This is a genomic window from Brevibacillus sp. RS1.1 (genome assembly GCF_013284365.1).
Classification (GTDB): Bacteria; Bacillota; Bacilli; order Brevibacillales; family Brevibacillaceae; genus Brevibacillus; species Brevibacillus brevis_D.
Window position 1 is genome coordinate 1 of sequence record NZ_JABSVA010000006.1, and the last position, 57,671, is coordinate 57,671.

The window sequence follows — 57,671 nt, forward strand, 5'->3', positions numbered from 1 at the left end:
AATGGAGCTGTGGTGAAGTTGGAGTTCACGCCGGTCTGTCACACCGGAGGTCGCGGGTTCGAGTCCCGTCAGCTCCGCCATTTTTCTTAAAGAATGGCGAAGATCAATCATAAATGGCTCGGTAGCTCAGTCGGTAGAGCAGAGGACTGAAAATCCTCGTGTCGGCGGTTCGATTCCGTCCCGAGCCACCACTAATTAAATTTAACGGCGCCGGTATAGCTCAATTGGTAGAGCACCTGACTTGTAATCAGGGGGTTGTGGGTTCAAGTCCTATTGCCGGCACCACCATTGGGGTATAGCCAAGCGGTAAGGCAACGGACTTTGACTCCGTCATTCCTAGGTTCAAATCCTAGTACCCCAGCCATTTGCGAGCCATTAGCTCAGTTGGTAGAGCATCTGACTTTTAATCAGAGGGTCGAAGGTTCGAGTCCTTCATGGCTCACCAGTTTTTTTAGCTGAACAAGCAAAGCTGCGTGATAGTAATAGCAATGCCTTTTCTGTTCTAAGTAAAATGCGGGTGTGGCGGAATGGCAGACGCACCAGATTTAGGTTCTGGCGGGCAACCGTGGGGGTTCAAGTCCCTTCACCCGCACCATACTATGACAGAAAGCTTTGCCCATAGTACAAACTTTATAAAATGTAACATGCGGACGTAGCTCAATTGGTAGAGCGTCGCCTTGCCAAGGCGAAGGTCGAGGGTTCGAGACCCTTCGTCCGCTCCATTTATTTGTGCCCTTAGCTCAGCTGGATAGAGCGTTTGACTACGAATCAAAAGGTCGGGAGTTCGAATCTCTCAGGGCACGCCATATTTCATATGAAACCGAAGAGTAGGAATAGATCCTACTCTTTTTTTTATAATAACTTGTGTATTTTTTCAAATTTTAAGTATTTTTTCCTTGTATCTCCTATTTGCATCCATTACTTTAGAATTACACTGAAAGCATGGAGGAACAGCTGTTACAAACCTGCGGCAGAATATCATGGAACAGGAGTTGTATCAAGATGAACCCTATCAAATTGGAACAAGTAAATCCTGCAATAGCTAGTTTAATCGATAATATAGAAAAAGTACTGATTGGTAAACGCTCTGCGATTGAGCTGATGGTAGCGGCTGTTCTAGCGAATGGTCACGTTTTGCTCGAAGATGTACCAGGCGTTGGGAAGACCATGATGGTACGGGCATTGTCCAAATCCATCAGCGGTGATTTTAAACGTATTCAATTTACCCCTGATTTGTTGCCAACGGATGTGACAGGGGTTGCTATCTTTAATCAAAAAAGTTTGGAGTTTGAGTTCCGTCAAGGACCGATTTTTGCAAATGTCATTCTTGCAGACGAAATTAATCGGACTTCGCCGAAAACACAATCTGCACTCTTGGAAGCCATGGAAGAGCGCTCGGTAACAATTGATGGTGCTACGTATCGATTGGCAGAGCCGTTTTTTGTGATGGCTACACAAAACCCATTAGAGTATGAAGGGACTTTCCCATTACCTGAAGCTCAATTGGACCGATTTATCATGCAAGTAAGCTTGGGATATCCAACGGTAGAGGAAGAAATGCGGATGCTGTCTAGATTCTCGGCAGCGAATCCATTGGAAGAGCTTCAGCCGGTTATGACCACCGCCGAGCTTGCGGAACTCCAACGCCAGGTATCAGCGATCAAGGTATCGGAAGGAATAAAAGAATACATCGTGCGTCTATGTCATCGTACGCGTGAGCATCATCATATTTATCTAGGCGTGAGCCCGCGCGGTTCTCTTGCTCTTTTCCGGGCTGTTCAGGCGTTGGCCTTCGTCCGTGGACGTGACTATGTCATTCCAGATGACGTGAAGGAACTCGTTCCAGTAGTGTTTGCACACCGTATGATTGTGAAACCAGAAGCAAGACTGGAAGGAGCAACCGTAGATCGGGTGTTGGCTATGATCTTGTCTGAGACCCGTGTCCCGGTAAGCTAAGGCGGTGATTACAGATGAGACAGCAAAGGTGGGGTAAGCTCAAGGCGATTGCATTAGTTCTGGTCACTTATGTATTCGCAAAATTTCAAGGTGGCTTCTCAAGCTGGTTTCTTTTCTATAGTAGTTTGGTGTTTCTCCTGTATGAAATTGTCGCTTATGTACTCATGTTCACGAAGCTAGAAGTCGAGCGTGAACTAGATCGCAATCGTCTGCAGGATGGGGAAGATGTCATTGTAACGATACGTTTGCGCCGGAGGATTTGGTTTCCGCTGGGCTGGAATATGATTATGGAGCCTTTGCCGGCGAGGTTGGCTGGCGTGTATGAGCCGCATCGACAACTGATATTCCCGTGGTTCAAAAGGGAAGTCGAGTTTCGTTATGTCATACCTAATGTACCGAGGGGATACTATCGTCTCGATGAATGTGTAGTGAGCGGCGGGGATTTCTTTGGGTTTTTTGAGCGCCGCAAAGTTTATTCGATTTCTCAGGAGTTTCTCGTTTATCCAAAATACAAAGAATTGACCCATTGGGCCCTGGGTGACGGGAGCTTCAGTGGGACGGTGCATGTTTCCCATCGGCGCTCTGATGACGTTGCAGCAGTACGGGGCGTAAGAGACTATCATCGGGGCGATCGGTTGAGCCAAATTCATTGGCGAGCTTCTGCACGGGGGACGGGTCTAAAGACGAAGGAATTTGAGCATCAGGCAATGAATCAGGCTGTCTTTTTCCTTGATGTGGAGAAGGCGAGCTACCAAGGGAAGCCTGTGCACTTGTTCGAAACAGCGGTGAAGCTAGCGGCTAGTCTGATCGCTTACGCCAATCGGAATCAATACCATTATGGGCTCGTGTACAAACAAACAGATCGCATATCGATACCACCAGGTCTGTCCCATGCCCATTTCCTCAGAGTTTTTGATCAATTAGCTCGTGTCGCGCCAGAAGGACAAGAGTTATTTGCACGAATTGTGGGAAGAGAAGCATTGGAGCAGCCTCAAGGTGTCACTTTGATTATTATTACACCGCATGTAGAAAAAACGTTGATCAGTCGTTTGGTCACACTCGCTCAAAAAGGCAGACGGGTGCAGTTGTTTCTCATGCAGAACGAGTCAACGATTTCGCATGAACAAAAACAAGCGTTGCAGCTGCTTGGCGCAAACAAAGTAACATGTACGTCTATTCACATGGATGATCAAGAGTGGAAACGGATAGGAGGTGCATAGACTCATGAGCGTTTGGAGGCGTCCAACGATTTGGGAATGGGTCTTGGCCCTTTTTCTGTTCCTGATGTTACGAGAGTGGCTGATTCCTCTACAGACATTAACCGATACGGGCATTCTGTGGCCGTTTTATGCAATTGTGGGTGGAGTCATTATCATTGACCTGTTGATTCCTTATCGGTGGTTAACCCTGCCGATCAAGGCACTGGGGCTAATGGTGCTTTTGCATGCTACTTTATTTGACAAACCGTTTTTTGATTCGGAATGGATTGGTCAATTGTACGGGCAGATGATTCACGATCTTCCGTTAGCGTTTCAACAGGACTGGGCCAGCATGTCGATCTTGTCGCGGAATACAATGTTTGATCTCGTCCTGGTGCTTTTAGCGACGATGTTAACGTATCTCGTGCTGGAACAACGGCAAGGCTTATGGTTTGTCTTTTTGACGGAATTGTATTTGGCTGTATTGGATACCTTTCTCCCGTATGATGCCAGTGCAGGGGTTGTACGGACGCTGATTATTGGTTTCCTGATGCTGGCCATTAGCCATCTGATGAAGATGATGAACATGGCAACACTGGCAGGGAAGAGAAGCCGAATCATGCTCAACTCCCTCATGGCTTCGGTGTTGGTCATTATGGCTTGCATCAGCATCGGTTATGCTGCACCGAAGTCAGGACCGTCATGGCCTGATCCGATCGCCTTTTTAACAGGGAAAGGGAAAGATACCCCTGTTGGTGTGATGAAAAAAGTAGGATACGACAACAACGATGAACGGTTGGGCGGTCCTTTCCTGCAAGATAACACATTAGTGTTTATTGCAAAAACGAACGAGCACAGCTATTGGCGCGGTGACTCGAAGGACGTGTATACGGGAGTTGGCTGGGAAAAAGGCGATAGAGAGTATGAGTCAATCCTGGACCCGCAAACCTATACATGGGAGAATACGCTGTTCCAAGGGCTTGAAACAAAGAAGGTTCAAGCTACATTAGAATTTAAAGGCCCGCAGCAATTCCCGACTGTCTTTTATCAAGGTCAGCTGAAAAAGGTGAGCAATTATGCGCCACCAGAGGCAACCGTTGTTTATGACAAAATGAATCAGCAGCTCGAAGTACGGGCGGGAAAAATCAACTTGGTTCAGCTGAGTGAGAAAAACGGTCGGCCAGAGTACGGCCCCAATCCGCTTTTGCTCAAACTGAATCAATACAAGGTCGAGACAGAAGTACCGATTGTCAGTGAAAAGGCCGTGACGAATGCGGGGACGAATTATCCGGATGATATCAAAGAGCGCTACTTGCAAGTGCCAGCTTCGGTTCCTCCGCGAGTAAGAGAGCTCGCTGCAACGATTACCAAGGATGCGAAGACTCCTTATGACAAAGTGAGAGCGATCGAGAATTACTTGCGCTCAAGTGGAAAATATAAGTATGAAACGAAAGACGTTCCTGTCGCTCCAGAAGGTCAGGATTTTGTCGATCACTTCTTGTTTGACAGCCTTCGAGGGTACTGTGACCATTTTTCCACTTCGATGGCGATTATGCTTCGTACTCTGGATATCCCGACACGTTGGGTCAAGGGCTTCGCACCTGGTGAACGAGTGGGAACGGATGCGTTTAACTACGAGACTGTAGAAGTGCGCAACAAAGATGCTCACTCGTGGGTAGAGGTATACTTCCCGGGGGTCGGTTGGGTTCCGTTTGAAGCGACGAGTACATTCATGTCACCTGTTCGTTTTAATTATGATCTGGTCACTTCAAAGCCGGAGATCCCTGTTCCGTTGCCAAACCTGGCGAATCAAACGGACAGCGATCGTGGGAATGGACGTTTCAATGAACTGGAAGAGGGAGACAGCCCGGCAGGTAGTGGGATTAAAATTCCTTGGCAAGTGAACGCGGGATTGGCTGTAGTCGTTGTCGCGGCAGGAATTATCGTGTGGCGCCGCAAACAAGACATCCAGCTATGGTGGATGCGTAGGCAACTGAATCAAGAGCGAAGCAGTGAGTTCCCGGATCGGTACCATTTGCTAATGCGGATGATGGAGCGAGTCTACACACGCAGACAGCGAGGAGAAACGTTGCGGGAGTACGTGGGCAGGATGACCCTGCCGGCAGACAAGCGACAAGACCTGCGCTATTTGACGGAGCTGTACGAGCGTACCGTGTATGGCTATAAACAAATGGAACAAAATGCGAGAACAATAGCAGAGCAAATACTCGAACGGTTAATCCGTCAATTGAAGCCTTGAACAATGCCGTTCCATCTGCTAGAATGACGATCAATGAGACTCGTATAATGATCAGGAATAGGGCCTGAAAGTTTCTACCGCTAGACCGTAAATTTGGCGACTACGAGGAGAGCACATCGGATTTTTGTACATGCAAACCGCACATGTGTACACAAGCTGGGACGTTGCCTCCGTATTGTTTACCGGAGATAGCAGTCCCGGCTTTTTTGCAAATATGCGACAACTTCGCATGGCATGCCGACACTTGCACGTCCTGTATGTTACAGGAGAAGGGGGATATGATGGACAAGTCAATGGAAATGGTCGTCGTACTCGATTTCGGAGGCCAGTACAATCAGTTGATCGCGCGCCGTGTACGCGATCTGGGTGTTTATAGTGAACTGATTCCGTTCAATACACCTGTTGAAAAGATTAAAGAGATGAATCCAAAAGGGATTATTTTCTCTGGCGGACCTGCTAGCGTGTACGAAGAGGGAGCACCAACTGTAGACCCTGCAATTTTTGATCTGGGCCTGCCTGTATTGGGTATTTGCTACGGAATGCAGTTGATGAGCCATTTGACGGGCGGAAAAGTAGAACGCGCGGGTAAACGCGAGTACGGAAAAGCCGAACTGCGTATGCAGCAAAAACACGGCTTGTACGACAAATGGGATACAAGCGAAATCGTGTGGATGAGCCACTCTGACAAAGTAGTGGAGCTCCCAACCGGATTTGTCATTGATGCGGTAAGCGACAGCTGCCCGGTAGCTGCAATCAGCAACATTGAGCGCCAGCTGTACGGCGTACAGTTCCATCCAGAAGTAGTTCATACTCAAAAAGGTACAGAGTTCATCGGAAACTTCCTGTTCAACGTTTGTGGATGTGAAGCGACTTGGAGCATGACGACGTTCATCGAGGACGAGCTGGTTCGCATTCGTGAAACAGTCGGCAACAAGCAAGTACTGTGTGCGTTGAGCGGCGGTGTGGATTCTTCCGTAGTAGCAGCGCTGATTCACAAAGCGATTGGCGATCAATTGACGTGCATGTTCGTTGACCACGGTCTTCTGCGCCAAGGGGAAGCAGAAGGGGTAATGGAGACATTCGGTGAGAAATTCTCCATGAAAGTGATCAAGATCGATGCTCGCGAGCGTTTTATGAGCAAGCTCAAAGGTGTATCTGACCCAGAGCAAAAGCGCAAAATCATCGGTAACGAGTTCATTTATGTATTCGATGAGGAAGCTGCGAAGCTGACAGATATGGATTTCTTGGCACAAGGTACGCTGTACACCGATATCGTAGAGAGCGGAACAGCGACTGCACAAACGATCAAATCGCACCACAACGTAGGCGGTTTGCCAGAAGACATGAAGTTCACGTTGATTGAACCATTGAAAGCATTGTTCAAAGACGAAGTACGCAAACTGGGTACCGAGTTGGGCTTGCCAGATGAGATTGTTTGGCGTCAGCCATTCCCAGGACCAGGCCTCGGCATTCGTGTTTTGGGTGAAGTGACGGAAGAAAAACTGAAGATCGTTCGTGAATCCGATGCGATCTTGCGTGAGGAGATTGCCAAGGCAGGTCTTGATCGGGAAATCTGGCAGTACTTCACGGCTTTGCCAAACATGACGACCGTAGGTGTAATGGGAGATGTTCGTACGTATTCTTACACCGTAGGGATTCGTGCGGTAACGTCCATTGATGGTATGACTGCTGACTGGGCACGCATTCCGTGGGATGTATTGGAGAAAATCTCTGTGCGTATCGTGAATGAAGTAGACAATGTAAACCGCATTGTGTATGATGTAACGTCCAAACCACCAGCAACGATTGAGTGGGAATAGGAACAAAAAATGACTCTCTTTTATTTGCGTGATTTGCGAATAAAAGAGAGTTTTTTTATGATCAAGAATTATTTCGTTCCATACATCATGAGAAGTTTTCCATTTTCTTTTGCAAGAGCAATATAAATGACCCCGCCTAGCCATCCCGGAGGAAGCGTTCCTTCAATAATCCAAGCTTCTGCAATAGGGTTGTAGCTAATAGCGAAGGGAGTTTCCTCCAAAAACTGAGAATAGTGCTCCGATAAATAGGAGAAGATTGCCGTTGCAACTGCATGTTCATCTGTAAGCTCACCAAAAGCAAATTCATCTCCAAACCGATCTTGCTGGAGAAGAGTGTCACGATCAGCGAAATAGAGTTCAAACCTCCCAATTAAATTCTCATCATACAAATCACGTTCCACAAAGCCATATTCGATGACCTTTTCCTTTTGATGAACGTTGTGCTTGCTCTTTTTCATATCGTCGACCCGTACGGTGACTCGATTGACTCGAAGCCGGTCACGTTCTCGTTCCTGCTCCGCTATTATTTGCTCCCAAGCATCCATATAGCTCATTTTGGATCTCCTCCATCTAGTTATGAAGTATAACACAGGCCTTCTCGGGAAATATCCGGATATTAAACTCTTTTTAAAAATGAATGTTCGTATTTTCGTTGACATTCCCTATGTCACCTGATACACTTCTCAATGTGAGCAGGTAATATAGGAAGGTTCGTATATTCTTGAGATTATGGCTCAAGAGTTTCTACATGGTCGCCGTTAACGACCTGGCTACGAACAAAATGTCATCGGGATCTGATTTTGTTATTATATTTGGAATTATTCCCGAAGTGTTTTGTTTGACGGCCAGGCGCATGATAAGAGCGTCCGGGCCTTTTTTTTTGTGAAAAACGTCGACGTTTTTCGTTTACGGTCGGCAAAAAACAGTTAGACTATTTTTTGCAACAAGTTTAGTATGGGGGGACTTATAGGTGCGGAAGTATTTCGAGTTTGACAAGCTAGGCACCAATTACCGACGCGAAATCATCGCGGGTATCACTACTTTTTTGGCAATGGCATATATTTTGGCTGTCAATCCATTCATTCTCAGTGGTGCGGATCTGCCGCCAGATTTGAAAGCAAACTATCCTGCATTTGGGGCTGTCTTTACCGCAACGGCTTTGGCTGCTGCTCTCGGTACACTGTTAATGGGTATTTTTGGACGTTTGCCGATCGGTCAAGCTCCGGGAATGGGATTGAACGCATTTTTTACTTATACCGTCGTTCTGACGATGCAAATTCCTTGGCAACAGGCTTTGGCTGGCGTATTCCTTTCTTGTACGATCTTTTTGATTCTGTCCCTGACAGGGGTTCGTGAAGCGATCATCAAAGCGATTCCACAAAGCTTGAAGTACGCAGTTTCGGCAGGGATTGGACTTTTTATCGCGTTTATCGGTTTGAAAAACGCAGGTATCATCGTAGCCAATGATGCCACCTTCGTAGCGCTGGGACATCTGACCTTCTATCACGAGGGCATGAAGCCGGAAGCAATTTTGGCAGCGAAAAATGCATTGCTTGCTGTGTTTGGTCTGATCGTGACGGTCATTCTGCTTTCTCGCAAAGTCAATGCAGGTATCTTTATCGGGATGTTGATTACGGCGATTACCGGGATGTTTTTCGGACTGGTGAATTTGCCTGAGCAAGTCGTTTCTGCACCACCTAGCCTTGCTCCTACATTCGGTGCTGCGTTCCAATATCTCGGTAATCCATCCGCTTTGTTCACCGTGAACATGCTGATTGTTGTGTTGACATTCTTGTTTGTAGACTTTTTCGATGCCACAGGTACGCTCTTGGGTGTGGCGAGCCAAGCGGGGTTGCTCCGCGAAGACGGCAATTTGCCACGTCCAGGAAAAGCACTCGCTTCCGATGCAATTGCAGGTATGGCAGGTGCGGTACTCGGTACATCTACCACTACAGCTTACGTTGAGTCGACAGCAGGGGTAGCGGCAGGCGGGCGCTCTGGATTTACCGCAGTTGTAACAGGGATTATGTTCCTGCTGGCGTTGTTCTTCTCACCGCTTCTTGCGATTGTCACACCTGCGGTTACGGCACCAGCGCTCATTATCGTCGGTGTTCTGATGGCTTCTCACATTGCAAAAGTGGCTTGGGATGACCTGGATGAAGCATTCCCTGCATTCCTGACCATTTTGTTGATGCCATTGACTTACAGTATTGCAACAGGTATTGCGACAGGCTTCATCGTTTATCCGGTGATGAAGGTAATGAAGGGCAAGGCTCGCGAAGTGCATCCCGCGATGTATGTGCTGTTCTTCGTCTTCCTGGCGTACTTCATCTGGTTGCGCGAATAGGATTATTTGGGAATGAGGCTCTTCGTCTACTGGACGGGGAGCTTTTTTTGCGCTATGATAGGAAAAATCTTTTTTCACGGAAGGATGGACCGATTCCCATGACAGGTCTAAACATGTTCCTTCAACAGCATCACCACACGTAGAGCGTTTGTATCTTCGGAAATTTTTCCGCAGGTGCAAGCGCTTCTTGTGCTTCGTGCCTGCGGTGGTGCATTTAGGAAGCCATGCGGGCAAGAAGTTGCCTTGCATGGCTTTTTTGGTTTTCTCAATCTGATAAAAGAAAGGGTGTTATTCATGGAAAACGAAGTATTAAAAACGGTAAAAGGCACAAAAGATTTCATGCCGCAGGAGCAGATGCAACGAAACTGGATACGACGGACGCTCGAGGCTGTATTTGAGACATACGGCTGTAAGCCATTGGAGACGCCTATGTTGCAGCACTACGAATTGCTGGCATCCAAGTACGGCGGCGGGGATGAGATCTTGAAGGAAGTGTATCGTTTGAACGATCAAGGAGATAGAGAACTCGGCCTGCGGTATGATTTGACTGTACCGTTGACAAAGGTAGTGGGCATGAATCCTGAGATGCGGATGCCGTTCAAGCGGTATGAGATCGGAAAAGTATTTCGGGACGGCCCAGTAAAAACCGGACGTTTGCGCGAATTTATTCAATGCGATGTCGATATCGTGGGAACCACATCGGTGCTGGCTGAAGCAGAATTGCTCAGTATGGCTTTTGAGGCATTCAAGCGGTTGGGGCTCGACGTGTACATTGAGGTCAACAACCGCAAGCTGTTATCTGGGGTGCTTCAGGAGCTGGGAGTTCCCGTAGAGCAGGCCGGGGATGTCATGCTGTCGCTGGATAAGCTCGAGAAAATCGGCGTGGACGGAGTGCGTGATGACTTGCGGGAGCGAAACGTCGAGGAGTCACTCGTGTTGGCCACAACGTCTTTCCTGCAAGAAGGTGAGATTACGCTGGATCTGTTGACAGAGCGCTTTACATCCCCGCTAGTTCAGGAAGGGATTCGGGAGCTCCGTGAAATGCTTGCTTATGTAACAGGAGCGGGTGTGAAGGGTGAGCTTCGTTTCTCGCCATTTTTAGCAAGAGGTTTAGGGATCTACACAGGGATTGTGTATGAGATCTTTTTGCAGGATGGAAGTATGACGTCCAGTATCGGTAGTGGGGGACGTTACGATCAGATTATCGGTCGGCTTTTGGATGATGAAAGAGAGTATCCTGCTGTAGGGATTTCGTTTGGATTGGATGTCATTCTTGCAGCGCTGGCAAATCGCAACACGGAGGAGCAGAGAGCTGCCGATGTACTCGTCATTGCCCTCGGGACGGAAGCATCCAGTCTTGGCCTGGCCAATCGATTGCGCGAGAGCGGCATTAGAGTCGAGCTGGAGCTGACTGGTAGACGACTGAAAAAAGCACTCGATTATGCAAACAAGGAAGGCTTTGCTTTTGCCTTGATCTATGGGGAAAACGAAGTGAACAGTGGGCAGGTCGTCGTAAGAGATATGCGAGAGGGAACAGAACAGCCGGTTCCTTTGGAGTTGGTTGAAAAGTGGCTGTCCGACAAGCTATCAGGGTAAAGAGGAAAGATAGTCTTTTTCTTCCATTTTTTGTACAGTAGAGAAAAGGGGGAGATGGCGTGAAGAAATGGGTCTCACTGGTCGGTTGTAGCTTATTGTTTTTGACGTGGATGTTGCCTGTAAATGCTGAGGAGGGTACTGCGCTTACGCGTAAACCCCTCTATCAGGCGGATGTGCGAATTGATCCAATCAAGAAGGAAGTAGCAGGAACCGTAACGATTGCCTTTTGGCCAAAAGACCCTACTCGTGCCTATCTCCATCTTTACCCGAACGTATTTACAGAAGAGCATCAAGGCATGCTATGGGAGGAACTTTTAGGCAATGGCCCAACGCTTGGCACATACACTAATAAAAAGCTACTGGTCGATGGCATTGCGGTTGCCAGTAAACAGACGAAAGACCTGAACATATTCGAAGTGCCTCTAGAAGGACAGATGGGCCCACGAACGATCGTGATGGAGTTCGAGATGATTCTTCCGCGAAACGACGGCAGGATGTCGTACGATGACCACTCACTCTGGCTGGGGAACTGGCTCCCGGTTCTTGCGGTGTACGACAAGGAAGGCTGGCATCTCGATCCGTACGAGCCTGTCGGTGATCCATTTTATAGTGAGAACGCAGATTATGAGGTGAACGTAACGCTGCCAAAAGAGTATCAGCTGGCGAGCACAGCGCCTGATATGGCTGCGAAACAGGTTTCTACTCGTGAGGGAGAAAAGACGATACAGCTCGGTGCAGAAAATGTGAGGGATTTTGCCCTCGTCGTTATGGATGCCTCCTATCAGCGAACGGAAACAAAGGTGGGCGAAACAGTCGTTCGAACATGGTGGCGGAAAACAGATGATCCGGAAACTGCTGAGCAGATTCATGAAGCAGCAGCGAAGTCTCTGGCCTATTTTCATCATCAATTGGGCGCCTACCCCTATACCGAATACGATGTGGTAAGAACCGGTGGCGCAATAAATGGAATGGAGTACCCAGCATTGGTCTTTCTCGACGGGCGTCATTTCTTTTCAGGGGAAGAAACAGGTATTGTCACGGTTGTCCATGAGACGGCACATCAGTGGTTTTACGGATTACTCGGAAATAATCAGGTAAAGGAAGCATGGCTGGATGAGGGATTCACAGAGTACGTGACACTCTCATACTTATCTCAGCAAGACCCGCTGTTGGGAGCAGAACGGGTACGCAGACGGCTGGGGCAGGGCACCTCTGTTCAGTATTACGTGGCAGAGGAACAACGTCCTTGGCAAGCGCTGTCTGCATTTCCTAATAATCAAAGTTATAGCGATCTCGTTTATTCCCGTACGTCCTCGATGCTGTGGCTATTGCAGGGAGCGTGGGGGGAAGAAAGGGTACATGACGTTTTAAAGCAGTATGTCGAGAAGTATCGTTATCAGGTGGTGACCGGAAAGGAATGGGGAGCCTTTCTATCTGAGATGGCCGGAGAAGATGCGGGCGCTTTCTTGGACTATTGGTTGAAAGTAGACATGTCCCAGCAGGAACAGGCAGCTGCTTGGCTGGAGCGCCAACGACTCAAGCATCAGAAGAAGTAATCGAAGGCAGGGGATCACGATGTGGCGGAAGCATTGGGTGGTCATCGTCGCAGTAGGAGTCGTTTTGACTGTATTCTTGAACATCCGGCCTTGGACAGGGCAGGCTGGCGTAGATGCTCAGGAGATTGTGCCGATTGGTCACAAGCAGGCTGCAGTCACTTACAAGGCCGACGTACAAATCGATATGAACAAGCACGTGGTGAAAGGCATGCTGATGGCTCGTTTTGTCCCCCAAGATGACCAAGCTTTTTTTCATTTATATCCCAATGCTTTCTCTGCAAATGCTGCTCTCAGTGGAGAGAATTGGGAGGCTGTGCTGGGCAAACAGCGTGAGCCTGGCGGTATCAGGATAAACGAAGTACGAGTAAACGGAAAAAGTGTCGGCGTACAGTATGCAGGAAAGACCAATATGCTTTTACAAGTGCCCCTTCCTGCAAGAACTTCGAACGCTGAGACGGTGGTGGAGATGAATTTTCAGCTCGAGGTTCCTTTTAACAATGGGCGAATGTCTTACCATGATCATGCGATGTGGCTAGGCAATTGGCTGCCGATCCTGGCGGTCAAGGATGCAGGAGGCTGGCGGCTCGATCCTTATTCCGCGATAGGCGATCCTTTTTACTCGGAAGTGGCGAATTATCATTTACGTGTGCAGTTATCAGAGGGGTACCAGCTTGCTACGAGTGGATTGGAGAGCGTGGCTGTCATCACCGAGACGAGACCGCAACGGTTAAAAATCTATGAGGTGGACGCATGGAACGTTCGTGATTTTGCTCTTGTTGTCATGGACGATACGTACCAGCCTATATCTGGCAAGGTCGGAGAAACCATCGTACGTACATGGGTGCAGATAAGTGATGACCCGCAAAACGTAGAACGAATCCATGAGACTGCCAGGGAGTCTCTCGACTATTACGGAAAACAGTTCGGAGTGTATCCGTATAAGGAATACGATGTTGTCAAAACAGGCGGCTTCTTTGGAGGCATGGAATACCCGGGCCTCGTTTTTATTGCCCAGGAGTATTTTGACCGTAGAGATTCTATGGGGGAAGCGATCGTAGCGCATGAGACGGCACATCAGTGGTTTTACGGGTTGGTCGGAAACGACGAGGTGCGAGAGGCGTGGCTGGATGAGGGGCTGACAGATTATGCGACGATGGTATTTTTGCAGCAAAAGTCTCCCTCGCGTTCACAAGCGTATATTCAGATGCGGCTAGGCCAAGCACGTGCAGCGGAAGGATATGCGAACCAAGGAGTCAATGCAAAGTCGTCCGTGGAGGCTTTTCCAGACTGGAGGAGCTACAATGACCTCGTCTATGGGCGAGCGGGTGCCATGTGGTGGAACTTGAAAGAAAAATGGGGAGTCGAACGACTGCATCAGGTGTTGCGTCAATATGTACGAGATCATCAATACAAGCAGGCGAACGGGGAGCAAATCAACTTGCTATTGACCACAGCTGCCGGGGCGGATGCCAGTCCCTATTTGGATTATTGGCTTCAGGTCGAGCTAGAGAAAGCCGAAGCGGCCAACGATTGGGTAGAAAAAGGCAAACACGAATAATTTTTGATTTATCATTTTAAAATGTTCGGAAACGAGGTTGACAGGCAAACTTTCTCCCTGCTACACTGAATACGTTGAGAGAAAACGAGTTCGAATAGCCCAGGCGATGAGAGCGGCGCGAAAAGCCGTTAGTCGGTTGGGTTTTCTTCTGATGATACAAAACGTAGGGGGCGAATGGTTCATGCTACAGCCTTTGGTAGGAGTCATTATGGGCAGTACGTCAGACTGGGAAACAATGAAGGAAGCTTGCGCAATTTTGGACGAATTGCAGGTGCCGTACGAAAAGAAGGTCGTGTCTGCACACAGAACGCCAGACTTGATGTTTACGTATGCCGAGACCGCTAAAAGCCGCGGCTTGGAGGTCATTATTGCAGGTGCGGGCGGAGCAGCCCATTTGCCAGGCATGGTGGCTGCTAAGACAGAGTTGCCTGTCATTGGTGTACCGGTGAAATCATCCAACTTGAATGGTCTCGACTCGCTTTTGTCGATTGTGCAAATGCCAGGGGGCGTGCCTGTGGCGACGGTTGCGATCGGAAAAGCTGGAGCTATCAATGCAGGGTTATTGGCTGCGCAAATTTTGGGGATCAAATATCCAGACGTACAAGAGCGGTTCGTGCAAAGACGTGATGATGTACGCAATAAGGTGCTGGAGGCTAGTGAACTCGAATGACAACCAAAGACCGTAAGCAAATCAAACCAGGATCGACCCTAGGAATACTCGGCGGAGGACAGCTTGGACGGATGATTGCTCTTGCGGGACGAGCTATGGGCTACCGCTTTGTCACAATGGACCCAACAGCAGACGCACCATGCGGCCAAACGGCTGATCGGCAAATTGTTGCCAGCTACGATGATGTAGAAGCAGCGATGCAGCTTGCCTCGGTCAGTGATGTCATCTCTTATGAATTTGAAAATGTCGATGCACAGGTGGCTGAAGTATTGGAGAGCCGCGCTTATGTACCGCAGGGAAGCCGCCTTTTGCGTATCACCCAAAACCGGATTCGGGAAAAGACCGCTATTCGCGAGATCGGCATCCCGGTTGCCCCGTTTTGTGTCGTGAACAGCTTGGAGGATTTGCAGGAAGCTGTGCGTGAACTGGGGCTGCCTGCTGTTATGAAGACCGCAACCGGTGGCTATGACGGCAAAGGACAATGGGTATTGAGAAGCGAGGCTGAGCTGGCGGAGGCGTATGAAACGTTGTCCAAAGCAGGTGCAGAGCTCATCGTGGAACAATTTGTACCCTTCCAAATGGAGCTGTCCGTCGTTGCTGCACGCAATCCTGCGGGAGAACTGGCTGTTTTTCCTGTGTCAGAAAATATTCATCAGGAAAATATCCTGCACCTGAGCATCGTACCCGCTCGTATTTCGGCTGAAGTAGCCGCCCGCGCGGAAGAAATTGCTCGCACGATTGTAGAAAAGCTGGATGTGGTCGGACTCATTGCAGTTGAGCTGTTTTTGACTGAAGATGGTCAGCTGTATGTCAATGAATTGGCGCCGCGACCGCACAACTCCGGGCATTTTACCATGGATGCTTGTGTGACCTCGCAGTTTGAGCAGCATGTTCGGGCGGTTTGCAATCTGCCTTTGGGATCTACAGAGTTGCTCTCGAGCGTCGTGATGGTTAATATTTTGGGAGAGCATCTACAGCCTGTCATCGATCAGATCGACAAGCTGCCGCGTACAGCCAAGCTCCATTTGTACGGAAAAGCAGAGAGCAAGGCCAAGCGGAAAATGGGGCATATCAATGTGCTCGCCCCTACTGTAGAAGAAGCGCTCACCCTGATTGATGAGCTGAAAATCTGGACGAATACATCGGAGGTATTATCATGATCGAACGTTATTCCCGACCGGAAATGCGCGCCATTTGGACGGAAGAAAACAAATTCAAAGCGTGGCTGGAAGTAGAAATTCTCGCGTGTGAAGCATGGTCCAAGCTGGGCGTCATTCCTGAGGAAGACGTGAAAAAGCTGTGGGATAAAGCTACTTTTGACATCAACAGAATCTATGAGATCGAAGAAGAGACACGCCATGATGTGGTGGCGTTTACCCGTGCGGTATCGGAAACCTTGGGTGAAGAAAAGAAGTGGGTGCATTACGGACTGACTTCTACCGATGTGGTGGATACTGCTCTGTCTTACCTGCTGCGTCAGGCGAACGAAATTTTGGAAAAGGATATCCAAGACTTCATCGAGATTTTGGCAGACAAAGCTCGTGAGCACAAGGATACGGTTTGCATGGGCAGAACGCATGGCGTACATGCGGAGCCTACGACTTTTGGCTTGAAGCTGGCCCTGTGGTATGAAGAAATGAAGCGTAACCTGGCTCGTTTTCAGGCTGCGAAAAAAGAAGTGGCGTACGGCAAAATCTCTGGCGCAGTTGGCACATACGCAAACATCGATCCGTTCGTGGAAGCGTACGTGTGCGAGAAGCTGGGACTGTCTGCAGCGCCTATTTCTACTCAAACCTTGCAGCGTGATCGCCATGCCGAGTACATGGCGACATTGGCACTGATCGCAACTTCTTTGGAGAAATTCGCAACAGAGATTCGCGGTCTGCAAAAGAGCGAAATGCGCGAGGTGGAAGAAGCATTTGCCAAAGGCCAAAAAGGTTCTTCTGCAATGCCACACAAGCGCAACCCAATCGGAAGCGAAAATATTTGCGGACTGGCTCGTGTCATCCGCGGTCACATGCTCACTTCCTATGAAAATGTTTCCCTTTGGCATGAGCGGGATATTTCCCACTCCTCTGCGGAGCGCGTGATTTTGCCAGATGCGACGCAAGCATTGAACTACATGCTGCGCCGTTTCATGAACATCGTGAAAAACTTGACGGTGTTCCCTGAGAACATGAAGCGCAATATGGACCGTACCTTTGGATTGATCTACTCGCAGCAAGTGATGCTCAAGCTGATCGAAAAAGGCATGAGCCGCGAGCAAGCCTATGATACGGTACAGCCTCGTGCGATGCAGGCGTGGGAAGAGCAACGCTCCTTCCGTGCGATCGTCGATGAGGATGCGACTGTTAGCTCTACACTATCCAAGGAAGAGCTGGATGAGTGCTTTGACTACCGTTACCACTTGAAGCATGTGGATACGATTTTCCAACGTCTTGGATTGATTTAAATGCAAGTGCCCTCGAATTTTTCGGGGGCGTTTCTTTTTATATAGTAGCCTCGGTGGGGGAGAAGCTTTTTAAGAACCCTGAAAGTGAGTTCAAGACTACCTTCAATTGTCAATGAGCGGTCAAGCGGTTACTATTATTGGAAACTCATTCCGATATAAGGAGGACTACTATGAATCCACTACTTCTCTCTTTTCCGGAACAATTTGAAACTCAGCGATTATTGATTAGAGCACCGCAATGGGGTGATGGTCAATTTGTAAATGAAGCCATACGTGAAAGTGTAAATGAGATGCGCCCATGGCTTCCGTTTGTAAAAAACCTCCCATCTATTGACGATTCAGAAGCCTACGTACGTAAAGCCAGGATCAATTTTCTAGAGCGCACAGACTTAGTGCTACATATATTCGAAAAGAATACAGGGCAGTTTGTGGGCAGTAGTGGGCTCCATCGCTTTGATTGGAATGTACGAAAATTTGAAATTGGATATTGGCTACGCACATCGCGTACTGGTGAGGGTCTAATGACAGAGGCAGTAAAAGGTATCGTTGCCTTTGCCATTTATGAATTGGAAGCAAACCGCCTTGAAATTCGCTGTGATACTCGGAATAACGCAAGTATAGCTGTAGCTAAGAAGGTAGGTTTTACGTTGGAGGGTACTTTACGCAATGTTAACCTAAATGACTCAGGAGAACTGACTGATACCCATATCTTTTCATTAGCAAAAGGTTATGAATATCATTTATAACTGAGTTAACGTCTTCCCTCCACCAAAACGCTTTTAAAGACAACTTAAAAAATTTCTTAAGAAATTTTTTAAGATTTCTTTTGAAAGTTGTAACCGAAATGATACCCCTTTCGTACCTACTTGTGCGAGCTTACAACGAGCCCATAAGTACCTTACAAAAGTGTAAGCTTCCTGAAATATAACTCGATGGTTCCTGCTTCGTTTCGACCGTACAATGAAATCAATTCATACGGATCACGAAACGGGAGATCGATTATGACAACAGCAATCATGTATCCAAAATTAAATCACCAACAAATTTACGAAGATTACTCTGCTAAAATATATCGCTATTTCCGCTACCGGGTAAAAAATGTCTGGGATGTGGAAGACCTGACAACGACTGTGTTTATCAAGGTGTACTCCAAGCTTGAGCAGTACGATGGCCGCCATCCATTTGGCGCCTGGATTTTCCGAATTGCGCACAATGCTTTGATTGACTACATGCGCAAGAAGCGGGAGAGTCCGGTCGATCAGGACACATTTAGCAATATGGTCGCAACAGATAAGCTGCCAGAGGAGCATCTTCTGAATCAGGAGACAACCGAGGGCTTGTGGGATAAGGTGCACACGCTGACAAAGGATCAGCGCAACGTGATCGCTCTGCGCTATCTCGGAGATTTGCGAATGAATGAGATCGCGGAAATCTTGGGCAAGACAGAGGCTTCGGTGAAAATCCTGCACTTCCGCGGGATTAAGAAGCTGCAGCAATTGATGACAGAACAAGCATAAGGGGGGACAACAGTCCTTCCTTTTTTTGCTATGTGGCTGTAGTGGAGAGAAGAATATTTCCATGCTAGGCTCCAGGCTCCGTCCTGCTGGGGGTTAAGACTGTCCGCTCCGAAGGGATTCGCGGGGAAACGCAAAAGTGGTAGCCGCTACGCCGTATGGGCACGGTTGCGTTTCTGTTGCCCGCGAATCCCTTCTCCGCTTGGTAGGACTCCACAAGTCGCTACGCCTGGAAATATTCTTCTCTGTCGTTACTGATGGCATTCTTACATTCTTTTAAGGTATTTAAAAACCGATCAACATGGAAAGCTCGTAGAGGAAACAGGAGAAAACAGCGAAGATCTTAGGGACACCGACCGAGACGCAATGCAAAAAGCGAAACACGCCCTTAAGCGTCCACCTCTGAAACACATCCTGAAAGGACAACTTTGGACGCGGTTTCGCTTTTTGCATGGAGTCGTGCAGTCAATCCCCCAGGGGGTGGCCCTAGAAGCTAAGCGTTTTCTCCTGTTTCCTCCCCTCCACTACAGCAACATACAAGTCTTTTTTTCATTCGACTTCTAAATAAGAGAAATGCCAAACCTTGGCGTAGTCTAGTTTTCTAATGGTATAGTAAAGAATAAAATGGAGGAGACTCAAGACGAGAGGAGTATGAGTGATGTCCACAATTATGATTGTAGAAGACGACCCGAAAATCAACCAGCTGCTACAAGAGCAACTGGAAAAATACGGATTCCAGACAGTCAATGTTGAACATTTCGATAGAGTCATGGAGGTATTTACCCAATCGCGTCCTGATTTGGTTCTGTTGGATGTGAATCTACCGAAATTTGACGGATTTTATTGGTGCCGGCAAATGCGCCAGGAGTCCAACTGCCCGATCCTGTTCATCTCTGCACGAGAAAGTAAAATGGACCAGGTGATGGCCTTGGAAAATGGGGCTGATGACTATATCACAAAGCCATTTGACTACGATGTGGTTTTGGCCAAAATCCGCAGTCAGCTACGTCGGGCTTACGGACAATATGCTCCGCAAGAAGGGGAGCGTACAGTTGAAGTAGCGGGGCTCAAGCTGTTTTTGGAGCGAATGGAGCTGTCCATGTACGAGACCAAAATCGAGCTGAGCAAAAAGGAAGCGTTACTGCTCGAAGCCTTGATGAATCAACATCCACGTGTCGTCAGCCGTGAGCGTTTGCTAGAAAAGCTGTGGGATGAGCAGTTTGTCGATGAAAACACGCTGAATGTCTACATCACACGCGTGCGCGGCAAGCTGAAGGACCTAGGCTTAGAGGGAGCTGTCGAGACTGTTCGCGGTTCTGGTTATCGCTTGCGGGCGACTTGGGAGGAAGGGCAATGAAGCTGTTCCTTCGTGATCAATGGCCATTCGCAGCGTTTTTTCTCGTCCAATTGATCTTATTAATTATGATTTTTGCGCTGGATGGGTACTGGAATGAATCATTGATGATCTACGTCATGTTTTTATCTATTTTTTTCGCGGGGGCTTTTCTCGTCGTCCGTTATTTGTCTCACCGCACAATCTATCAGCGACTGAGCAAGCCGGTAGAGTCATTAGAGGAGCTGACCCAGACATACGGGAATTCACCGCTGTGCCGAGCGATGGATGACATCAGTCAGGAGCAGTACCGGCTCTACAAAGAACAGCTTCATGCCTATGAAAACAAGCAACGGGACCATACGACGTTTATTCAGCAATGGGTTCATCAGATGAAGACGCCGATTTCGGTTATTCATCTGTTGCTGCAAAATGAAGACGATCCAACAGCTGAGAGCGTTCGTGAAGAAGTGGACCGGATCAAGCGTGGACTAGAAACAGTACTGTACATAGCTCGCCTCGACCGATTTGAACAGGACTTCCTGATTGAGCCCGTAACACTGCGTTCCTTGGTGCAAAATGTGTTGGCTGAAAACAAGCGGCTGTTTATTCGCAACCAAGTGTATCCCGAGGTAAAAGTGGATGAAAATTGGCGAGTAGAATCGGACGATAAGTGGCTTGCTTTTGTCCTCAACCAATTGTTGACGAATGCCGTTCGTTATTCAGCAGGGAAAAGCAACAAGGTCACGATTCGTGCGTATGAACGCGGAGCACATGCCATACTGGAAGTGCAGGATTATGGAATCGGGATCCCCGCCGAAGATATTCACCGCGTATTCAAGCCGTATTTTACGGGAGAAAACGGGCGTAAATACCCTGAGTCCACCGGGATGGGACTGTACTTGGTGAAAGAAATTTGCGGTCGGCTCCATCATGGGGTGGAGATGGAATCAGAAGTGGGCGAGGGGACAACCGTACGTATTGTCTTGTCTGCCATCGTCCCAACCTTACAAGAAAGTAAGATAGCTGAAAGTTAATTCGATAGCTGGACTATGCGCACTTCCGTATAGTTGAATTTGGAAGTGCAAGAAAGGGGAATGGCGCATGGAAATGCTTGCTGTAAATAGCTTAAGTAAAATATACGGGGGCAAGGTAACCTACCGCGCGCTGACCGATATCGATTTTTCGATTCGCAAGGGCGAATTCGTCGGTATCATGGGCCCCTCAGGCAGTGGCAAGACTACGCTATTAAACATGATCTCCACCATTGATACACCAACCTCTGGTGCGGTTCTTTTGAACGGTACGAATCCGCATCATTTAAAAAAAGATAAACTGGCTCTGTTTCGTCGCCGTGAGCTCGGCTTTGTATTTCAAGATTTTAACCTCTTGGACACGTTGACGATTGGGGAAAATATCGTGTTACCGCTGACGCTGGACAATGAGAAAGTAGCGGTCATGGAAGAAAAGCTGCAAAGCGTTGCGGAGAAGCTAGGGATTCAGGACATATTGGAAAAGCGGACCTTCGAGGTATCTGGGGGGCAACGTCAACGGACGGCAATTGCTAGGGCGATCATTCATTCCCCGTCGCTTTTGCTCGCTGACGAGCCGACAGGAAATCTTGATTCCAAGTCTTCGCGCAATGTGATGGAGACACTGGAAGCGATCAATAAGAGAGATAATACCACCATGATGATGGTGACGCATGATGCTTTGGCGGCCAGCTATTGCCATCGGGTGATTTTTATTAAAGACGGCCAACTCCATAACGAGATGTATCGGGGTGAGAGTCGACAGGTATTCTTCCAGAAAATTATTGACTCATTGTCGTTTTTGGGAGGGAACACCTATGACCTTTCGACAATTCGCGTGTAATAACGTTCTACGAAATAAGCGTATGTACGCTGCATTTTTCATGAGTAGCGTTTTTTCTGTCCTCATTTTTTTCGTCTATGCGATGTTCATTTTTCATCCTGAAATTATCGGGCAGGAGATTCATGAATCCGTAGCCACTGGTATGATGGCGGCTGAGTACGTCATTTTTCTGTTCTCCTTCTTTTTTCTCTTTTATTGTGTCGGTGCTTTTCTGAAAAAGAGGGAGAAGGAGTTCGGCATCCTTTTTATCCAAGGGATGACACCGTTACAGCGGAACATGCTGATTTTTATGGAAAACATGCTGATTGGCATTGTTTCGATTGCCATCGGGATTGGGGTCGGGCTGGTTCTCGCCAAGCTGTTTTTTCAATTCGCGGGATTTTTGCTTGCTGTAAAAGCACTCGGGTTTTACTTCCCGTGGAAAGCGATCGGTTTGACAGTGGTGGCGTTTCTCATCTTGTATGCAGCCATTTCGCTATTTACGGTCCTCGTGCTGCGAAGCCGCAGTCTGTTGGATCTGTTGCAAGGAAGCGGTCGTCCTAAGCGCGAGCCGAGGGCGTCGCTAGTGCTGTCTCTGGTCGCGGTAGCTTTGTTAGGAATGAGCTATGCCTTAGCCCTCACTGCTGACGGCGTGAATGTGCTCGTGCTGATGCTTCCGGTCATTGCGCTGACGACTGTAGGAACGTACCTGTTGTTTACTCAGCTGAGCGTCATCTTCATCGATTTTCTAAAGAAGCGTCGAACTTTTTATTGGAAACGTACGAATCTCCTGACGCTCTCTGATCTGGCCTATCGAATGAAGGATAATGCCCGGATGTTCTTTTTGGTCAGCATCGTCTCTACCGTTGCTTTTTGTGCGATTGGCACGCTGGCAGCTTTGGCTGGGTCGATTCAGATTACGGTGATGAAAATCAATCCGTTCGCATTTGAATACCAGTCCAAACAAAGTGATGTGGAGAGGGCCAAGCATCTGTCGTTAATTGAAACGAGCTTGCAGCAGGGAGGCTTTTCCTTTGAAAAATATCAAGTAGCAATGCGGGTTTTGCCCGAACCGATTAATGAGGAAAAGATCGGAGTAGTCAAGCTGTCCGACTATAACAGGCTGGCGGTAGCGTCTCACTCGCCTGAGCTGCAAATGACGAATGACGAGGTGTTCGTCATGCTCAACTGGATTGGCGATTCGGTAGCGAGCAAGACTCTTCAGGTGGGAAATGCACAGCTGGCAGTCAAAACAGACACGAATATGACTCCGTTGATTAAGGGGCTCGAATTTGAGCGTTTGGCTGTCGTGCCGAATCAGGTGTACGACCAGCTTCCAAAAGCGAAGGAAGAACAGCGCTTTGTATACGAGGTGCCAAGATGGAAGGAAACCCAGGATCTTAGTCTCAAGCTTCAGGATGAGATTAGTCATTTCGACGAAAATTATTCGTTTTCAGCTCGTGCACCCTACTACCACACCATGAAACAAATGGCGAACATGGCACTCTTTATCGGGTTATTTGTAGGCGTGTTGTTCTTTGTAGCTGCAGCAAGCTTTCTCTATTTCCGTTTGTATACGGATCTGGAATACGACAAGAGGCATTATGGGTCGCTTTCCAAGATTGGACTCACGGATGCGGAGTTGACGCGGATCGTTACGACCCAGATTGCCCTGTTGTTCTTCGTGCCGATTGTGGTGGCCATTATTCACAGCATGGTGGCGTTCGTGTCCCTGCAAAGCTTGTTGAAGCTCATCCTTGTCGCGTCTGTGTTCAAGCCGACTGCGATTGTGTTATGCAGCTTCGTCGTTGTTCAAGGTGTGTATTTCTGGATCATTCGAAACCGTTACTTGTTCCATTTAAAGCAATCAATGAATCGCTAGTGAACTTTTCCAGCATGTCCAGATGAGCAGGGACATAGGATAAAGGAGAAGGGGATGCGAGGGGGCAAGCGGATGGAACGAGAGACGTGGATGGGGCAAGCTGTACAGATTGCGTTTGAAAATGTACGTGATAAAGTAGGCGGCCCGTTTGGAGCCCTTGTCGTGAAGGATGGGCAAGTAGTTGGACGTGGACGCAATGAAGTGACGACGAGCAATGACCCGACGGCACATGCCGAAATTCAAGCCATTCGGGAAGCGTGTCGTCGTCTCGAAACCTTTCAGTTAAACGATTGTGACCTGTATACGAGCTGTGAGCCGTGTCCGATGTGTCTGGGAGCCATCTATTGGGCCAGACCGAGAAATGTCTATTATGCTTGCACGAAAGAAGATGCGGCGCATGTCGGTTTTGACGATCAGTTTATTTATGAGCAGATTGTTCTCCCTCATGAAGAGCGAAGCATTCCGTTTCGGAGAATAGATCTTCCGAACAAACGGAGTCCATTTGAAGCATGGTCTCAATCTCTGGACCGTATCGAATATTAATAGAGAGCCTCTCCTAGCGGGGAAGGCTCTTTTTTCGTTTTCTTGAAATGCGTTCAAAATGAAATTTTCAGACGAAGTATTGCGCTGTGTCTAAGATCGTATTATAGTAGCAACAATCATTATGGAATTCGACCGAATTTTATAAAATTTAGCTGTGATGAGGCTGAAAATTGTTTAAAAAAGACGAATAAAGGTGTGTTTGTATGGAGGAAACTTTCCGAAGATCACTTTATCCTGATTTAGATGACATCGACTATGGGATCATTCGAGCCTTGCAAGGAAATGCGCGCTTGCCGTTTACTCAGATTGCAAAGGACCTCGGGGTTACAGAAAAGACGATTCGCATGCGCGTCCAGCAATTGCAGGACGAAGGAGCCTTGAGTCTGGTCGGTATTGTCAATCCGGTCAAGGCAGGGTTTCATGTACAAGCGATGATTCAAGTGGCTGTGGATGCGGAAAAGCTGGACGATGTGGTTGCTGCGTTGATGGAAACCGTAGAGATTAGGCTCATCGTACTCACTTCTGGTGAATATCAGCTTTTCACACAGGTGCTCGTAACAAGTAATGAAGAATTATCGCAATTTTTACTTAAGAAGCTGCACAAGATTCCTGGCATCTCCAAAACGAATGTGATTAACGAATTGAAAATATTGAAGTCCAAGTACAACTTTATCCGCTAGTTAGGCAAGGACGGAGGTACAGCTATGATTTACTGGCAATTATTTCTCGCCTTTTTCCGCATCGGAATCTTCGGATTTGGGGGAGGACCTACGATGGTTCCCCTCTTTTACACCGAATGCGTGAAAAAGTATAAATGGGTGACAGATGAGGATTTTTCCGACAATCTGGCGCTCGGCAACGCTCTTCCAGGGCCCATTGGGACCAAGCTGGCTGCATTTATCGGCTATCGGGTAAAAGGCTGGAAGGGTGCATTGGTGGCAAACATCGCAGTAGTGATGCCAATCGTGCTTGTGATGATCGGTTTGCTGCAAGTTATATATCAATGGAAGGATGCGCCGGGTGTATACGGCATGATTCAGGCAATCGGTCCGGTAATCGCAGTTATGACAGGCGTCCTTACGTGGGAATTCCTTTCAAAGGGGTGGAAGGGAGCGTCCAGCAAAGCAGGTGTGAGCCTTTCCCTCGCCCTCTCACTCGTAGCGTTACTCTTCCTTGATTGGCATCCGGGCATCGTCGTAGGAATTGCGCTGGCCGTTTCATTTGCTTATTCTACTTGGTCTGTCCGCAAGCGCAAGGACAAGGACGGCAAGGAGGGTGTAGCATGATCTACCTGCAATTATTTTGGGCTTTTTTCATCTCCAACATTTTGGGGTACGGGGGAGGACCACCCAGCATCCCTTTGATCCAAAATGAAGTGGTTGACCATTACCAGTGGATGAGTGTGCAGGAATTCGGAGAAGTGCTGGCAGTAGGAAATGCCCTGCCCAGCCCAATCGCGACCAAGCTCGCCGGATACATTGGCTATCAGGTAGCAGGTGTACCGGGTGCAGTCGTCGCTTTATTTGCAACGGTCGCGCCGACAGCGATCGCGATGGTCTTATTGATGGGTTTTATTAACCTATTCCGCAGTGCGCCACAGGTAAAAGCGATGACCCAATCGGTACGGCCAGTCGTTACTGTCTTGCTCGGAACGATGACGTATCAATTCCTAATGGGCGCAGTCGAGGGAATCGGCTGGATGCAAACGGGGATTTTGACAGTGGCATCCTACCTTCTGCTCGAAACATGGAAGGTCCATCCCGCTTTTGTCATCTTGGGAGCGATGGCGTACGGGTTTGTTTTCATTGGGTAGGATAAGCTGGTCAGAAGAAAAAGCACAGGGCTCGTAGACCTTGACAACGCCTCCCCAGTCGGAACTTAAAAAAGGGGACCACGTTTGTCGAACACTTCTTCCCTGAGAAACTTCCGCCCGTAGGGTGGCTTTGGCTCGACGGTACCCTTTTTTAAGTGGAGACGGACAGTGAATCCCCCCTGTTAGCGTGTCAGAGTCGAAGAGAACTGTGCTTTTTCTTCCCCTCCACTATGTTGACTCAAACCAGATGGATCTTCCCTGCTTAACTAACGGTCTTTCTTATCGGCTAAACGAACGATTTAGGAGGCAAAAACCATGGTTGATTATGACGCAATGGAATACCCATACGCATCGAAGCGTGTGACGACTTTTGCCAAGAACGGTATGGTAGCGACCTCGCAGCCACTAGCGGCACAAGCAGGTCTCGATATTTTGAAAAAGGGCGGAAATGCGGTGGATGCGGCGATTGCAACGGCTGCGTGCCTGACTGTAGTAGAACCGACCTCAAACGGCATCGGGGGTGACGCATTTGCCCTCGTGTGGATCAAAGACGAGCTGCACGGACTGAATGCAAGCGGTCCGGCTCCACAAGGAATCTCCATCGAGGCATTAAAAGCAAAAGGTCTGAAAGAAATGCCGACCTACGGCTGGACCCCTGTCACGGTCCCAGGCGCACCTGCTGCGTGGGCAGCCTTGTCCAAGCGTTTTGGACGCCTTCCGCTTACAGAGGTTTTGCAGCCAGCGATTGACTATGCGGAGAATGGCTATCCGGTATCGCCCACATTGGCGCATAATTGGGATGTAGCATATAGAAAGCTTTCTCAGCAATGCAAAGGGGAAGCGTTCGCGCATTGGTTCTCCACCTTTACGCCAGATGGCAAAGTACCAAAAGCGGGCGACATCTGGAAGTCACCGGGTCATGCGAAGACGCTACGTCAAATCGCGGAAACAAATGCGGAGAGCTTCTACCGTGGAGAGCTGGCAGACAAGATCGACGCGTTCTCGCGTGAGTGCGACGGTTATTTGCGAAAAGAAGACCTGGCTGCCTATGAGCCGGAATGGGTGAAGCCGATCGGAGTCAACTACCGCGGCTATGATGTGTGGGAGATCCCGCCGAATGGGCAAGGGATGATCGGCCTGATGGCTCTGAATATTCTGAAAGGCTTTGATTTTGATGCAAAGGACACAACAGAAACGTATCACAAGCAAATCGAAGCGATGAAGCTGGCATTTGTGGACGGATTGAAATACATCACAGAAGAGAGCAAAATGAAGGTTTCGAAGGAAGCCTTGTTGTCAGAGAAATACGCTGCTACTCGCCGTGCACTGATTGGTCATGAAGCCTTGACGCCAGAGCCGGGTCAGCCGAAAACGAGCGGTACGGTCTATTTAGCGACTGCTGACGGTGAGGGCAACATGGTTTCCTTTATCCAAAGCAACTACATGGGCTTTGGTTCCGGAGTAGTTGTGCCGGGGACAGGGATCGCCATGCAAAACCGGGGTCATACCTTCTCGCTGGACCCTGCTCATGACAATTGTTTGGAGCCAGGCAAAAGAACGTTCCACACCATTATCCCGGGCTTCTTGACGAAAGATGGAAAAGCAGTGGGGCCGTTCGGCGTAATGGGCGGCTTCATGCAGCCACAAGGACATGTGCAGGTGGTCATGAACACCATCGACTTCCATCTCAATCCGCAAGCTTCGCTCGATGCGCCGCGTTGGCAGTGGATGGAAGGCAAAACGGTGGAGCTGGAGCGTCATTTCCCGGAGCATTTGGCACTAGCTTTGGAGCGCAGGGGTCATACGATCAAGTGGGCGCAGCTCGGCAATTACTTTGGACGAGGTCAAATCATTTGGCGTGATGAAAATGGTGTGCTGAGCGGTGGTACGGATATGCGTGCAGACAGCAGCATTGCTGCTTGGTAAGGAAAATAGCAAAAGAGAACCGAATAATAGAGTGAGTTGAGCCGAAGCGGATGCTTCGGTTTTTTATTTCCCCGTAATGGAATGGATGACAAGAGGTTCTCTTGTTCAGAAGTTGTCTAGATGTTCCTAGTAGAATGTAGAAAATGATCAAATTATGTCGTTTTTGCATATAGTAAACCTCTTTATGATAGTTCGAAAATCGCGGTATAAAAGATGGGAGAAAACAATTTGAATGAATACCATTTTAATTGTTGATGATACAGCGTTTACGAGACTCGTGTTGCGTAACATGTTTGAGAAATTAGGTATTGAGGTAGTGGCGGAAGCTGATTCAGGGGAGGAGGCTGTTAGGAATTATTGTTTGTATCGACCGTCACTGGTTATTATGGATATTACGATGCCGGGCATGAACGGTTTGGTTGCTTCCCGAAAAATCATAGAGCTGGATAAGAATGCGAAGATCATCATTTGCTCCGCAGTTGCACGACGCGATACGGTCATCAAAGCGATTCAGGCTGGTGCGCGTGATTTTATCGCAAAGCCCTTACAGTTCGAGAGGATTGAATGGGCTGTTCAGCATTTGTTGGAAACAGATTCTAGGTGAAACAAAATGAAGGCGGAGTCATCTCTACCTTTTGAACGGATGGAATATAATTAGGAAGAAGAACAGGGATAAGCTGCCGTATAGGTAACTGTCCCTGTTCTTCTTTTTGTCTCTTGTTCAGAAATTGTTGAGATGATCCTAGTAGAATGGGTGAAGCTACGGAATAGAGGGGCTTTATGCCTATGAAAATGAAAGTATAGGAGGCGTTAGTTTTGGTTGGTATTGCCAACAGGAATATATTACTATAATAAAATAGTCCAAAAGATATAGATGGATAGGATGGGAGACAGCATTTTGGATGAATAGCATTCTGATTGTTGATGATACGGCGTTTACGAGACGTGTGCTGCGCAACATATTTGAGACGTTAGGACTGCATGTGGTTGCGGAAGCTGCTTCGGGAGAGGAGGCTGTTAGAAATTACTGCTTGTACAAACCATCACTCGTTACGATGGACATTACCATGCCCGGCATGAACGGTTTGACTGCTTCACGCAAAATCATGGAGTTGGACAAGGATGCCAAGATCATTATTTGCTCAGCAGTGTCTAGGAACGATACCGTCATCAAGGCGATTCAGGCAGGGGCGCGGGATTTCATTGCGAAGCCACTGCAGCTGGAGCGAATCGAATGGGCTGTCCAAAAATTGCTGGGAACAGGAGTAGATGATCGTTGTGGGGATCGACAGGAGAAACAAATAGCTGAGGTGTTAGCATGAAAGTCTTGATCACAGGTGGTTATGGGTTCATTGGTTCTTTTGTCGCGGAGAGATTTTATAAGGAAGGGTATAAGGTTTTCATCCTCGACAAGCTCAGCTCAGGCAATCAAAGGAACGTCACATTTCCGCATAAGGCATACGAGCTGGATGTAGCGGATAAAAAATGTGATGAAGTATTTAAGAGCAACAAGTTCGATGTCGTCATCCATTTAGCGGCCCAAGTAAGTGTTGCTGCATCCATGGAAGACCCCCTGCTGGATACGAATACGAACATTCTGGGACTCGTGAATATGCTAAAGCTATCGAGCAAATATGGCGTGTCCAAATTTATTTTTGCGTCATCAGCCGCCGTTTACGGCATGAATGAATGTACACCGTTACACGAAGATTCAGCGTGTGATCCGGTATCTGTTTATGGAATAAACAAGCACATCGGCGAAATGTATTGCCGCAAATGGACAGAAATGTACGGCTTGCAAACGGTAGCCTTTCGCTTGGCAAATGTGTATGGCCCCAGACAAAGTGCAGGAGGGGAAGGCGGTGTTATCTCTACTTTTTTAACCCAGATCAACCATGGGAAAGAAATAGTTCTGCACGGGGATGGTAGCCAAACGAGAGACTTCATTTATGTAGAGGATGTAGCTGATGCCATTTTCCGTTCCGTTACCACGGATGATACGGGTGTGATGAATTTGTCTACGAACCAGGAAAGCAGCATTAATGAGCTGATTGACATTCTCGGGGCTAACCAGCCTCTTCAAGGAATATCACGAAGGGAAAAACGCCCAGGAGACGTAGATAAGTCAGTTTTGGACAATACGTGGGCAAAGCGAAGACTAGATTGGATCCCGATGTATTCATTGGCGGAGGGGCTGGAAAAAACGGCGCAGTGGTATCAAGAGACCGTCGCAGAGAAGGAACAAGAGCAGGAGAGCGAAGCGAAGAAAGCGATCCATTGGCTCCGTTCATGGGATGCAAGGCCGTACATAGAGAACATTCTTGCGTTTCTTCTGGTGGTTTTCGCGACAGTTGGAACGGTTAATAGCGGTGTCTTTGATCTCAAGCTGATTTACATCGTGTTGATTGGCGCCATTTACGGAACGAAGCAATCCCTCTTGTCAGTTATCCTGGCTTGTGGACTTTTCATCGGAGAAAGCCTGCATAACGGGCGCGATGTTGTATCGCTCTTATATGACGCGAATGTTCTGTTTCATATCGCTGTCTATTTTATTATCGGGATTGCTGTGGGCTATTCGATCGACAAACGCAACAGGGACGTATTGTCCAAGGAGCTGCAAAAGCAAGCGCTGGAAGACAAGTATGATTTTTTAAAAGACATCTATAACGATGTTCTGATGGTAAAGCAAGAGTTGCAGCAGCAGATCGTAAATTCGGAAGACAGCTTTGGAAAAATCTACAACATCACCAAAGAGTTGGACAGCCTCGAGCCTGAACGCGTATTGCAGAAATCAGTCAAGGTACTGGAAAGAATCATGAAGTCCGATGAGATCGCCATTTATACGATGAATCAAAATGGCTCTTTCTTGCGATTGATGGCCAAATCGAATAAAGCGGGCTTTGATCTGCCACGCTCGCTGAAAATGAGTGAACATGCTTACCTTACTGAATTAATGACAATGAAAAAGATCATCGTGAATAAAGAGCTACGTCACGACATGCCCCTTATAGCAGCTCCTATTTTTGACAAGGGAAAAATGGTTGCGGTGGTCACATTGCAACAACTCGGTTTTGAAAACTTTACGATGTACACCCAAAACCTTTTTCAGGTTGCCGTTCAATTGATCTCATCCGCTTTGTCCCGTTCTCTTCGATACTTAAACTCCACACAAAAGGACCGTTACCTAGACGATACCCCTATCCTGATTCCTGCTTATTTTTCAGCAATGGTGAAGAACAAAAGGGACGCCAAGCAACAGTTAAACACTGACTTTACCCTCTTGGCAGTGGATTTTGCGCAAATGGATCATCATACACTTGCTACCTATATCGCCAGTTCTCTTCGCGAAGCAGATTATATGGGAATGGACGAAGCAGGAGATGTCTATATCATTCTCTCCAATTCCAACGAGCAAGAAGCCCGTATCGTGATTGATAGGCTTGGTAGACTCGGTATTGCATCGAGAATTGTGCAGGAAAAAGACCAGGATCGCTTCTCCTTGAAGGATGGCGCTTATGTTTAATCTAGTTCTCCTCCATGTCTTGGTGTCTGTTGGTTACAGTTGGATGCAAAGCCGCGGCAAAAACAAGCAGGTGCTGATTATGCGAATGCTTGTTACTGGCTTTCTCCCCATTTTTGGCCTCCTGTTATTGGGGATTACCGATGTGTACAAACGAACATCGAAAAAGAATGTGAATGAACTGATGCTTGAGAGCGATTTGCTGAAGCTAGCGGAGGGATCGAATATTTTCCGAAGAGCGGACATGGAAAAGGAAATGAACATCGTCCCTGTTGAGGACATTTTGTTTTTGAACGACACGAGCACGCGCCGAAAGATGCTGATCGATGTCTTGAAAGAGCAGACCATTTGGCAGATCGGCACATTGGAGACAGCCTTGCAAAACGAGGACTCAGAAACGGTTCACTACGCAGCAGCCGCTTTAACGGAAATGCGGCGCAACCTTCAGCTCCAACTGCAGGATTTATCAGTGAAATACGAGGAGAACAAGCAGGAGCTTGCAGTTCTACGCGCCTACGCAGACGTATTGAAGAAGTATCTGGACAGTTCACTCCTTGATCAACGCACCTATGTGAAGTACAGCTACACGTATTCGTTTGTTCTGGAGTCATTATTGGACATTTATCAGGAAGAAGAAAGCTATTTTGTGGACAAGATCAATTGTGAGCTGGGGAACCAGTCCTATGAAAAAGCGGAACAGTACTGTCAATTGTTTCATGAGTATCATCCGGAAAGCGAGCAGCCATATGTCATGTCGCTCAAGCGCTTCTTTTCGATCAGAGACTACGCAGGTTTTGTGGCAGAGATGAATCGGTTAAAAAGCTCGTCGGTTAAAATCTCCCACGCTACGTTGATGATGATTCGCTACTGGAACGATGAGCAAGACAGCAATTGGGCGGAAGTCGCTGTTACACAGGAAATAGGTACGAAACTGAAAGAGATGAGCGATACAAAATGAGAATGACTAGGTTCAGGAGAAGGAAAAGAGACAGGGAAAATGGCAGAGACTGGAGCAGATCGAGGTCCAACGATATTCCCGTGAAAAAAAACATCTACATCATTCTGATCTTTGTGGCGATTCTGGGGATCACTATTGAAGCTACCCGGTCTCAGTTCATCCTTCAGGTGAGCAGTAATAAGTCAGGAGGCTCGGGAAAAGAGGCTGACGAGCCGAAGCAAAACGCGATCAGTCAGGAGGAAATCGCCAAGCTGGTAAGGGAGAGATTCCTCATTCTGCATGATTCCAAGGATGAGAGCAGCATGGCAATCGCGAGGAATGTGGAGCAAGTGCTGCGGTATATGAAAAAGGAGTACGAGCTTGCTGACGTTAAGCAGTTCTCGAAGCCCGACCCCCAATACATGACGGTCATTGTCACCATAGAAAATCTGGACATGCTAGCCAATCTGGATGCGATGATGGAATATGCGCACAATGGTGGAAATGTGTTCTTTTCACGTACGCCTGAATACAATGACAGCTTGTACCGCATATACCGAAAACTAGGGATCAATTCGATCAATCTCCCTATCGTGACAAATGGCATTCAGATGACATCCAATCTCTTGATCAAAGGAGAAGATGCAAAAATCGGTGCAGATGCCATTGTGAATTCCTCGATTCCCGTAGAACTGAATAGGCAAGCAAAGGTTCACGCTGTTTCCGCCGACAATATGCCACTGCTATGGGAGACCCGGTATGGACAGGGGAAGCTCATGGTCTATAACGGGACGAATATGCAATCTGCCATGAACAGAGGACTGATTGCTGGTGGCATCAGTTTACTGAATCCAGATTTTATGTACCCCATTTTCAATATGAAAGTCATGTATATTGACGATTTTCCGGCCCCTTTTCGTCAGGGGATCGAGCCGAGTATTTACCGCGAGTACCGCAAAGATATTCCCAGCTTCTTTCGGGACGTGTGGTGGCCGGACATGATCAAGCTTGCTGCCGATTACGATGTGACCTACACGGGAGCTATTATCAATACCTACAATAACCGAGTTGCTCCGCCCTTCACTGATGAGGAAGGAACGGATTCGAACAATCTGATTACGTACGGCAGGGATTTGTTGAAAATGGGTGGCGAACTGGGCATCCACGGATACAATCATCAATCACTGGTTACCGATCAAGAGACGGCGAGCCATTACGAGTATAAGGCTTGGCCGGATGAAGCAAGTATGACCGAGTCACTTACGTATCTGGACAATTATATCAAGAAGGTCTTCTCGGCATATGACATACAGACGTATGTCCCGCCTTCCAACGTGTTGGGAGAGGAAGGGCGTCGAGCGCTGAAAAAGTCCTTTCCTGATCTGAGAATCATTGCCTCCTTGTATGCGGAATCAGACAGTACACACGAATACATCCAGGAGTTTTCCGTGGCTGAAGATGGCATTGTAGAGCTGCCGCGTATTACCTCCGGATACAGTCGCACAGACATTCAGGATTGGTACATAACGAATGCGATCACATCCATCGGTGTTTTTTCTCATTTTGTTCATCCTGACGATGTGTTGGACAAGGAGCGAAGCAATAACAAGTCGTGGTCGGAATTGGTGAAAGACTTTCAACTCATGCTGGAAGAGCTTTACGAGCAGTATCCATGGCTGCGTAGCCAGACTGCTTCCGAAGCTGCAACAAGCCTTGAGAGCTATTTACAGACGGATGTATATATCTCGCATACGGATAAAAAAGTGACAGGCTACATGAACAATTTCTCCGAAGACATGTATTACATCTTGCGGACAAATAAAAAAATGACGAGCTTGGTCAATTGCACGGTAGAAAAAATAGAGGAAGGCGTCTATCTCGTGCATGCAACGGGTGCAAAATTTGAAATAGGACTGGAAGAGTAAGCGATGAAAATTTGTCTGATTGCCGAAGGATCGTACCCTTATATTACAGGGGGAGTCTCTAGCTGGATTCATTCCTTAATCGCTAGCATGCCAGAGCATGAGTTCATCATTTATGCAATTGGTGCAGAAGAGAAAAATAGGGGGAAATACGTCTACCAGCTCCCCGAAAATGTGGTGGAAATCAAAGAGGTATTTCTAGATGCCTATCTGAAAGAAGAGGCTGCACCGGGCAAGCGTTTGGGTCTGACTGAGGATGAGCAGCAGGCGTTGCTTTCGTTGCTCGATGGCAGCAAAGGTGACTGGCATGCTCTGTTTTCCGTGTTGTCGGGGAGTAAGGTGCCATCCGTAGCCGAGTTGCTTACGAGCAAGGACTTTTTCGAGGTCATTCAACGGCTTTGCGAGCAAAAATATCCGCAAATTCCTTTTACCGAAATGATCTGGATGATTCGCTCGATGGTGTTGCCGCTATGTCAGATCATTCAAAACGGCATGCCGCAAGCGGATTTGTATCACAGTGTTTGTACGGGATATGGCGGTGTAGCAGGGAGTCTCGGGAAGTATCTGCATGCAAAGCCGTTTTTGCTGACGGAGCATGGAATTTATACCCGCGAGCGGGAAGAAGAAATTATCAAGGCAAGCTGGATCAAGGGTCACTTTAAGGATATCTGGATCGATTATTTTCATAATCTTTCTGCATGTGCCTATTCCTACGCGGATGAGGTAATCACGTTGTTTGAGCGGAACAAGGAAATTCAGATCGAGCTAGGCTGTGATCCTTCCAAAGTATCCGTGATCCCGAACGGTGTAAAAGTGAGTGATTATGCGGACATCGTGGAGGAAAAAAAGGACGACACAATCACCATTGGTGCTGTTGTCCGCGTGGTACCTATCAAAGATATAAAAACAATGCTTCATAGCTTTGGACTCGTCAAAGAACAAGTGCCACACGCACGCTTTGTTATCATGGGCCCGACGGATGAAGATGAGGAGTACTATACAGAATGCTTGCAATTGGTCGACAGCCTTCAGCTTGAGTCTGTTACGTTTACGGGTGCGGTTAATGTGAAAGAGTATCTCGGAAAAATGGACATGCTTGTTTTGACCAGCATCAGCGAAGGCCAACCGCTTGTTATTTTGGAAGGAATGGCATGCAGAAAGCCCTTCGTCACAACGGACGTGGGAAGCTGTCGGGAATTGTTGTACGGCAATGGTGACAGCTATGGCAGCGCAGGGATTACGGTACCTGTCATGCATTTTACTCAAATTGCCCAAGCGATCATTACATTGTGCCAAAACGAGCCATTGAGACGGCGGATGGGCAGATGCGGTTTCCAAAGAGTATCGGAGATTTACACACATGAGAACTTCTTGGCGGGATATCGCAAAATGTACCGGAAATACGAGGTGTAAGAAACATGGCGGGCATTGGCTTTGAACTGAAGAAAATGTTTCGGAATAAAGGGTATTTGTCCAGTGTGAAGGCGTATGCATTTTCTTCGCTGGTCACAGTCGGACCGATGCTGATTTGTATGGTCATGATCACGGTGCTACAGCAAGTTCTTCTTCAATTGAATGTCAGTTATTTGGAGAGGATGTCTTTTTTAGCAGCTGTTGTTTATGCGTTCGTGTTTTCACTATTGGTTACCTGTGGTTTTTCCATGGTCATTTCCCGCTATATAGCAGACAAAATTTACTTACGCGAGTATAACGACATCATTGCTTCTTTGTATGGAGTTATCGCTGTTTGCCTGGGCTTGGGGGGTATTCTCGGCGGTGCTTTTTACTGGCTCGCTCCTTTGCCATCTGGCTTTAAGCTTGTCGCTTACCTTCTTTTTGTGGAACTGATCGTCGTATGGCTTCAATCCGCCTATTTGTCGGCATTAAAGGATTATATGCGCATTATTCGCGGGTATTTGGCGGCTGTTTCCGTTACGCTTCTGGCTGCGTTTCTACTGTCTTATCTGACTGAATTGGAAAAAGGAATCGCCATGCTGATTTCTTTGGATCTGGGTTTTTTTATCATGATCGTTCTGTCTATGGTTCATCTGGAGAGCTATTTCCCGAAGCGGGAGAGGAACTACTTCGATTTCGTGCAGTACGTGAAGAAATACCCAAGTCTGCTGGGGGTGGGCCTCTTTTGCTCTCTCGGTTTTTATGTGCACCATTTTATTTACTGGCTGGGGAGTCCGCTTCAAGAGGTCGTGGCGGATACATACGTGATTGCGCCTTTTTATGATGTTCCTGCTTTCTATGCCTCCTTGAGCATATTGCCTACGATGGTCATGTTTGTTGTATCTGTAGAGACCGCTTTTTACGAGAAGTATCGAGCGTACTACGGAACAATATTGGGCACAGGCTCGGTGCAGGATATCAAGCGGGCAAAAACAGACATGGTCCAAACATTAATGCAAGAGCTCAGCTTCATGATGGAAGTGCAGCTGTTCTTTTCCTTCGTTGCATTGGCTCTGGGAATTACGTTGCTTCCGCACATCGGGTTTACGTCCGAGCAGATGGAGCGGTACAACATCCTGGTTATCGCGGGATACTTGTACGCTGTGATGTTTGTGGTCGTGCTGATGCTGCTCTATTTTGACGATCGGAAGGGAGCGCTTGCGGTGACGACCTTATTTCTCATCAGTACGGTTGTTATCACCATAGCGATGCTGCCCCTTCATAACTACGGCTTTTCATTTTTTATTGCTTCGTTTCTTGCACTGGTAGCCGGTCTCGGCAGGCTGATCTATTACCTGAAAAATATTGATTATTACACCTATTGCCTACAACCGCTCTTTGTCAAAGAAAAGCGAATGGAATAGATGGGGACTGATGGATTGGGGAGGACTTAGGTTGAAGAAAAAACGATTCATACTGAGCCTGCTCGTAGCATTCGGAGTTGTAACGACTGGTTGTACACAGGATGTACCTGAACAACCGGTGTCAGACAACCCGTCAGCAACGAGCCAGGTGGCGCCAACTCAGCAGCTGAACGAGGGGCTGATTGAGAATAGAAGCGTATACGATCAGGATGTGGATGGGAGCATCGTCCATTTATATGTGACGGTAGTCAACGAAGAAAATTCAAAACTGAAGACGACTACCTTTACGGAACTCAATCTAGCTCCTAGTGGACGGAATGAAAAGGGAGAAGATCTCCAGGCCAAAGTCATTATGCAGGAAGGGACGGCGGAGGGGCCTACTCAAGGCCACTTTGGTTTTGGCGAGACGAGAGCGAACGGAACGATTGAGCTGCGGGGGGAATCGAGCAGGAGAGCGGAACAAAAATCGTACAAAATCCGTTTGTTCGAAAGTGCCGGATACTGGCGGGATCAGCGCAACATCAACTTAAGCAAGCACAAGTCTGATATGACGCGTGTTCGGCAAAAGCTTAGCTTTGATTATTTCGAGCAGATGCCGAATATGACCAGCTTGCGGACGCAGTTCGTTCAAGTAAAAATCAAGGATTTGACCAAGAAAAATCCGGATCGGGACTTTGTTGATTACGGTTTGTTCACTCAAATTGAACAGCCAAACAAAACATTTTTGCAGGCGCACGGATTGGATCGGAACGGAAACTTGTACAAGGCAATTGATTTCGAGTTCCATCGCTACGAGGATCAGATCAAGCTGGCGACCGATCCTACCTACGACAAGAAAGCATTTGAGAAAATTTTGGAGATCAAAGGCAGCGAGAACCATGAAAAGCTCATTGCCATGCTGGAGGATCTCCACAATTCTGCAATGAATACGCAGGACTTTTTGGACAAGCATTTTGATCGGGATAACTACTATACATGGATGGCATCCAACCTGTTGATGGGAAATCACGACACGGCTGTTCACAATTTTTATTTATACAGCCCAAGTAACTCGAACAAATGGTATTTCCTCCCGTGGGACTATGACTCAACATGGGGATTTTTCGAAGAAGAGCTCAAACGCAGTCCAGAAAAAGGACTCGGTCCATGGCAGTTTGGCCTCTCCGAATACTGGGTGTCGAACCTGCATCGCCGCGTCTTCAAAGACCCGGAAAACATCAAGGCACTAAACGAAAAGGTTGAGGAAGTCAGCAAGATCATTACGAAAGAGCAAACGGAAAAATACTTGCAGAGCTATTATCCGATTGTGAGCAAATACGTGCTGCAACTACCAGATTTATATAATTTGCCGTTAGATGTCTCTTATTTTCACAAGGAGCAAGCACTTCTCTCCGGTGAACCGGAGCGTAACAAAAAGAGGTACTATGAACGCCAAGAGAATCCGATGCCCTTTTTTATGGGAGAGCCAAGAAAAGAAGGAGATAAACTCATTTTTGCTTGGGACCATTCCTATGATCTGCAAGGAGACGATCTGACCTACGATTTTGCTGTCAGCTACGATCCTGCGTTTACGAAGATACACGCGCAGGCAAAGGGGCTGACAGGAGTCCAATATACGATAAACGATCCGGGAAAAGGTCGCTTTTTCTGGCGGGTGATTGTACGGGATAGCAAAGGGAACGTACAGACGGCATTTGACAGAGTAGAGCCGGAGGATGCGATTTATCACGGGGTGAAGGAGTTCGTGTTGAAATGAAAGGAATCCAGAGCACGGGCATCCAGCTCGGCAACAAGCGATTGCGGCATGAGTTGAAGTATTATCTTCGGCTGAGTCATTACGAGCCGCTCCGGCAGAAATTGAGTCTGATCGCCACTCCTGACCCTCATTCTGTAAGTGAGGAAGGGTATCATATTCGCAGCCTGTATTTTGATGACTATCACGATACGGCTCTCTATGAAAAAAACTACGGGGTTTTTCAAAGAAAAAAGTATCGCATTCGCATTTACAACAAAAGTGATGCGGTCATCAAGATGGAGCGAAAGAGCAAGTTTGGCGGATACATTTGCAAAGAATCAGCGTCGATTACGCGGGATGAGTATGAACAGATTTTGGCAGGCGAGGTTGAGTTTCTACGTGAGACGGAAAGTGCTGTGCTGCGAGATTTTTATTTATCGTGCAAGAATCATCTGTTTCGGCCTCGCGTCATCACGGATTATGTTCGAGAGGCGTATTTGGTGAGAGAAGGGAACGTCCGGATTACGTTTGATAAGTACTTGAAGGCAAACGTCAATTCGCTTGATATCTTTGACGAACACATCATGATGGTCAGAGCGATTCATCAGCCCAAGATGATCATGGAAGTGAAGTACGATCAATTCCTGCCATTCAATATGAGACTTTTGCTACAAAACCTGAGTAATCAGCGGTCGGCTATCTCCAAATATGTCATTTGCAGAGAGGAAACCAAAAAGTACTATAATCTTTAGTGTGAGGAGAAGTCGAGAAATTATGGACACGACCAATACGATTACTTTTCAAGATATCATCAAAAAAAGCGTCTTAAAAATGGATCAATTCGCCAGCATCTCGATCATCGATACGGTCATAGGTCTTGTGTTGTCGGGAGTGCTTGGGTTGTTCATCTACTATATTTACAAGAAAACGTTTCGCGGCGTCGTCTATACGCACACCTTTAACATCACGCTGGTGGCCATGGCCATGCTTACTTGCCTGATTATCATGACGATTAGCACGAATATCGTGCTCTCTCTCGGGATGGTCGGCGCGTTGAGTATTGTGCGGTTCCGTACCGCCATCAAAGACCCGTTGGATATTGTCTTCATGTTTTGGTCGATCTCGGTCGGTATTGCGACGGGAGCAGGTGTGTACCCGGTTTCCGTTCTAGGATCTCTGGTAGTGGCAGGTGTCATTGTCGTATTATCCAAGCGGCAAATGAGAGATGTTGCTTATCTGCTCATTATTACCTATCAGGATCAAGCCAATGACGGAGTCAAATACCAGCTGAACAAGCTTAAATACACGCTGAAATCAAAGACAGTCAACAAAGAGATGGTGGAATTGATTGTTGAAGTAAAAATCAAAGGAGATAATACAGCATTTGTTCAAGATATTTCAGAGGTAGAAGGTGTGAAAAACGTATCATTGGTCAGCTACGATGGCGATTATGCACCATAAATGATTCTACAAAAAAATCCCTTTCTGACGACTCCTTTACAGGTTGTCAGGAAGGGATTTTTTCTTTGATGATCAGTCTCGTACTTGAACCTTGCCTAGTGTGTATCTTCCGTCCGCTCTTTTTCCTTCCATGGCAAATTGAATGCCCGGTTCTTCCGTATGCGGATCGAGGATAGCCACGCAGAGGGTGTATGTTCCTTCTGGTAAGTCATCTGGGATTTTCAAGCTTTGCTTGACGGTTTTCGTGCCAGGAAGCCATTTGCGGATGTCTTCGTCCGTTTTGGTCTTGGTTACGATCTCGCCATTTTCATCCGTGAGTGACAGCTCGAGAATCCATGGGAAATAAAAAGGAGCGACACCGCGATTTTGCCAATCCATCGTTATAGCGAGGCTTTCTCCGGGCTGGACTGCTTTGGCATGTGTCTCTTTCGTGATGGAGAAGCGGTAGCCAATCGTGTTTAAAAAGCGGTCCAGGTATTGTTGTTGTTCGCTATCTTTTTCGAACTGTGCAGGTGTATTGGGGCCAAGCCAGCTAATATGCGAAGCTTTGGCTTGTGAGATTACCTGGTTAATGGAGGAGCGATCAAAGTAGCTGTTTAACGAGTCGTATGGGGAGAACTCTCCACCGCTTGGTGCATACTTCCAAAAGTCAGGCATGGCGGGCATTGTCTCTTTGGTCAGCCAGGATACATAGCCCTTCTGTATCCAGGACAGGTAGCTGTCTGTATCCTCTTTGTTGCCGAACATGTCGTTAAACAGGCCCAGCTTGTACTCTTTGGCGACTGGATGAGGTCTTCGCATCAGTAGCATGGAATCAGGGAAGTTATCCAGATACGGTTGGACGTACTGATCCGTGACTTCTGTCGCAGGGAAAGGAATAGACGTATCGGTGTGCCATTCTCCCCAGTGACCGACGCTTCCCAGTTGAATGAAAGCAATGCGGGGATCGTCCTTGTAACGCTCTCCTAGTGCGTCAATCAACTGTTTGTGGTATTTGATGATCAATGGGTTGCTGTAGTTGGGACTATAGCCTTTGCCATAGTCGTTTCGATACCACTCGCCGTCTTCAAAGTTGTCATTGTCCCCGCCGATCTCGTTGTATAACCAATCCGGTATCTCCATGTCCGATTTGGTGTGAGGAATATCCATTACGATACGGAGGATGAACTTGACATCTTTTTCTGTCCATTCATCAAACCGGATCGCATCTTCGACCTCATCAAATGCATAATCCCCTTTAGTAGGCTCGAGCATCCTCCAGGTAAGATTGGCATAGACAAGCGTGTGTTCTTGCTCAAGATTGCTCGTCCCTGAGTCGGGAGCCAGTCCCATATACGGGTTTCGGAGCACGTCTTGGGTTTGTTTTGGTGAATAGGTCGCCGTTCCATAACTGGAGGCGGCGGCAGAGGATGGTAGAATGCAAAAAGTAGCGAGAAGTACGCTGTATAGAACACTTCTGAGCTTCATGAGTGCCCCCTAGATTTAGTGAGAGAGTAGCATTACTTTTGTTCGGTCTCTTGTTTCCATATGTGATACCACTTGGTGATATGTTCGTTTGCTGCTGACCCGAGTTCATTCTCCCATCGAGAGGTCAAGAGTTGATACTGTTCTTCTACAGCCGCATGATCGTCCAAGGAAGCGTACAGCTGCATCAAGATCATGTAGCTGTCTTCTTCAAGCGGGTGCAAATTCTGAATGCGTTGGTTGACGTTGATCGCCTCTCGTACTCTGCCGTGTCCCAAATAAAAGCTGCTCATTGTTTTGGCGAGCGAAAGCCACATTCTGCGGAGTCTTTCCCGCTCGTACTCTGCCCACAAATAGTCGTAGTCTCCGAAATAATCGCCTGTATACGCTGCGAGCAATTGCTCATACTCCTGCATATTGGCAAGAGAGAGGGGAGGGATTTGTTTGAGACGATTCTCCCATTCCTCCACATCGATCGTAGCCGAATCAATCGTCAGCTTATAGCCGCCTTCTAAATTACCTTTGTTGATCGATATCGTTAGGAGACCATAGCGTTTCAAGGTTTGCCGGATGAGGTAAATCGTCGTATATAGCTGGGTTACGCCTTTGCTACCATCATAGTCCGGCCACAAAAGCTCGATAAGCGAATCTTTGTCGATCATCTTGTTGCGGTGATGCAACAAATACGCAAACAGCTCGCGGGCTTTATTCGTGCGCCACTTGATCTCTTGCGGCTCCTGATTGGGCTGGTGAAACAAAATACTATTGAAGCATTGGATGGAGACGACTGACTCTTCTTTAACAGGCGCGGCTTCTTTCGCGGACTTGATTCTCTCACGAAGACGGTCCATTGTCTTTTGCAAGCGTTGAAGCTGTACGGGCTTCATGATGTAATCCAGCGCGCATAGCTCAAAAGCATCAACGGCGTACTTATCGTACCCTGTGACAAATACGATCTCCGGGGAGTTATCGATTCCTTGCAGACGTTCTCCGATCTCCAGTCCACTGATGCGCGGCATATTAATATCTAAAAATACGACATCTGGTTGAAGAGATATTGCTTGGTCGATCGCTTCGAGAGGATTGGTGTAGGCTCCGACTACCTTAACGCCGCCAACATCTTTTTCTAGCAATCGTTGCAGATGCATCAAGGGTAGTTGCTCGTCGTCTACCAATAAGGCTCTCATCCACTGTCTCTCCTTCAAAAAACGATAAAATGCAACAGATTGTCTTACGAATCTGATAAATCCATACTCTCTACTCTATCATCAAAAGAGAGGTTATCCAAACCTTTACAGTGATAGGAATTGTGAATTTTTAGCAAGCGATGGAGGTCAGAACTTGCCGAAATACTTCCTTTCTGTCCATAAACAGCAGGATCGACTTGTCGGATGATGTTCAATCTCTGCAAGTAGCTCAGTCAGTTCGAGATACTCCTGCACGACTTTGTATTCCCACCTTTTGTCGCCGTATTTTAGCGTTTTACGAAAAAATATACAAAAAAATTGGATATGATTGCAACAAATTTCCCTAATCTGCAGTCTGTAATGGTGAAATTTTCCTCAAAAAGCAGGAAGGAGGACATATGGTGTTATCTTGGTATGTCATCATTCCCATTCTTTTCGTAATGGCAGTCGCTATGTATACCGACCTACGCCGCCGTCTCATTTATGACTGGCTGACGCTTCCGGGAATTGTGTATTTTCTCGTTCTGCATGCGTACCTTCATCCAGAGAAATGGCTGACTTATGCGATAGGAGTTATTGTGCTGGGAGGAATTTCATTAGTCATGGCGGTGATCAGCAACGGTCAGATGGGCGGAGGGGATATTAAGCTGCTCGCTTTGGTCGGTGCAGCGGTTGGATGGCAAGCGGGGTTGGTCGTGCTCATGCTTACGTATTTGCTTGCGGGAGTCAGCGTGCTTCCCATGTGGGCCATCGCCAAAATGACAGGAAAGATGAAGCTCGTGCGAGAGATCCCGTTGGCCCCATTTATTGCGGGTGGGACCAGTCTCTTGCTGGTCATAGTTATGTATTCCTAGTGTCTTTCTCATGAGTTTTCTTATTCCCAATATTGGCAATAAAACGACAAAGAATAAACATGAATGGATTTTTCGAAAAAGAGAGGGAATCTTCTGATGTTGGAATCAAAACGTAGGGCAATCATTTTCCTTGTATTATCGTTCCTACTTGCTGCACTTGCGGGCTTTCTGTTTCTGCAAAAAATCAAGGATTTGAATGCGCAACTGGGCGAAATGGTGGAAATATACGAAGCAAATGCAGATATTCCATCTCGGGCACTAATTCAACCCGACCAATTGACGGTAAGGGAAATCCCCAAAAAGTACGCGGATGATTCGTACGTCATCGATAAAGCGAGTTTGAAGAATCAAGTCACGATCGTTCCCTTGTCAAAGGGAGACATCATCACGAAAAACATCATGAAGCCGGCCAATGTTGTACGGGATCAGAACAACAGGCTCGTGACAGTGTTTTCATCGAGCAATGTCGTCTTCGATCAGGAGCTGGAAGCGCTAGATCGGGTGGACATCATCATCTCGCATGAGGTGAACGGGAAGCCGGTGACAGAAGTGTTCATGAAAGACGTTCCAGTCGCCATGGTGGCCAAATCGGAGAACAGCTTCAAAGGGGTAGCTCTCGAGCTGCCGTTCGAGGAAGCGCCGAAATTCATTCACCAGCAGCATTACGCCCAGATGGTTCGCATTTTGAAAGCGAATGTGGGCAAAGGAGACTTGGGGATTCCCGATCCGTTTGTGGAACCCACGCCGGAACAGACCAAACCGCCTGGCAAACCTGCTGAAGCGAAGCCTGCGACACCGCCTGTTACACCACCACCAACAGCAGGGCAGCCGGCAGTTCAGACACCACCGACAGTTCCGGCCCAGCCTCCAACGAAACCAACTTCGGTACCACTGCAGCCAACTAATCAACCACCGAAAACCGGAGGGTAAGTCATGAACAAAGATATGAAGATTCTCGTCGTTGCGGATTACGAATCTGTAAAAGACATGCTGAGGGACATTTTGACTCCGTTTGAGCAAGTGCGCTACACGACTTCCATCGAAGTGAAAAAGGAAATTGACCGGATTGGACCCGATGTTGTTTTGCTTGTTCAGCCGGAAGACGGGGCAGGAGTAGAGCTGGTGCAGTACATACAAGGCGAGCTCCCGGAGGGCATCCTTATTTATCTCACGGAAAAACAGGACTTTGTCCTGCTGCGAGATGTCGTCCGCGCGGGTGCGGTGGAATACATCGTGATGCCTGATGAGCTCAACCTGTTGTCCGATCGTCTCGACAAAATATCAGATTTATCCTCGATCAAACAGCGAAAAAAGGGCACGGATGCATCCGGCAAAGCTTTCGTGCGAGGACGGGGAAAGGTGTACTCCTTTTACAGTGGAAAAGGGGGAAGCGGACGCACCCAGCTGGCAACGGGTTTTGCACAAGCGTTGAAGCTGGAATCGACAGCCAGTGTGCTGCTCATCGATCTCAATCTCCAATACGGTGGAATCGAAACCTTCTTGTCCTTTGACAACAACCGTACATTGGGCGATCTCATGCCGGTTATGGACGAAATCAATGAATTTCATATTCGCAATGTGGCCCAAAGAGAGAATCATTCCAAGCTGGAGGTGCTGGTCAGCCCGCGTGATGCCGAGACAGCGGAAAATATATCCGAGGCATTTGTCACCAGGTTAATCCGCGCTAGCCGCCGCAGCTATGACTTTGTGATTATCGACCTGCCCACGCATATGAACGAGCTTACTTTTGCTGCTTTGTCAGAGTCAGACATGATTTATTACGTGATGAATCTGGACACACCGTCCGTTCAAATTTACCGACTCGTGGAAGATTTGTTCCAACGTCTGCGAATTGATACCGCGGGCAGGCTCGAAGTGGTCGTCAACCAAGTGGGAAGGGATAACGAACTGAATGTGTCTGATTTGAAAGGATTATTCACCGCACCCATTACTGCTGAGATCAGCAGAGATCATCAAGGCGTGCAAGCGGCTGTCAATCAAGGCCGACCGTTGCAAAAGGAAGCGAATGAGAAGAAGCTCTCCCCGGCTGCGAAAGATATCCGAAAATGGGTACTCAAGAAACTGTCATAACGAGCAAGTTCAAAAAGGTGGGAGTTAGATGGCTTTATTCCGACGAAAGCAAGATCAGACAGCGCAAGGGGATGAGGCAAAGCAGACCACACTCGCCGCTACATTAGCAGCTCCTTCCTTCAATCCGTATATCGACGAGCTGGCTGAGCACTACAAGACCCGACTCTTGCGGGAAACCAATCTGGAGAGATTGACCAGCCTTCGTTCAGATGAGATGCGACTCGCAATTGAACGTCTCGTCTCCCAATACATGTCGGAAGAGAAAGTAGTCATTCCGCGAAATGAAAAGGATATCCTGCTGACTCGTTTGATCAATGAATCGGTGGGGCTTGGCCCGCTGGAACCGCTGCTTGCCGATCCGGAAATCACGGAAATCTCGATTAACGGACACAACCTGGTATACATCGAGAAACGAGGAAGGCTGGAATTAACCGATTTAAAATTTCGTGACGAGGAACACTTGCGGCATATCGTGGACCGGATTGTGGCACCGCTTGGCCGACGAATCGATGAAAGCTCGCCGATGGTTGACGCCCGTCTGAAGGATGGAAGCCGTGTGAATGCCGTCATCCCTCCGATCAGTCTCAATGGCACACTCGTTTCGATCCGCAAATTTCGCAAAGAGCCTTTCTTGATGGATGATCTGATGCAATTTGGTTCTTTCAGTGCAGCGATGTCTCAGTTCATTCAAGCCGTGGTGGAAGCCAAAATGAACGTGCTGATCTCCGGCGGGACCGGTAGTGGTAAGACAACGCTGCTGAATGCGACAGCAAAAGCGATTCCGCACTACGAACGTGTCATAACCATTGAGGATTCGGCCGAGTTGAAGCTGACTCACCCCAACTGTATTGGGATGGAGGCACGCCCGCCCAATATGGAGGGAACAGGGGAAGTCACCATCCGTCAGCTCGTGCGAAACTCCCTGCGGATGAGGCCAGACCGAATCATCGTCGGGGAGGTAAGGGGACCAGAGGCATTCGACATGCTGCAGGCCATGAATACCGGGCATGAAGGATCACTTACCACTGTCCACGCCAACTCACCACAGGATGCGTTTAACCGTTTGGAAGGGATGGTCGTTATGGCCGGGATGGATTTGCCCTCCACGATTGTCCGTGAATATATCGTCAGTGCGCTGGATATCATCGTGCAGGTCACACGCCTGTCAGATGGAACACGTAAAATCGTTTCGATTTCGGAAGTAGCGAAAACGGAAGACAAACGGGTGGAGGTCAACGAGATTTTTCGTTTCCAGCGGAAGGGGATTGGCGGGAAAGGGGAAGTGCTTGGCTACTTTACGGCAACGGGGGTAATCCCGCGGTGCTTGGAGAGGCTCCAAGTTTTTGGAATCAATCTGGATGAATCCATATTCAAGGCGGAAGGAGGGAAGCAGCGTGACCATGCCTATTCTGTTTAGTCTCGCGGTGTTGTTTGGCATCTGGGGGATCTACGAGTATCTCGGTTATCGGGTTAAGAAGACCGAATGGAAAAAGAAAGCGGAAGAATGGTTCGAGGTAAAGGGAAAACGAAAAAGCGTCGTCATCGTTTGGGGAGATAAATTTGACCAGACGCCCTATGCCAAGGAAATCCAAAAAAAGCTGATCAAAGCGAACTTCCCGCTTGCGCCCTCGGAGTTTTACGGAATTTTGATCGTAGGTACCATGGTGCTTGCCTTCTTGCTCAGTAACGTCGTGAATATTTCTTTTCCTTTTAACTTCATGATCGGGGCAGTGGTGATGTATCTCATACAGAACGTGCTGTTCTTCGTCCGGCGCAACAAGTACCAGGAGCGATTGAATGAACAGCTGTCCGAAGTGTGTCGCCTTTTAGCCAACTCGCTGCGTGCAGGTCTTACGCTCTCGCAGGGGATCTCACTGGTAGCCAAGGAGATGAATTATCCCGCTGGTGATGAGTTTAGCCGCATGGCACGTGAGCTGCAGCTAGGCGTCAGCTTTGACCGGGCGCTCTCTGACATGGAAAAACGAATACCGACGCGAGAATTCCGTATCTTTACTGCTACCCTGCTGATACAACGGCGCGCAGGGGGGAATTTGAGCCAGGTGCTGCAAGAAATGGCGGAGACATTGGAGGATCGCCGCATCGTGAATCAGGAAATCAAGACGATGACGGCAGAACAGCGATACGTCTCTATCTTGGTGCCGATCATGCCAGTTGCCCTGGTGCTGATGATGAACACGATGAACAAAGGCTTCATTGATCCGTTGTTTTCCGGATTTGGTCTTTTTCTTCTGGGGTTGTTTGTAATCGGAACTCTCCTGTCCTATATCCTCGTAAAGAAAGTGACCAACATAAAGGTGTGAAAACATGGATGCTCTCATAATTACTTGCGTGTTCTTGTTTCTTTTGCTGTTTGCCATCTGCCTAAAAGAGTGGTATCGCTACTCCATCGAGAAGCAAAAGCTGCTCGCACATGTCCATGAGATGAGCGGGCACAAAAACTACGGCGTGCGCAAGCAGGAAACCTCATCCGAGCGTCTGGTCAAACGATTGCTTCGGTATGGAGACGACTATGCTGTCATGGGACAGCGCATCAACTTTTTTAGTGAGTCGCATGAGGTTGAGGATTGGTTGCTCAAGGCTGGACGGCCACTAGATTTGACCGTGGCCCAATTTCAAGGGGTCAAAATTTTCATGGCTCTGCTCGGCATTATTGCTGGCACGCTGTTTTTCATTCTTCGCTTTCCTTTCTCGCATTTAGGATTGATCGCCTGGCCGTTGATTGGCTACTTTTTGCCCATCCTTTTGTTGAAGAAAAAAGCGCGCGATCGTCAACATCAGCTTCGCTATGACCTGCCTGAATTTCTCGACACCGTAAGCGTGACACTTCAGGCGGGGGTGAGTCTCGATCAGGCTTTGCGCGAAGTCATCAAGTTTTTTGATGGGCCGATTCGGGAAGAGTTTTCCCGATTCAATCAAGAGCTGGATCTCGGTGTGCAAAGGGAAAAGGCGTATGAACAATTGCTACGACGCAACGACAATCCGGAGTTTCAAATGCTGATCAAAGCGCTCATTCAGGGGATGCGCCTGGGGGTGCCGATTGCCGTCACGTTCAAGGCGCAGGCGGAAAATATGAGGAGAATCCGCAAAGAGCTAATCAAGGAAAAGGCGGCCAAGGCGTCGCCAAAAGTAACCCTGATCACTACGTTTATCGTGACTCCTACAGCGATTATCCTAATTGGCGGTTTGATGGTATTGAATATTTTGGATAACTTCAGTTTGTTCTCCGATATCATGCCATGATCCAGGGGTTCACTTTTAGGAGGTGATGCCCGTCAGCGAGATGGGAGTGTACAGTTCTTTATTTTTTCATTATCCAAATCATGAAGGGAGTAGATTTTATATGAAAAGCATGATGCTGAAATGGTATGTAAAAAGTCAGGGAGCTCTTAGAAACGAAAAAGGAGCACAGGCGATTGAGTGGATCGCGTTGGCAGGTGTAGTCATCGCTGTGTTTGGTGCGGTGATGGCCTACTTTGATAAGGACCCCACACTCGTTGGAGAATCCATTGGGGATACATTGAGCAATATCATCAAAAAATTAGACGGAAATTAATCAATCATTGAATGCTTTTTTGGTGATGAGCATATGGAAAAGAGGTGGTGAAGGAATGGTCCTTCACCACCTGAACCATATGACGCTTCATACATAGCAAGACGAAATCAAGCAGGAGGTAGCACTTTGATGAGACTCGTGAAGGGAATAATTGCAGTGATCCTCCTGTTGAGCCTGTTAACGGCGTGTTCGCAGGAGCCGGATACATCTCAGAACGCAGAGGGGCAAAATCCTTCTGCTCCACCAAGCACGGAAACACCGCCTACGCAAAGCCAACCGCCAGACCAAACAGGAGACCCAAACGCCGAGATGACGCAAGAAGAAAAGGTAAAAGCGTTGGAGGCCATGGCACAGGAAGGAATGCCGTTAAAGCGGGAAACGACAGAGGACTTCGTCAATTCGCCACCAGGACGTTTTTCCGGGGTTTCGTATGACAACAACAGGGAAGAAGTGTTGCCTGAACTGAAAAAGTTCCCTGCTGTTGAAAACCCGGACGAAGAAATGATGAACAAGTACTACCTTGCTTTGTTAGGGTTGTTTGCCCAGAGCTACCCCGATCCACAACAGATAATAGACGAACTGAAAATGGCCTCATTTGGGAATCCGGACATCGATGATCCGCGGTTCAAGTTTAAAGAAAGCTACAATGTTGAAATTATCTTGGATGCGAGTGGTAGCATGGCGGCAAAATCGAACGGCAAGACGAGGATGGATGCTGCCAAAGAAGCGATTCAAGCCTTTGCTGAATCTTTGCCGGAACAGGCGAATGTCGCTCTGCGCGTATACGGGCACAAGGGCAGCGGGAAAGAGTCGGATAAAACACTGTCTTGCGGAAGCAGTGAGCTGGTGTACGGGATGCAGACTTATAACAAAGAAAAACTGACGCAATCTTTAAATCAGTTCCAACCTACCGGATATACTCCGATTGCTTACTCTTTGCAGGAAGCAAAAAAGGATTTAAGCAAATTGCCTGGGGATAAGAACACCAATATGATCTTCCTCGTCAGTGACGGAATCGAGACGTGCGATGGTGACCCTGTCGAAGCTGCCAAACAGTTGGCCCAATCCGAGATTACGCCGATTATTAACGTGATTGGATTTGGTGTAGACGGTCCGGGGCAGCAGCAGTTGAAAGAAGTGGCAAAGGCAGCGGGAGGCCGCTATGTTCTGATTCAAGATCAGAAGGAGCTGCAGGACGAATTCAATCGTGGGAAAGAAATCGCGAACAAGTGGAAAGAGTGGAAAGCCAATGCATCCTACCAAGCCGTATCCACTCGCAGTTCCCGATCGATTGACATCAGTCACTTTGCTTTGAAATGGAGTCGTATCGCCAAACGGGAAAATCATGATCTAACATCTGCAATCATGACTATGGATGCAAGCAACATCATTTCCGATGAGTTCGCCGATCAACTGCGGAAGTTGAACGATGAGCAGCTGGAAATTGCACAGAAAAAGGCAGATGAGCTGGAGCAATTCCTGGATACCTTGAACGAGAAGTCCTATAAGGAAGCCGTGGATGCGATCAACCAGAAGTTTGCACAAAACACGAAAACAAACTAGAGACGAAATCTCCAAAAGGAGGTTTGTGAAGTGAGGAAATGGGTAAGAAGCCCAATGGCAGCGGCTACTTTCGCTGTTCTGATTCTTTTGATGAATCTGTTTCCGCTGGTGGGCTTGGCGGCTTCCATGCAGTATCAAGGGCTGCAATACGAGGCCCCGAAGTGGGATCAACCGAACCTGGAGTCTCCGCAATGGGAGCACAACCCACAAACGCCTCAGTGGGAAAAAATAAACCCGCAGACTCCTGATTGGGAAAAGCTGAACCCACAGGCGCCGAACTGGGATTGGACGAATCCGCAAGCACCAAATTGGGATCAGATAAATCCACAAGCACCCGATTTTCAGGGGCCAAACGTCAATTACTCGAACCCGCAAGCGCCAAAAGCAACCGTACCTGCACCGAATCTACAGATGCCTTCTTCTCAGCACCCCGGCATCGATCCAGATAGCTCGAAACCGATGACGGAGACGCTGGAATACGGTGCAGTCAAATGGACGTTCAAGGACGTCATGGGCGGTACGCTGGCATATAGCGCTGATTTGCTTATGAATGGCGAAGTAGACATGGCAGCGGGACTTCGTGGCAAAGGCATGTTCTTGGGAGATCTGGCGATAAAAGGCCTTGATCTTGCCTTCAAGAATACGCCGTATGTAAACACCGTAACTGGCTTGGGTGTCGATTCACTCGACGGGATGAGCGCGTGGGGCAACTATCAATTTGTGTTGGCACAATTACCGAATAACAGTTTTCGCGATATTTTCCAAGGTGGTCAGCTGACGAATTCGGCAAATCCGTCCGGCGTCAGAATGCCGGGAATCGTGAAAGGTTTAAATGTGGGTGTAGCAGCGATCAGCCTTCCATTTGACATCATGGATACGGTCGGAACCTTTGGCATGGCGTTCGATTCGAGCCAGAATGAAGCCACGCAAAATGAGAAATTTGTGGATGGCGTCGGTAACTTCGGCAGTGTGCTGATGGATGCAGGTGTCATTGCATCCGTCATACCAGGCGGGCAGGCGGTAGGTGGTGTCCTTGTTGTCACTGGTGCGGTTTTGTGGGGATTGAGCAAACTCGTGAAGTACGCTGACAAGCTAGCTGGAGGAGCGATTACCCGTGGAATCCGGGATGGGGTCGGAAAAGCTGTTGGCTGGGTGAAATCCTTATTTGCGTAACGGAGGTCCTTGCTTATGAAAGTCGTGAATACACCACAGGTTCAGGCTCAAATCGAGCGGAATAAGCGTTTTTTAGAGAGGACAGAGCTGTATAACTACCCAGCCTACGTAAACGGACAATATTACTACCATGTAGCGTACTGGAAATGGGGGAAAAAAGACGCTGTCGGGTACCTGGTGCTGCGACCGGATGGTGAAGTAGTTCGCCGCCATGAAGCAGAGCCTGTCGTAAAGCTGTTTTTGGTGCATGCACATGCGGGGCGCAAGATTAAGAACAATCTGGCCATGGATAAAGAGAAGCCGATCGAGATGTATGAGCAAAAATACCAGTATCTAAGGGAGCTTTTGCCCAGCTACCAGGATAAGATGGACACGGTGCTTCGGCAAGATGCAGAGAAGCTGATCGACGTTTGCATAACCATGATGGAAAGCCGGGACCAGCTGCGTGCCATTTATACTCGAGGGATGGATCTGCTCAATCAATTTTTCGCGCGCAACTACGTCATCGCTGGAGAAGAAGCAGCATTGCGGGATGTTTTGTTTGAATCCGACTACATTTTGTATGATCGCATTCGCAAACAGGTGCTGATCAAAGACTCGGTGGATCGGCTTTACCAGCTTTTCCAGTCCAATCGAGTAGAACTGGATCGGGTACAGGAGCAGAAACGAAAAAAGCTGAGCGACTTACTCTCCGTTTACAAAGACAAAACACTGCGAAATATTGCCGATGAATCCGTGAAAGGCTTTGAGACGCATACGACAGGGAAACATGAGTCTTTCCATTCGGTTGAACAGTTGCGGGAGGCCCACGAGAAGCTTAATATGACCATCTTGGAAAACGGGCTGATGGATAAACTGCGAAACCCATAACAGGAAAGGTGAGAGAAACCCATATGCATCCCTTCAAAGAAAGCATTCGTTTTTATGCACGGAACATCGAATCTTTGCTACTCTTGTCCGCTGTGCTCGTGGTTCCATTTTTTATCATCCACAATTTTACGCTGAACTACCTGAATTTGATTGCGGCGATCACGGGCGCCAAATTCGTCGCAAGCTTTTTCAATCTGTTTTTACTGCTTCTGTTTTTGCTGATCCTCCAGATTCCTTTTGCCCAGTATGTTCAAAGTGATCTGGACGGCGATGAGCGTCCGATTCGTAAGGCATTTCGGACTTTTTTTGAACACAGCTTTTCCGTATTCGTATTTGGGGTCGTGTTTAGCTTTCTTGTCTCTATAGGAATGATGATGTTCATGATACCTGGGTTGATTCTGATGGTCTTGTTCTATTTGACGCCGTTTTTTGTGGTGCTGAAAAAACAATCGGCATGGCGCTCTTGGCGAGCTGCCATGGAAATGGGCAAAAAGCATTTTTTCCAAATCTTTGGCCTGTTGCTACTGGTGAGCGTGGTGGAATGGCTAATCAGTATGGCGGGCTTGTTCCTTGTTACGTCTATTACGGCGACCTTCGGGGCGGTTATGTTTATTGAGTTGTTGCTCAATGTGATTGTTCTTCCGTTTTTTGCGGTCATGTTCATGATGTACGTCAATAAATGGAAGGACGAGGCGGCAAGAGCGGAAGCAACTGTGGCAGGGGGATTGCTGCTCGATGAAAGGTAGCTTGCAAATAAGTTCGAGAGGAGATGAGCGAAGAATGCGCCTGAAGAAGATCGTTTCCAATGAAAAGGGCTCGGTCACCATAGAGTTTATCGCCATACTGCCGTTCGTCTTTCTGATCATGCTGATTTGCTGGCAGTTTCTTGTGGGCGTCTACGGTGTAATTATCTCTCAGTCGGCGGCAAATGAGGCGGCGAAGGTGTACGCCATAACGGGGAACTCGGGTGAAGCCATGCAAGCTGCGAAGAACGTGGTGGATGCTGCTGGAGGCTACATCTCCTACAATGGAGGCGGTATCACATGGGATGGCAGCGGATATTTTACTGCCAAGGTCGGCGTGCAGATGGAGCTGGGGTTTCTTCCTGACTGGCTTTCTATCAAAAAGGAAGACCGATATATCTCTTTTGATCGGGAAATGAAGAGCAGGGTGATGAACTAGATGATACGTATACTGCGTCACTTGCAAAATGAGCGTGGAAATATGACGATCTTCACCCTGACGATTTACTGGTTTATGTTCATGCTGGTGTTTGTTGCGCTTTTCAACTTTTCGACCGTTTTTGTAGACAAGGAGCAGGCGTCGAACAGTGCGCAGCAGGCGAGTATTGCGGCGGTGAAGGATATTTATGAAGAGATGGAGTGGGCTATTGAAATACATGATGCGTCACCCCAGCGGTATTATGACCAAAATTATCTCACGCTCAAACTAGGAGCTGCCAAGAGCCAGATGAGAGCATCGCACGCCGATTGGTCTCAAAGTGAAATTGAATATGGCGCGATTGACTTGGTATTGAGCAACGAATTGCCAAGCAATGTTGAGTTGCAGACTTATGTCTACGCTGGCTTGCAAACGGCAACAGCAAAAATTACTGGGGTGGTTGCCAAAGTGCTATCAGACAACAATGCAACGCTCAGTGGCTCGTCCGTCCAATTGTTCAACAGTGACAATCGGATTGAAGTAACAACTTCTGTAAAGTACGAATCGGAATCGATGGGCTTTGACTTCATTCCTGCCTATTCCGAGCAAATCTACCAGACAGGGGAAAGCAGACGGATCGGTTTTATTGATGAAGTAAGCGGATGGGCGAATCTGCGTATCCCTATGTAGGAACGGCGAGCATTGGAGGAAATGGCATGACAAGCAAGCTACAAAAAATGCAGCGATTCTGGAATGTAGTGACGGTGATCATCTACGGCGTTTTCCTGCCGATGTCCTGTCTGTTCATGGCGTTGGGGGAAAAACTCCCGTATGCGCTGCTCTTTTTTATGTTTGCCCTTCCGTATATTGAACAGGCTGGCATGGAACATTTGCGTCGAAAAGAAATGAGTCGGTGATGATCAAGTGAACGAGAAGGAAGGTGTAAGCCATGTCCAGACAGGAACGAAGCTGGCAGCGCTTTTGGCGATACATGATGATTTACTTCTACGCATTGATCGTACCAGCTACGATCATCGGCTCATTTTATCGAGAAGAGTTCCCGTTGCAGCTGCTCATCCTCGCGATCGGTATGCCTTTTATCAAAAGAAATCATCTGGCGTTCATCCGAAAGAAAAACGCGGCGATCTAATCAGCAAGGCAACAAGGCAAGGAGGATATGACCGAATGCGTAACACAAAAATGCGGATGTCGCTCTTGTTCAACAGTATCTTGATCATGCTTCTGCTTACCGGCTGTTCACTGGGCGCAATCGGAGCGGGTACAGGGATTGGGCAAAATCAAGGACCGCAGACGACACAGGAATTGATTGCTTCACAGCCTGGACCGCTTGCTGGCACACAATTTTTCCACGCAGCTTATCCGTATCGAACGGAGATCATACAGATTTTGGATAAAATGCCTACCGTGGTCGACGGGATGAATGATGCTTACTTGGATTTGTACTGGAATCAACTGCTCACCCTGTTCGCGGAGGATTACCTCAGTCCCCAGATGGTTGTGGACCGCTGGAGAATGGCTTCGTATGGGAGTCCAGATATCGAGGACGCCCGTTTTCAGTTTCGGGAAAATTTCAACGTAGAAATCATTCTGGATGCGAGCGGCAGCATGGCCGGGAAAATTGGGGACAAAACGAAAATGCAGCTCGCCAAGGAAGCGATCCAGGAATTCGCGGAAGCACTGCCTGAAGAGGCGAGAATCTCGTTGCGCGTGTATGGTCATAAGGGGAGCAATGCTGATGAACATAAGCAGCTTTCCTGTGGCAGTAGTGAGATGGTCTATCCATTGCAAGCCTACGATGCGAAGAGACTTGAGCAAGCACTCGACATGTTTGAGCCGACGGGCTGGACATCCATTGCGCACTCCTTGCGTCTCGCCCAGGAGGATTTGGCGGGATTCGAAGCGGATAAAAACACGAATGTCATCTACCTGGTCAGTGATGGTATCGAGACTTGTGATGGAAATCCAGTGGCAGTAGCCAAGGAATTGTCCCAATCCAAAATAATGCCGTTGTTGAACGTCATCGGCTTTGACGTGAATGCAGAAGGGCAGAAGCAATTGAAAGAGATTGCCCACGCGTCAGAAGGTCTGTATGCAAATGTGACGAACCGTGAGCAGTTCAAGCAAGAGCTGGAACGTGCAAAAGAAATTGCCCAGAAGTGGGAGCAGTGGAAACGGGATGCTTTGACAGAGGCTGACGCTGTCTTGATCGACCGCAAGAAATGGGTGGATGCTTACGATCGGGATTGGTACGAGAAAAACTGGCGGGAGAGCCTGAACATCGGAATGGCGATCGAGTATTTATCTGCGAGCGGCAAGATTGGCAATGAGGCGAGGGAGTACCTTACTGGGAAAAGGCAAGAAAGAGAAGCGTTGGCTACACAGTCCAAGGAGGAGCTTACCAATTACTTGGTGAGTCTCACAACCGAGACCTATCAGGAAATGAGAGAGGAAATTGAGGATAAATACAGCGGAAACTAACAGCAATGGGTTCTCGCAACGGAGAACCCACTGTAAATGGAAAGGGTAAGGTTTAGGGTGCGTCAATCATACGTGAACGTAACGACCTGTTTCAGGCCTGGGTCCACTCCGATTGCCACGTCATTTAGGCCATCTGTGTAATAAAAGTAACGCTTGGCGTCATTGGAATGAGCGTCAGAAGCTTTCACCAATTGGAAGCTGTTTGCCACAAGCAGGTTTTTCGAGCGGATGAAATCAGATGCCGTCTTTTCCAAATCTGCTTCTGTCATCGTTTTTGTCGCTATTTCTCCGTTTATTCCAATAACGTCAATCGACAGGGAAAGGATTTGCTTTGACCTCGGTTCGATGATCGCGTGAAAGCCATGGACATCGCCGTTCACAGGCTCGCGCTTTAGTATGGCGTGAACAGGTACACCTCTGTATACCGAATTTGCTGGGTCCTCCAGCGTGATTTCCCGATCAGTCGTATCAACATCCACCTGGTAATATTGTCTAACAGCGGCGGCAGCGATCTGCCCCGCTTCTTCTTTTCCGAGCCCTTGCACTGTATCTGGTGAGCTGG

General features: G+C 47.9%; 52 protein-coding genes, 8 tRNA genes and 2 riboswitches (1 of these 62 running past the window's edge). Of the genes, 56 read left to right on the forward strand and 4 right to left on the reverse strand.

The features are described from left to right. The first annotated feature begins 3 nt into the window (after positions 1 to 3). From HP570_RS19445 to guaA, 12 genes are all read left to right on the forward strand, one after another. A tRNA-Asp gene (locus HP570_RS19445) sits at positions 4 to 80 on the forward strand. A gap of 35 nt (positions 81 to 115) precedes the next feature. Then, a tRNA-Phe gene (locus HP570_RS19450) sits at positions 116 to 191 on the forward strand. Between the two features lie 18 nt (positions 192 to 209). Continuing rightward, positions 210 to 285, forward strand: a tRNA-Thr gene (locus HP570_RS19455). A 4-nt stretch (positions 286 to 289) separates the two neighbouring features. Then, a tRNA-Gln gene (locus tag HP570_RS19460) sits at positions 290 to 364 on the forward strand. A gap of 5 nt (positions 365 to 369) precedes the next feature. Continuing rightward, positions 370 to 445 (forward strand) — tRNA-Lys (locus HP570_RS19465). Between the two features lie 68 nt (positions 446 to 513). Continuing rightward, a tRNA-Leu gene (locus HP570_RS19470) sits at positions 514 to 595 on the forward strand. A gap of 51 nt (positions 596 to 646) precedes the next feature. Beyond that, positions 647 to 722 (forward strand) — tRNA-Gly (locus HP570_RS19475). Between the two features lie 7 nt (positions 723 to 729). Further along, a tRNA-Arg gene (locus tag HP570_RS19480) sits at positions 730 to 806 on the forward strand. A gap of 196 nt (positions 807 to 1,002) precedes the next feature. Next, positions 1,003 to 1,956: an AAA family ATPase gene (locus tag HP570_RS19485; protein WP_173626816.1), complete on the forward strand. Its 954-nt coding sequence runs from the start codon at positions 1,003 to 1,005 to the stop codon at positions 1,954 to 1,956. A 14-nt stretch (positions 1,957 to 1,970) separates the two neighbouring features. Then, positions 1,971 to 3,176: a DUF58 domain-containing protein gene (locus tag HP570_RS19490; RefSeq protein ID WP_142498449.1), complete on the forward strand. Its 1,206-nt coding sequence runs from the start codon at positions 1,971 to 1,973 to the stop codon at positions 3,174 to 3,176. A 4-nt stretch (positions 3,177 to 3,180) separates the two neighbouring features. After that, on the forward strand, positions 3,181 to 5,415 hold the full coding sequence (locus HP570_RS19495; protein ID WP_173626817.1) for a transglutaminase TgpA family protein: 2,235 nt from the start codon (positions 3,181 to 3,183) through the stop codon (positions 5,413 to 5,415). A gap of 20 nt (positions 5,416 to 5,435) precedes the next feature. After that, a riboswitch (purine riboswitch) is annotated at positions 5,436 to 5,538 on the forward strand. Positions 5,539 to 5,696: 158 nt separating this feature from the next. Next, positions 5,697 to 7,235 (forward strand): glutamine-hydrolyzing GMP synthase, encoded by a 1,539-nt coding sequence (guaA, locus tag HP570_RS19500; protein ID WP_041749766.1) that lies wholly within the window; start codon positions 5,697 to 5,699, stop codon positions 7,233 to 7,235. 68 nt (positions 7,236 to 7,303) lie between these two features. Here guaA and HP570_RS19505 read toward each other — a convergent pair whose 3' ends face one another. After that, a complete protein-coding gene (locus HP570_RS19505; protein WP_173626818.1) occupies positions 7,304 to 7,789 on the reverse strand; it encodes an NTF2 fold immunity protein in 486 nt (161 codons plus the stop codon). 137 nt (positions 7,790 to 7,926) lie between these two features. Continuing rightward, positions 7,927 to 8,028, forward strand: a riboswitch (purine riboswitch). 177 nt (positions 8,029 to 8,205) lie between these two features. Between HP570_RS19505 and HP570_RS19510 the strand changes: the two genes are divergently transcribed. The 28 genes from HP570_RS19510 (at position 8,206) to HP570_RS19645 (ending at position 40,673) form a co-directional block, all read left to right on the forward strand. Then, positions 8,206 to 9,582, forward strand: coding sequence for an NCS2 family permease (locus HP570_RS19510; protein WP_142498446.1), 1,377 nt, complete (start codon positions 8,206 to 8,208; stop codon positions 9,580 to 9,582). Between the two features lie 294 nt (positions 9,583 to 9,876). Next, positions 9,877 to 11,178 carry a histidine--tRNA ligase gene (locus HP570_RS19515; protein WP_173626819.1) on the forward strand — a complete coding sequence of 434 codons (1,302 nt, stop codon included), beginning with the start codon at positions 9,877 to 9,879 and terminating at the stop codon, positions 11,176 to 11,178. Positions 11,179 to 11,237: 59 nt separating this feature from the next. Beyond that, the gene (locus HP570_RS19520) at positions 11,238 to 12,734 is read left to right on the forward strand and encodes a M1 family metallopeptidase (RefSeq protein WP_173626820.1); all 1,497 of its coding nucleotides are present in this window, start codon (positions 11,238 to 11,240) and stop codon (positions 12,732 to 12,734) included. A 19-nt stretch (positions 12,735 to 12,753) separates the two neighbouring features. Beyond that, complete coding sequence (locus HP570_RS19525) at positions 12,754 to 14,292, forward strand: M1 family metallopeptidase (RefSeq protein ID WP_173626821.1); 1,539 nt, start codon at positions 12,754 to 12,756, stop codon at positions 14,290 to 14,292. 181 nt (positions 14,293 to 14,473) lie between these two features. Further along, positions 14,474 to 14,962: a 5-(carboxyamino)imidazole ribonucleotide mutase gene (purE, locus tag HP570_RS19530; RefSeq protein ID WP_012684280.1), complete on the forward strand. Its 489-nt coding sequence runs from the start codon at positions 14,474 to 14,476 to the stop codon at positions 14,960 to 14,962. Further along, positions 14,959 to 16,122 (forward strand): 5-(carboxyamino)imidazole ribonucleotide synthase, encoded by a 1,164-nt coding sequence (purK, locus tag HP570_RS19535; protein ID WP_173626822.1) that lies wholly within the window; start codon positions 14,959 to 14,961, stop codon positions 16,120 to 16,122. The genes purE and purK overlap by 4 nt, the downstream gene beginning before the upstream one ends. Then, positions 16,119 to 17,414: an adenylosuccinate lyase gene (gene purB, locus HP570_RS19540; RefSeq protein WP_087341992.1), complete on the forward strand. Its 1,296-nt coding sequence runs from the start codon at positions 16,119 to 16,121 to the stop codon at positions 17,412 to 17,414. The genes purK and purB overlap by 4 nt, the downstream gene beginning before the upstream one ends. Before the next feature lie 170 nt (positions 17,415 to 17,584). Then, positions 17,585 to 18,160, forward strand: coding sequence for a GNAT family N-acetyltransferase (locus HP570_RS19545; protein WP_087341997.1), 576 nt, complete (start codon positions 17,585 to 17,587; stop codon positions 18,158 to 18,160). 255 nt (positions 18,161 to 18,415) lie between these two features. Beyond that, positions 18,416 to 18,931 carry an RNA polymerase sigma factor gene (locus HP570_RS19550; RefSeq protein ID WP_173607304.1) on the forward strand — a complete coding sequence of 172 codons (516 nt, stop codon included), beginning with the start codon at positions 18,416 to 18,418 and terminating at the stop codon, positions 18,929 to 18,931. Positions 18,932 to 19,586: 655 nt separating this feature from the next. Continuing rightward, complete coding sequence (locus HP570_RS19555; RefSeq protein WP_016740262.1) at positions 19,587 to 20,285, forward strand: response regulator transcription factor; 699 nt, start codon at positions 19,587 to 19,589, stop codon at positions 20,283 to 20,285. Next, positions 20,282 to 21,298 (forward strand): sensor histidine kinase, encoded by a 1,017-nt coding sequence (locus HP570_RS19560; RefSeq protein WP_012684287.1) that lies wholly within the window; start codon positions 20,282 to 20,284, stop codon positions 21,296 to 21,298. The genes HP570_RS19555 and HP570_RS19560 overlap by 4 nt, the downstream gene beginning before the upstream one ends. A gap of 67 nt (positions 21,299 to 21,365) precedes the next feature. Next, positions 21,366 to 22,136: an ABC transporter ATP-binding protein gene (locus HP570_RS19565; protein WP_012684288.1), complete on the forward strand. Its 771-nt coding sequence runs from the start codon at positions 21,366 to 21,368 to the stop codon at positions 22,134 to 22,136. Beyond that, positions 22,111 to 23,997: an ABC transporter permease gene (locus tag HP570_RS19570; protein WP_142498437.1), complete on the forward strand. Its 1,887-nt coding sequence runs from the start codon at positions 22,111 to 22,113 to the stop codon at positions 23,995 to 23,997. The genes HP570_RS19565 and HP570_RS19570 overlap by 26 nt, the downstream gene beginning before the upstream one ends. A gap of 72 nt (positions 23,998 to 24,069) precedes the next feature. Beyond that, a complete protein-coding gene (locus HP570_RS19575) occupies positions 24,070 to 24,540 on the forward strand; it encodes a nucleoside deaminase (RefSeq protein WP_173626823.1) in 471 nt (156 codons plus the stop codon). A gap of 203 nt (positions 24,541 to 24,743) precedes the next feature. Continuing rightward, positions 24,744 to 25,220, forward strand: a complete 477-nt coding sequence (locus HP570_RS19580) for an Lrp/AsnC family transcriptional regulator (protein WP_012684291.1) — start codon at positions 24,744 to 24,746, stop codon at positions 25,218 to 25,220. Positions 25,221 to 25,244: 24 nt separating this feature from the next. Next, a complete protein-coding gene (locus HP570_RS19585) occupies positions 25,245 to 25,826 on the forward strand; it encodes a chromate transporter (RefSeq protein ID WP_173626824.1) in 582 nt (193 codons plus the stop codon). Next, entirely contained in the window at positions 25,823 to 26,353 is a 531-nt protein-coding gene (locus HP570_RS19590; protein ID WP_064201820.1) for a chromate transporter, read from the forward strand. Before HP570_RS19585 ends, HP570_RS19590 begins: the two co-directional genes overlap by 4 nt. A 315-nt stretch (positions 26,354 to 26,668) precedes the next feature. Beyond that, entirely contained in the window at positions 26,669 to 28,279 is a 1,611-nt protein-coding gene (ggt, locus tag HP570_RS19595; protein WP_173626825.1) for a gamma-glutamyltransferase, read from the forward strand. Between the two features lie 232 nt (positions 28,280 to 28,511). Then, a complete protein-coding gene (locus HP570_RS19600; RefSeq protein ID WP_012684297.1) occupies positions 28,512 to 28,883 on the forward strand; it encodes a response regulator in 372 nt (123 codons plus the stop codon). 298 nt (positions 28,884 to 29,181) lie between these two features. Further along, a complete protein-coding gene (locus HP570_RS19605) occupies positions 29,182 to 29,601 on the forward strand; it encodes a response regulator (RefSeq protein WP_142498432.1) in 420 nt (139 codons plus the stop codon). Continuing rightward, entirely contained in the window at positions 29,598 to 31,802 is a 2,205-nt protein-coding gene (locus HP570_RS19610; protein ID WP_173626826.1) for an NAD-dependent epimerase/dehydratase family protein, read from the forward strand. Before HP570_RS19605 ends, HP570_RS19610 begins: the two co-directional genes overlap by 4 nt. After that, positions 31,795 to 32,757, forward strand: a complete 963-nt coding sequence (locus tag HP570_RS19615) for a hypothetical protein (protein ID WP_173626827.1) — start codon at positions 31,795 to 31,797, stop codon at positions 32,755 to 32,757. Before HP570_RS19610 ends, HP570_RS19615 begins: the two co-directional genes overlap by 8 nt. Positions 32,758 to 32,837: 80 nt before the next feature. Further along, entirely contained in the window at positions 32,838 to 34,661 is a 1,824-nt protein-coding gene (locus HP570_RS19620) for a DUF2194 domain-containing protein (protein ID WP_173626828.1), read from the forward strand. A 3-nt stretch (positions 34,662 to 34,664) separates the two neighbouring features. Then, the gene (gene pelF, locus HP570_RS19625) at positions 34,665 to 36,071 is read left to right on the forward strand and encodes a GT4 family glycosyltransferase PelF (RefSeq protein WP_012684302.1); all 1,407 of its coding nucleotides are present in this window, start codon (positions 34,665 to 34,667) and stop codon (positions 36,069 to 36,071) included. 5 nt (positions 36,072 to 36,076) lie between these two features. Continuing rightward, positions 36,077 to 37,477, forward strand: coding sequence for an exopolysaccharide Pel transporter PelG (gene pelG / locus HP570_RS19630; RefSeq protein ID WP_173626829.1), 1,401 nt, complete (start codon positions 36,077 to 36,079; stop codon positions 37,475 to 37,477). Between the two features lie 31 nt (positions 37,478 to 37,508). Beyond that, a complete protein-coding gene (locus HP570_RS19635) occupies positions 37,509 to 39,233 on the forward strand; it encodes a CotH kinase family protein (protein WP_012684304.1) in 1,725 nt (574 codons plus the stop codon). Beyond that, positions 39,230 to 39,964 (forward strand): polyphosphate polymerase domain-containing protein, encoded by a 735-nt coding sequence (locus HP570_RS19640; protein WP_173626830.1) that lies wholly within the window; start codon positions 39,230 to 39,232, stop codon positions 39,962 to 39,964. Before HP570_RS19635 ends, HP570_RS19640 begins: the two co-directional genes overlap by 4 nt. A 22-nt stretch (positions 39,965 to 39,986) precedes the next feature. Further along, positions 39,987 to 40,673, forward strand: coding sequence for a DUF4956 domain-containing protein (locus HP570_RS19645; RefSeq protein WP_064201829.1), 687 nt, complete (start codon positions 39,987 to 39,989; stop codon positions 40,671 to 40,673). Between the two features lie 72 nt (positions 40,674 to 40,745). On the opposite strand, the gene HP570_RS19650 is transcribed toward HP570_RS19645, so the two are convergent. Both HP570_RS19650 and HP570_RS19655 read right to left on the reverse strand, forming a co-directional pair. After that, positions 40,746 to 42,140, reverse strand: a complete 1,395-nt coding sequence (locus HP570_RS19650) for a DUF4832 domain-containing protein (protein WP_173626831.1) — start codon at positions 42,138 to 42,140, stop codon at positions 40,746 to 40,748. A gap of 32 nt (positions 42,141 to 42,172) precedes the next feature. Next, entirely contained in the window at positions 42,173 to 43,324 is a 1,152-nt protein-coding gene (locus tag HP570_RS19655; RefSeq protein WP_142498423.1) for a response regulator, read from the reverse strand. A 398-nt stretch (positions 43,325 to 43,722) separates the two neighbouring features. On the opposite strand from HP570_RS19655, the gene HP570_RS19660 reads away from it, so the two are divergent. From HP570_RS19660 to HP570_RS19735, 16 genes are all read left to right on the forward strand, one after another. Continuing rightward, a complete protein-coding gene (locus HP570_RS19660) occupies positions 43,723 to 44,178 on the forward strand; it encodes a prepilin peptidase (protein ID WP_173626832.1) in 456 nt (151 codons plus the stop codon). 96 nt (positions 44,179 to 44,274) lie between these two features. Beyond that, complete coding sequence (locus HP570_RS19665) at positions 44,275 to 45,108, forward strand: CpaB family protein (protein ID WP_173626833.1); 834 nt, start codon at positions 44,275 to 44,277, stop codon at positions 45,106 to 45,108. A 3-nt stretch (positions 45,109 to 45,111) separates the two neighbouring features. After that, positions 45,112 to 46,269 (forward strand): CpaE/TadZ family protein, encoded by a 1,158-nt coding sequence (locus HP570_RS19670; RefSeq protein ID WP_173626834.1) that lies wholly within the window; start codon positions 45,112 to 45,114, stop codon positions 46,267 to 46,269. 28 nt (positions 46,270 to 46,297) lie between these two features. Then, positions 46,298 to 47,686 carry a TadA family conjugal transfer-associated ATPase gene (locus HP570_RS19675; RefSeq protein WP_173626835.1) on the forward strand — a complete coding sequence of 463 codons (1,389 nt, stop codon included), beginning with the start codon at positions 46,298 to 46,300 and terminating at the stop codon, positions 47,684 to 47,686. Beyond that, the gene (locus HP570_RS19680) at positions 47,664 to 48,590 is read left to right on the forward strand and encodes a type II secretion system F family protein (protein WP_173607182.1); all 927 of its coding nucleotides are present in this window, start codon (positions 47,664 to 47,666) and stop codon (positions 48,588 to 48,590) included. Before HP570_RS19675 ends, HP570_RS19680 begins: the two co-directional genes overlap by 23 nt. A gap of 4 nt (positions 48,591 to 48,594) precedes the next feature. After that, complete coding sequence (locus HP570_RS19685; RefSeq protein ID WP_087342078.1) at positions 48,595 to 49,530, forward strand: type II secretion system F family protein; 936 nt, start codon at positions 48,595 to 48,597, stop codon at positions 49,528 to 49,530. 100 nt (positions 49,531 to 49,630) lie between these two features. Beyond that, complete coding sequence (locus HP570_RS19690; protein WP_041749767.1) at positions 49,631 to 49,843, forward strand: Flp family type IVb pilin; 213 nt, start codon at positions 49,631 to 49,633, stop codon at positions 49,841 to 49,843. Positions 49,844 to 49,972: 129 nt separating this feature from the next. Beyond that, positions 49,973 to 51,406 carry a vWA domain-containing protein gene (locus HP570_RS19695; RefSeq protein WP_173626836.1) on the forward strand — a complete coding sequence of 478 codons (1,434 nt, stop codon included), beginning with the start codon at positions 49,973 to 49,975 and terminating at the stop codon, positions 51,404 to 51,406. 30 nt (positions 51,407 to 51,436) lie between these two features. After that, complete coding sequence (locus HP570_RS19700) at positions 51,437 to 52,579, forward strand: hypothetical protein (protein WP_173626837.1); 1,143 nt, start codon at positions 51,437 to 51,439, stop codon at positions 52,577 to 52,579. 15 nt (positions 52,580 to 52,594) lie between these two features. After that, positions 52,595 to 53,449 carry a hypothetical protein gene (locus HP570_RS19705; RefSeq protein ID WP_173626838.1) on the forward strand — a complete coding sequence of 285 codons (855 nt, stop codon included), beginning with the start codon at positions 52,595 to 52,597 and terminating at the stop codon, positions 53,447 to 53,449. Between the two features lie 23 nt (positions 53,450 to 53,472). Then, positions 53,473 to 54,195: a hypothetical protein gene (locus HP570_RS19710; protein ID WP_173626839.1), complete on the forward strand. Its 723-nt coding sequence runs from the start codon at positions 53,473 to 53,475 to the stop codon at positions 54,193 to 54,195. A 34-nt stretch (positions 54,196 to 54,229) separates the two neighbouring features. Beyond that, on the forward strand, positions 54,230 to 54,631 hold the full coding sequence (locus HP570_RS19715) for a TadE/TadG family type IV pilus assembly protein (protein ID WP_173626840.1): 402 nt from the start codon (positions 54,230 to 54,232) through the stop codon (positions 54,629 to 54,631). Continuing rightward, a complete protein-coding gene (locus tag HP570_RS19720) occupies positions 54,632 to 55,300 on the forward strand; it encodes a Tad domain-containing protein (protein ID WP_173626841.1) in 669 nt (222 codons plus the stop codon). It begins immediately after the preceding gene. Between the two features lie 26 nt (positions 55,301 to 55,326). Further along, a complete protein-coding gene (locus tag HP570_RS19725) occupies positions 55,327 to 55,527 on the forward strand; it encodes a hypothetical protein (protein ID WP_231850549.1) in 201 nt (66 codons plus the stop codon). Between the two features lie 32 nt (positions 55,528 to 55,559). Then, positions 55,560 to 55,760 (forward strand): hypothetical protein, encoded by a 201-nt coding sequence (locus tag HP570_RS19730; RefSeq protein WP_016740298.1) that lies wholly within the window; start codon positions 55,560 to 55,562, stop codon positions 55,758 to 55,760. Between the two features lie 35 nt (positions 55,761 to 55,795). Next, on the forward strand, positions 55,796 to 57,109 hold the full coding sequence (locus HP570_RS19735; protein ID WP_173626843.1) for a VWA domain-containing protein: 1,314 nt from the start codon (positions 55,796 to 55,798) through the stop codon (positions 57,107 to 57,109). A 62-nt stretch (positions 57,110 to 57,171) separates the two neighbouring features. Here HP570_RS19735 and HP570_RS19740 read toward each other — a convergent pair whose 3' ends face one another. Then, positions 57,172 to 57,671: the 3' portion of a putative periplasmic lipoprotein gene (locus HP570_RS19740; protein ID WP_173626844.1), read on the reverse strand. 61 nt of this gene lie beyond the right edge of the window; only the last 500 of its 561 coding nucleotides appear in the window; the start codon falls outside the window, past its right edge; it ends in the stop codon at positions 57,172 to 57,174.

Bases quoted from the DNA above. Each gene is read 5' to 3' on its own strand.
- HP570_RS19515 (WP_173626819.1), top strand. From the start codon at position 9,877: ATGGAAAACGAAGTATTAAAAACGGTAAAAGGCACAAAAGATTTCATG.
- HP570_RS19720 (WP_173626841.1), top strand. From the start codon at position 54,632: ATGATACGTATACTGCGTCACTTGCAAAATGAGCGTGGAAATATGACG.
- ggt (WP_173626825.1), top strand. From the start codon at position 26,669: ATGGTTGATTATGACGCAATGGAATACCCATACGCATCGAAGCGTGTG.
- HP570_RS19725 (WP_231850549.1), top strand. From the start codon at position 55,327: ATGACAAGCAAGCTACAAAAAATGCAGCGATTCTGGAATGTAGTGACG.
- HP570_RS19690 (WP_041749767.1), top strand. From the start codon at position 49,631: ATGAAAAGCATGATGCTGAAATGGTATGTAAAAAGTCAGGGAGCTCTT.
- HP570_RS19695 (WP_173626836.1), top strand. From the start codon at position 49,973: ATGAGACTCGTGAAGGGAATAATTGCAGTGATCCTCCTGTTGAGCCTG.
- HP570_RS19600 (WP_012684297.1), top strand. From the start codon at position 28,512: ATGAATACCATTTTAATTGTTGATGATACAGCGTTTACGAGACTCGTG.
- pelG (WP_173626829.1), top strand. From the start codon at position 36,077: ATGGCGGGCATTGGCTTTGAACTGAAGAAAATGTTTCGGAATAAAGGG.
- HP570_RS19575 (WP_173626823.1), top strand. From the start codon at position 24,070: ATGGAACGAGAGACGTGGATGGGGCAAGCTGTACAGATTGCGTTTGAA.
- HP570_RS19490 (WP_142498449.1), top strand. From the start codon at position 1,971: ATGAGACAGCAAAGGTGGGGTAAGCTCAAGGCGATTGCATTAGTTCTG.
- purK (WP_173626822.1), top strand. From the start codon at position 14,959: ATGACAACCAAAGACCGTAAGCAAATCAAACCAGGATCGACCCTAGGA.
- HP570_RS19580 (WP_012684291.1), top strand. From the start codon at position 24,744: ATGGAGGAAACTTTCCGAAGATCACTTTATCCTGATTTAGATGACATC.
- HP570_RS19545 (WP_087341997.1), top strand. From the start codon at position 17,585: ATGAATCCACTACTTCTCTCTTTTCCGGAACAATTTGAAACTCAGCGA.
- HP570_RS19495 (WP_173626817.1), top strand. From the start codon at position 3,181: ATGAGCGTTTGGAGGCGTCCAACGATTTGGGAATGGGTCTTGGCCCTT.
- HP570_RS19555 (WP_016740262.1), top strand. From the start codon at position 19,587: ATGTCCACAATTATGATTGTAGAAGACGACCCGAAAATCAACCAGCTG.
- HP570_RS19565 (WP_012684288.1), top strand. From the start codon at position 21,366: ATGGAAATGCTTGCTGTAAATAGCTTAAGTAAAATATACGGGGGCAAG.
- HP570_RS19560 (WP_012684287.1), top strand. From the start codon at position 20,282: ATGAAGCTGTTCCTTCGTGATCAATGGCCATTCGCAGCGTTTTTTCTC.
- HP570_RS19615 (WP_173626827.1), top strand. From the start codon at position 31,795: ATGTTTAATCTAGTTCTCCTCCATGTCTTGGTGTCTGTTGGTTACAGT.
- HP570_RS19715 (WP_173626840.1), top strand. From the start codon at position 54,230: ATGCGCCTGAAGAAGATCGTTTCCAATGAAAAGGGCTCGGTCACCATA.
- HP570_RS19660 (WP_173626832.1), top strand. From the start codon at position 43,723: ATGGTGTTATCTTGGTATGTCATCATTCCCATTCTTTTCGTAATGGCA.
- HP570_RS19705 (WP_173626838.1), top strand. From the start codon at position 52,595: ATGAAAGTCGTGAATACACCACAGGTTCAGGCTCAAATCGAGCGGAAT.
- HP570_RS19590 (WP_064201820.1), top strand. From the start codon at position 25,823: ATGATCTACCTGCAATTATTTTGGGCTTTTTTCATCTCCAACATTTTG.
- HP570_RS19735 (WP_173626843.1), top strand. From the start codon at position 55,796: ATGCGTAACACAAAAATGCGGATGTCGCTCTTGTTCAACAGTATCTTG.
- guaA (WP_041749766.1), top strand. From the start codon at position 5,697: ATGGACAAGTCAATGGAAATGGTCGTCGTACTCGATTTCGGAGGCCAG.
- HP570_RS19675 (WP_173626835.1), top strand. From the start codon at position 46,298: ATGGCTTTATTCCGACGAAAGCAAGATCAGACAGCGCAAGGGGATGAG.
- HP570_RS19650 (WP_173626831.1), bottom strand. From the start codon at position 42,140: ATGAAGCTCAGAAGTGTTCTATACAGCGTACTTCTCGCTACTTTTTGC.
- pelF (WP_012684302.1), top strand. From the start codon at position 34,665: ATGAAAATTTGTCTGATTGCCGAAGGATCGTACCCTTATATTACAGGG.
- HP570_RS19710 (WP_173626839.1), top strand. From the start codon at position 53,473: ATGCATCCCTTCAAAGAAAGCATTCGTTTTTATGCACGGAACATCGAA.
- HP570_RS19550 (WP_173607304.1), top strand. From the start codon at position 18,416: ATGACAACAGCAATCATGTATCCAAAATTAAATCACCAACAAATTTAC.
- HP570_RS19610 (WP_173626826.1), top strand. From the start codon at position 29,598: ATGAAAGTCTTGATCACAGGTGGTTATGGGTTCATTGGTTCTTTTGTC.
- HP570_RS19730 (WP_016740298.1), top strand. From the start codon at position 55,560: ATGTCCAGACAGGAACGAAGCTGGCAGCGCTTTTGGCGATACATGATG.
- purB (WP_087341992.1), top strand. From the start codon at position 16,119: ATGATCGAACGTTATTCCCGACCGGAAATGCGCGCCATTTGGACGGAA.
- purE (WP_012684280.1), top strand. From the start codon at position 14,474: ATGCTACAGCCTTTGGTAGGAGTCATTATGGGCAGTACGTCAGACTGG.
- HP570_RS19605 (WP_142498432.1), top strand. From the start codon at position 29,182: ATGAATAGCATTCTGATTGTTGATGATACGGCGTTTACGAGACGTGTG.
- HP570_RS19585 (WP_173626824.1), top strand. From the start codon at position 25,245: ATGATTTACTGGCAATTATTTCTCGCCTTTTTCCGCATCGGAATCTTC.
- HP570_RS19665 (WP_173626833.1), top strand. From the start codon at position 44,275: ATGTTGGAATCAAAACGTAGGGCAATCATTTTCCTTGTATTATCGTTC.
- HP570_RS19640 (WP_173626830.1), top strand. From the start codon at position 39,230: ATGAAAGGAATCCAGAGCACGGGCATCCAGCTCGGCAACAAGCGATTG.
- HP570_RS19570 (WP_142498437.1), top strand. From the start codon at position 22,111: ATGACCTTTCGACAATTCGCGTGTAATAACGTTCTACGAAATAAGCGT.
- HP570_RS19655 (WP_142498423.1), bottom strand. From the start codon at position 43,324: ATGAGAGCCTTATTGGTAGACGACGAGCAACTACCCTTGATGCATCTG.
- HP570_RS19525 (WP_173626821.1), top strand. From the start codon at position 12,754: ATGTGGCGGAAGCATTGGGTGGTCATCGTCGCAGTAGGAGTCGTTTTG.
- HP570_RS19485 (WP_173626816.1), top strand. From the start codon at position 1,003: ATGAACCCTATCAAATTGGAACAAGTAAATCCTGCAATAGCTAGTTTA.
- HP570_RS19670 (WP_173626834.1), top strand. From the start codon at position 45,112: ATGAACAAAGATATGAAGATTCTCGTCGTTGCGGATTACGAATCTGTA.
- HP570_RS19685 (WP_087342078.1), top strand. From the start codon at position 48,595: ATGGATGCTCTCATAATTACTTGCGTGTTCTTGTTTCTTTTGCTGTTT.
- HP570_RS19645 (WP_064201829.1), top strand. From the start codon at position 39,987: ATGGACACGACCAATACGATTACTTTTCAAGATATCATCAAAAAAAGC.
- HP570_RS19505 (WP_173626818.1), bottom strand. From the start codon at position 7,789: ATGAGCTATATGGATGCTTGGGAGCAAATAATAGCGGAGCAGGAACGA.